This window comes from Campylobacter concisus (assembly GCF_003048875.2).
GTDB classification, from domain to species: domain Bacteria; phylum Campylobacterota; class Campylobacteria; order Campylobacterales; family Campylobacteraceae; genus Campylobacter_A; species Campylobacter_A concisus_AU.
The window spans coordinates 457893-515563 of sequence record NZ_CP049264.1 but is presented as its reverse complement, the minus strand read 5'-3'; the positions used below and the strand labels follow the sequence as shown (position 1 = coordinate 515563).

Below are 57671 nucleotides of genomic sequence, written 5' to 3'. Positions count from 1 at the left end.
CATAAACGTAAAGTGGGGTTTTGTATTTGCCTGCAAGCTCTTTAAAATCCATAAAATAGCCTTTTTTAAAATGGCTTGATTTTACAAAAAAGTTGCCAAAATTTGGCTTAACGATGCGATTTTATGAGATAAATGGCGTATGCAAAAAGCAAAATAACAGGAAGCACCATGCCGATCTCTGGCAAGATGACTGAGGTTTGAGCAAATTTGGTTAAGATAAAGAGAAGTCCCCAAACTACGAGTGTTATCACAACAAAGATAAATGTTGAGAGTGCGAGGTTAAAAAACCTGCCAGTCACTGGCAAATGATAGTAGAAAATAAGCAATAAAAATGGCGCAAAAAATGGCGTGATGGCAAGGTTATAAAATGCAGTCCTTGCGCTGTCAAGCCCTATGCCTTCGTTTTTAAATGTCTTTATAAAATTTATCGCATCAGGTATGTTAAATTTCGAGTTTTCAACGCTTGCAGCACTTTCAATGCTCTTTGGCTTAAAGCCTCTTAATGCATCTAAATTTTCGCTTTTTACCTTGCTAAAGCCACTTTCGCCAAGCTCTAAGCTTTGAGGCAAAAAGGTCTGATTTACATCTTCTAAAACCCACTCATTGTCTTTAAATTTAGCGTGGTCGGCAAAGGTTGTCGAGAGCAAGTCAGTGCCATTAATGTCAAAAATTCTCACATCATTTGCTCTTTGCTTGGCTGAGTTTAGCTCTTTTATATAGATAAATTTGCCTTCAAATTTCAAAAATGAGTCGTTTGTGCTTTTTGAAAAAGCGGTGTTTTTTGCGATACTCTTTTGATAGTCATGTGCATAAGCAAATGGCGTAAAATTTAGCCCAACGTAAGAAATCGTCACAAAAAATGCGATGAGAAATGGTGGTAAAATGAGCTTGTTTTTACTGATGCCAAGAGCATAAAAGCTGATTAGCTCGTTTGATCTGACCATATTTACATGCAAAATTATTAGCGCAAAAATGAGTGAAAGTGGCAAAACATAGCTAATGGCACTTAGTGCAGTAAGGCCAACATAGAGTAGCTGAAGGTTAGCAGATGGCGGCAGATCTTTTAAATTTGTAAGCAGATCAATGCCAACATAAAATAGCTCAAGCGCTAAAAATACGATAAGAAAAGATTTTATATAGACCCAGCCAACGTATCTGGCGTATAGTTTCATTTGATAAGACCTTTTTTTACCGTAAATTTTTGTGAAATTTCGTTGATGTCGCTCTTTAGTAGCTCGCAAACCGCATTTTTTGTATAGGCTAAAATTTCATCTAAAGCCTTTTTCTCCTCGTCGCTAAACTCGCCAAGGACGAAATTTTTAGCATCGCCATCATGTCCGATACCAACGCGCACTCTTTCGTAGTCGTTGCCTATTAGATTATCAATCGATTTTATGCCGTTATGTCCGCCACTACTGCCGCCTTTTTTAAATTTAACAGCGCCAAAACTAAGGTCAAGATCGTCGTGGATGACGATTATCCTATCTGGTTTATAAAAGTCTTTTACTGCCTTTACACTTTGACCTGAGAGGTTCATAAAGGTCGTTGGTTTTAGCAAGATAATATCGTTAAATTTAAAAACTTCGCCTTGAAATTTGGCTGAGCTAACATCTTTGAAATTTGAGTCTTTTAGGAGATCTATAAGCATAAAGCCTATGTTGTGTCTAGTGTTTTCGTATTTGGAGCCAGGATTTCCCAGCCCCGCTATTAGTGTCACAAAAGCCCTTTTTATTTAGCTTTAATAACTCCAAGTACCGCAACACGGTCAGCGTCAATGATAGTAACGCCTTTAGGAGCTGTGATATCACGAACCAAAATCGTATCATCAATGTCAAGTTTGCTTACATCAATGTCAAATGAATTTGGTAAATTTTCAGCCGTGCATTTTACGCAAAGACGTCTTTTTGACTGGATCAAAACACCCTTGTTTTTAAGACCAATAGGTGTTCCAACTGGCTTAACTGGGATCATATATTTTGATAAAACGCCTGGAAGTGCTACTTTTAGATCTACGTGTTTAAGATCGCTTGTAACAACATCTCTTTGGTAATCAACAATAACGACATTATAAACTTTTCCGCCTACTTTTACATCAAAAGCAAGGCTCTCTTTTTTGCGTGCCTCTTTTATAAAGTCATTGACTTTAAAAGCAGCTGCAACATTCTCTAATCCCTTGCCATAAATGTTGGCGATTAGATAACCATCTCTTCTCAAAGCCTTCGCAGACTTCTTACCGATACTCTCTCTAACGATTCCTTCTAACATCGTTTTCCTTTCATAAAAAATAGGTGCTGATTTTATCTAATGCTTTATAAATTTCACATAAAGCTTACTAAATTTCTTTAAGTGCGATCACTTCAGGTTGATCTTGTTTGCTTTGAGGTTTGCCAAAATTTACACCATTTTCAAAGCTAAAGCCTGCTACATTTGAGCTTTTTATCTTAAGCTGCAAATCGCCCCTATTGCTAGCATTATCAAGCGCCACTTCGGCACTAATTATCTTATTTTCATAAAGTTCAAGCAGGTGCTGATCAAAAGTTTGCATGCCATAAGTATTTTTTGACTCAGCTATGGCAAGATCGATCTCATCAAATTTCTCTTCAGATATGAGCTCTTTTATGCGGGTATTTTTTCTCATGATCTCGACTGCTGGGCGTCTTGTGCCAAAAAGCGTCTTAACTAGCCTTTGTGAGATGACACAAGCAAGCACTGAAGAGAACATAAGGCTGACTTTATCTCGCTCGCCTTGCGGGAAGCTATTTACTATTCTATTTACGCTCTCTTTTGCATCAAGCGTGTGAAGTGTCGAAAGCACCAAGTGTCCAGTCTCTGCGGCTCTAATGGCAGTCTCAATCGTCTCAAGATCTCTCATCTCACCCACCAAAATGATGTCAGGATCTTCTCTAAGTGAAGCTCGTAGCGCATCTGAGAAATTTAGCGCATCTGCCCCGATAGAGCGCTGATTGATTATGCTTTTATCGTCGTTAAATACGTATTCAATCGGATCTTCAATGGTTACGATGTGCGATCTTTTTGTCTGGTTTATGAAATTTATCATGCTTGCAAGCGTTGTCGTCTTGCCACTTCCAGTTGGGCCAGTCACTAAAATGATGCCACGAGTGGTCTCTGTACAAATTTTTTCTATCACGCTTGGTAAATTTAGATCTTTTATGGTTGGGATTTTCGTTGGAGTGACACGAAAGACAGCAGAAATTCCATTTATCTGCAAAAACATATTTACACGAAAGCAGTACTCATCATTTAGTTTATAAGAAAAATCTATGTCTTTTTTATCCATAAACTCATCAAATTTAGCTCCCAAAAGCTCTTTTGCGATAGCCACTGCGTCACTTGGGTCTAAATTTTCTTCGCTAAGTGGCATGATCTCACCATTAAATCTGCCATAAACAAGGCTTGCAGACTTTAGATGAAGATCGCTGCCGCCTTTATCAACTAAAGAGCACAGATATGAGTCTAGGTCTTGTTTGGTCATTAAAGTGATTTCATAATCTCATCAAATGCTGCAACAAACTGCTTTAAGCCGTCATTTAAAAGCTCTTTATAAGTAGCATTTATATCGATTTCATTATTTTTTATGATGTGAAAAAAGCTTGAGATATTCTCTTTGCTAGGGGCATTTTTTGCCTCGGCTTTTTCTTTTATAAATTCTTTTATAGTATCTATCGGAGCTGTGTTTATAGAGTTTTTATACATTAGCTCTCTAACGTAATAATCCCCTCTTAAACCACCACCTTTTACGCCAGTGCTTGCAAAAAGTGTCCTTACGTTTTCTAAGCCAAAATCCTCAATGATATGATAGATATTCGCAGCGTTCATTATGCCGATCTGCCCTGTTGGTAGGCTCTTTGCAGACATTGTCTCATCAAGCTTTCTATCAAATCTACTAACAAAAACGCTGATCACACCTTTTGGCATCGTCGTATCCACAAAGCGGCTTGCGTAAGCTTTGCTACCCTCTTTAAAAGCCTCTAGGCAGTTTTTGGCCTGATCTGGCGAGAAAATGAGCGTCGCATTTACGCTGATGCCTCTTGCCATGAGCGCGCTCATCGCTTCATAACCCTCTTTTGTGGCTGGAATTTTTATCATAACATTTGGCATTGAGATAAGGTTGTGAAGCCTGATGCCCTCTTCTATCGTCGCAGCTGTTTCGCCACTTAAATTTGGATCGACCTCGATGCTAACAAAGCCATCATCGCCATTTGCGTAGTTTTTTAACATTTTACATGCGGCGATCTTGATATCTTGGGTCGCTAAAATTTCATAAAGATCTTTTGGATGACGCTTGTTGCTATTTTGTATGATCTGTTTGTAAGCAGGTGATGCAAAAGCTGTTTTAAAGATAGCTGGGTTGCTTGTAGCTCCGTTTATAACGCCTTTTTCTAATAAAGAGTTGAATTCGTTTTGTAAAAAATCTCTCTCTATAAAGTCACACCAAAGAGAAAATTTAGCTTCATTGTCATACATTTTTTCACCTTATAAAATTTAAAATTTCACGCAGATCTTTGACATCCACGCAATGCGTCGCCTCTTTTTTTAAAATTTCTTTCGCACAAAAGGCAATTTTTAGATCACATTTTCTAAACATAGATACGTCATTGGCTCCGTCGCCAACGCACATGATCTCACTTTTATCTAAATTTAATAGCCCCTTTAAGCGATCTATCATCTCGCCTTTTGAGCTACCAAACATCATCTCTCCGCCAACTTCACCTGTTAAAATTCCATCTTTGTGGTGCAAGATATTTGCAAAATTTGCGTCAAATTTAAGTTTTTCTTGCATCTTATCAGTTGCGATGTGAAAACCACCACTAAAGACCACGACTTTTATATCCTTTTGCTTTAGAGCAGCTATAAGCTCGCTAGCTCCTGGCATGATGGGTAAATTTTTACAAATTTCATCTGCTTTTGAAAGTGGCATTCCTTTTAAAAATTTTACTCTTGCTGTAAGACTTTCAAAAAAATCAAGTTCGCCGTTCATCGAACGCTTCGTTATGCTAGCCACCTCATCGCTGGCGTTATTAGCGGCGGCGAGGATATCAATCGTCTCGCCGTCCATTATCGTAGAGTCAAAGTCAAAAACACAAAGTTTTATCAAGCTATGCCCTAAAAATCACGCTTTAAAAGGCTCTCAACCTTTAAAATCGTAAGGATATTTTGATCACGTTTGCCGATACCATAGATCATGCCTTTGTCTTTTACCAAAGTCTCTGGCGGCGGATCAATCCTGTTACGGTCTATTCTGATAGCCTCCGTCAAGCGGTCTATCACGAAGCCTGCGATGTTATCCTCATCTTTCATGACGATATATCTTGTATTTGAGCTTTGCTTTGTAACATTTAGTGAAAAACGTTTTCGCAAATCAATAAGCGGGATAACGTTTCCACGTAGGTTAAAGACACCAAGAACATAGTCAGGCACGCTAGGAACACGGGTGTATTCGATAGGCTTGATTATCTCTTGGATATTTAAAATAGGTATCGCATACTCTTCTTCGCCAACAACGAAGCCTACTAATTGGACTATATCTTCGTTGTTTTTTATCTCAGGCTCGTCAATTTGCTGTTTTTGTTTGCTTAAAACTTGGTTTAGTTTATCATTCATCGCCTAACCCCTAACCTAATTTAATATTTTTTCTAACAACGTTTTCAAGGTACTCTGACGAATATGGTTTTGTGATATATTCTGTCATACCAACCTCTACTCCGCGCAATCTATCAGTTTTAGACGTTCTTGATGTTACTGCTATTAGCGGTAAAGTGCGATACTTAGAGTATTTGCGAATTTCACCAGCTAGAGTATATCCGTCCATCCTTGGCATCTCAATATCAATGAGCACCGCATCAAATGCATGCTCGCCTGATTTAATTATATTGAGTGCTTCTACTCCGTTAGTTGCTTCTATTATTGTGACGCCGATTGGCTCAAGCGACTTTTGCATGATGGTTCTATCCATCTTAGAGTCATCAACGATTAGGACCTTATAATCGCTTGGTTTCTCTTTTGCTTTAGTGCTATCTTCCATTTCGGCTCTAATATTTACCTTAATATCCTTTGCCATCTCCATCATAGCACCAACGTCTATGATAAGAGTTACGCGGCCATCGCCTCTAATAGTAGCTCCAGCGATGCCTGGGATATTTTGTAAATAATCACCCATTGACTTAATAACGATCTCTTCTTGACCAACTAAAGTATCTACTATGATACCCAGTTTTGCCTCAGCAACACCGATGATAACGACGTAAGTTTGATCTCCGCCGTCAAAGACTTTATTGACACCAAAGACATCTGAAAGTCTAACAAGAGATAAGACCTCATCTCTTAGTCTTAAAACGTTTTTACCATCGATCGTGTAAATATCATCGATCGGCACGCGAACAGTCTCAAGAACGCTCGCAAGTGGTATCGCATAAAATTCCTCTTGTGTTCCGACAAGAAGTGACTGAATGATCGCAAGTGTGAGTGGAATTTTAAGCTTCATAACTGTGCCTTTTCCAACTTCACTCTCGATATCAATGATACCATTTAGTTTTTCAATGTTTGTCTTAACAACGTCCATACCAACACCACGACCAGATACGTTTGTAACCTTGGCTGCAGTTGAAAATCCTGGCTTAAATATAAGACCAAACGCCTCTTTCTCGCTCATCGCATCGGCTTCACGCTCAGTGATGATGCCTTTTTCTATCGACTTAGCTTTAAGCATATCAGCATCTAAGCCCTTACCATCATCAACTATCTCAACAACGATATGGTTGCCCTCGTTGTAAGCTTTTAGCTGAACAAGGCCTTTTTCAGGTTTGCCCATTGCCTTTCTTGTCTCAGGATCTTCGATACCGTGGTCGCATGAGTTTCTAATGATGTGAACTAGAGGATCGCCGATCTCTTCAACGATTGATTTATCAAGCTCAGTCTCTTCACCTGAAATTTCAAGGTCGATCTGCTTGCCAAGCTCACGGCTTAAATCACGTATCATACGTGGGAATTTATTAAAGACTTTTGCTATCGGAAGCATCCTTGTCTTCATAACAGCAAGCTGAATATCAGTCGTAACTAAGCTTAAGCTTGAAACTACTTGATTTAGCTCTTCAAGAAATTTCTCGCCCTCATATCTCTCTTCTACGTCATCATAAATTTTTAGTAGGCGGTTTTTACCAAGGACAAGCTCGCCGATTAAATTCATCAAGTGATCAAGTCTTTTTACTTCAACACGTATCGTTTGCTCTTGTGCTACTGCACTGCTGCTACTAGCTGCTGGCACTTTTTTATCAGCATCTCTTTCTCTACTAGGAGCTGGCTTAGGTGCTGGTGCTGGTGCAGCGCTAGCAGCTGGTGCTATCTCTTCAGGAGATTTTGGAGCTATGCCTTTTGAAGCACGTCTTGCTTGATCTTCTGCTTTTCTAACTTTTAAAAGTCTCTCTATCTCAGCTTCAACCTCAGAGTCACTTAGCTTTGAAAGCTCAGCATCGCTTACTTCAGGAGCTGCTTCTTCAGCTGGCGCGACAGGTTCTGGCTCTTTTACTGGCTCAGGAGCTGGTGCTGCTGCTGGAACTTCTGGGGCTGCGCTTGGGGCTTCACCTTCAGAAATTTGTGTCAGACTAGCGCAGATATTTTTAATATCAATGCCAGCGGCTGCGTCACTACCGTTATCTCTAATGCTCTCAAGTAGTCCTTTCATCATATCAACTGACTCAAGAACAACGTCCATGATGTCTGGAGTGATCTTTAGCTCGCCTTTTCTAGCTTTGTTTAAAACATCCTCCATATGGTGAGTAAGCTCTGTTAAAACGTCAAAATTTAAAAAGCTTGAGCTACCTTTTACTGTGTGAGCAACACGGAAAATTCTATTTAAAAGCTCCAAATCTTCAGGGTTTGCCTCTAGTTCAACAAGGTCATGGTCTATCTGCTCAATAAGTTCGAAAGCCTCTATTAAAAAGTCTTCCATTATTTCTTTCATATCATCCATACTTCACCTCACTTCGCAGATTTAGAATGTGCTTCAATTACTTTTAGCACCTCTTGATAAAATACACCAGCATCAAATTTTGTAAGATACGCAGCACCACCGGCTTCTTTACTCTTAACCTCACTAAATTCGTTGCTTAATGAAGAGTTAAACACAACTGGAACATCTTTAAATCTCTCATCATTTTTAATAGTTGAAGCAAAGCGGTATCCATCCATTTGTGGCATTTCGATATCACTTAAGATAACTCTAAGCTCTTTTGTTAAGTTATCTCCATATCTTTGATAAAGCTCCTCCATCCTCTCTAAGCCCTCAACGCCGTTTTTAGCTTCAACTACGCTAAGGCCCATCTTCTCAAGTGCGTCTTTTACTAGCTTTCTAGCAGTTGAGCTATCATCTAGAACCAAAGCAGCACCTTTGATCTTTTGATCGTCTGTTACGTCAAATTCGATCTTTGGTGAGTAAATTCCTAGCTCTTCAACGATGCTTTCAAGATCAAGGATAAGAAGTACTTCGTCATTTTCTATTCTTGTTACACCTGTGATCTTGCCTTTATCTAGAGTGCCGGCTCCAGCAGCAAAATTTGCAGGCTCTATGTCTTTCCAGTTTATACGTCTGATCCTCTTGGCCTCATGGACGATAAAACCGATCAATATACCGCTAAATTCAGCGATAATAACACGTGGCTTTATGACTACACCCTCAGTTGGCTCGACGATATTCATCCATCTTGCCAAATTTATAACAGGGATAACCACACCTCTTAAATCAAAAATTCCCTCGATATACTCAGGAACGCCAGGAAGCTCGGTAAGATTTGGCATCTTAATGATCTCCCGCACCTTTGCGACATTGACTCCGTATATTCCTTCATATACTTTGTTTTCGGCCTTTTTAAAGATACGAAAATCAACAAGTTCCATCTCGTTTGAGCCCGTTTTTAATACGTTGTCTCCAAACATCAATGTCCTTTCAAACTCATTTTGAGCAAATTCAACTTTTGCTGGGCGTATTCTACAACAAAATAACTTTGCTCGCATGCAAAACAAGGTAAATTTATATAAAATCTATCGTAAATATCAAATAGCTCACCTTGATGATAGTGTCCCTCTATCACTATACTTGCGTCAAAGCCCTGCAAATGCTTGCTCATTAGCTCCTTGAAGTTTGAAATTTTATAGTGCAGATTTTTATTAGTAAGTTTGGCTAGTATCGCTTTTGAAATTTTAAAATCCAAAATTTTATCAAGCGCGTTCATAAATTTCAAAAACCATCTAAGCCTTAAAAACCTAAGCGCATACTTATCTATAAAAGGCAAAAATATATCTCCATGCGCGATCTGGACGTGCTCGCCGCTTATCGTTCTAAATTTCACTGGCTGAGTGCTAATGTCATAGACCTTTACCCCCTCAAAGCTTAGCCTCTCGCCTTTGTCCCAAAAATCTCTAGTTTTATTAAATAAATTTGAAAGTCTAAAATCGTGGTTGCCCTCGAAGTAAAAAATTTCCACCTTTTGTGAAATTTTGTTTATAAGCCTTAAGTGCTCAGCGTAAAATCCTCTTGTATATTCGCCATCGCCCGTTAAAAAATCAAATATATCGCCAAGCAAGAAAATCTGCGGTGGCTCCTTGATCTCTCCGCTATCAACGGCGCGCAAGAATTTCAAAAAGCCATCTCTATTTACATTTTCATGCGCATCAGCTAAAAAGATCGCGCCTTCTTTTATAACGGGGGCATATAGGTATTCGCTCAAATTTTGCCTTAATTAAAAATTAGCAGAGCCAAAAAGCAGTTTTTAGCTCTTCGCCTCATCTTTTTAGTCAAATTTTATAGGTTTGTAGCAGATCTTAACGATCTCAACGTCGCTTCTGCCTTTTGGTAAATTTAGCGCCACCTCATCGCCCTCAGCCTTGCCTAAAAGCTGCTTTGCAAGAGGTGAGTTTATCGAGATATAGCCCTTGTCTAGGTCACTTTCACTCACGCCAACTATCGTGTAAGTATGCTCCACCTCAGTCTCTTCGTCCATTATCGTCACACTTGAGCCAAATCTTACCCTATCATGCTCGTAGCTACTTGGATCGATCACTTCTGCGTTTGCTAAAAGTGCGCTAAGCTCAGCGATCCTAGCGTCTATAAAGGCTTGCTTCTCTTTTGCGGCGTGATACTCAGCATTTTCTTTTAGATCGCCATGGCTTCTTGCGATGTCGATCTCTGTTACGATTTGTGGACGCTGCACTAGCCTTAGATCCTTTAGCTCAGCTTCTATCTTCTCGTATCCGTGCATTGTCATTGGTTCACTCATTTTTTACTCCATATTTTTTAAAATTTTTACTACATTTTTACTGCTGCCATGCCCTAGGTAGGCCCTTAGCTCATCACAGCCTTTTAAAAATTTTTGCCTATCACAGCTCTTGTAAGCTCTTAGCAAATTTTCAGCAGTTGCAAACTCTTGGATAAACTCCTCATGAAGCGGCTCTTTGCCCATGAAGTCAAACATTATATTTGCAAGTCCCGCGTGCTTGATCTTTACAAATTTTCTAGCGATGAAAACATCTATCGCTTTTGCCTTATATGCTAGCACAAATGGCGTGCCAATGAGCGCTGCTTCAAGCGTAGCAGTGCCAGAGCAAACAAAGGCAAAGTCGCTCTCATACAAGGCTTCAGGCGTGTTTGAGACGACCTCAAAATCGCTCACATCGCCATAAATTTCGCCCACTTTATCAAGCAAAAATGGCGGCACGACAAGCAGCCTTTTTGCTTCTATCTTTTTAGCAAGCTCTCTATAAACTGGCATAAGCCTAGAAATCTCTGACCTTCTTGATCCTGGCAAAAACGCCACTTTACCACTGCTACTTAGGCTGGTTTTTTTAAGTTTTATCTCATCCATCAAAGGATGGCCCACGTAGGTCGAGCGGCTATAAAATTTCGCATCAAATGGCAAAATCGAAGCAAGGTTGTCACAGTATCTCTCCACAACGCTCACTCTTTTTGGCTTCCACGCCCAAACTTGAGGCAATATATAGTATGTCACGGCCGCTTTTACGCCAGCTTCTTTTATCGCCTTTGCAAGCGGCAGATTAAAGGCTGGACTATCTATTAGCAGCACTGCATCAGCCTCTTTTGCCATCTGGCTCATCACTTTCATCGCCTTTTTTGCCTTAAAAATGAGTGGCAAAACCTCGACAAAGCCCATCGCTGAAAACTCGCTGCTTTTCATATATGGCGTGCCAAGCTCTTCGCTAAAAATTCCCATTAGCTCAAATTCGCCCTCGAAATTTTTCAAAATTTCTTTTAAATGCAAATTTGCCGATGGCTCAAGAGCGGAGACTAAAATTTTCATTTACACACTTTCATCAGGTCTTTTTTTGGGGGCATTATACGCAAAAATTCTTTAAAATTTTAAGAAAGCTGTGATAAAATCCAACCCTTTAAAGGATAAAATTTGAAAGAAATTTTGATAACAAATGACGATGGATTTGAGGCGGCTGGTCTGTTTGCCTTAAAAGAAGCTTTAAACGAGCTAGATGGCGTAAATGTCACGATCGTGGCTCCAAGCTCTGAAAAATCAGCCTGCGCTCACTCTTTGACGCTCACAAGGCCGCTTAGGTTTATAAAACTCGATGATGGCTTTTTTAAACTTGACGACGCAACGCCCAGCGACTGCGTCTATCTCGCACTTCACGCACTTTATAATAAAAAACCAGATCTAGTGATAAGCGGCATAAATCACGGGGCAAATTTAGGCGAGGACATCACCTACTCTGGCACGTGTGGAGCGGCGATGGAGGGCGTTTTACAGGGCATTAGAAGCATCGCTTTTTCGCAGTTTTATGAAAACAACTCACTAAACGAACTTGGCTTTGAGCTGGCAAAAGAGATCGTTAAATTTATCGTACCAAAGGTGCTAAATGATGAAATTTCGCTAAATCAAAGAGAATTTCTAAATGTAAATATCCCAGCCACAACTATCAAAAATTTCAAAGGCTACTCCGTCGTGCCAGCTGGCAGACGCACCTACGCCACGCATGCTACGCTTAATCGCAACCCAAGAGGCATCGAGTACTACTGGCTTGGAAACGCCGCACTTGAATATGAAAAAGGCGAGCCAAGCGACATCAGCAAGGTAAATGAGGGCTTTGCCACGATAACGCCCATAAAACTAAATATGACTTCATACGAGAGCTTAGAGAGCTTAAAAGGGAAATTTGATGCAAAATGATAGATTTACAAGGATAAGATGGCTCTTTGGAGAGGATGGTTTTAGCAAGCTTCAAAGCGCAAAAGTGCTAGTTTGCGGAGCTGGAGGTGTTGGTGGGATGTGCGTGGACGCGCTTGCTAGAAGCGGGGTTGGTCATATCACGCTGATCGATAAAGACATCTTTGACGTGACAAATCAAAACCGCCAAATTTACAGTGAAAACGTAGGCGGCGTAAAGGTGGAGGAGTTTGCCAAAATTTATCCTTGCATCAAACCTATGCAGACGCTGATCACGCCTGAGTTTGTTGCTGGATTTGACTTTAGTAAATTTGACGTGGTGATCGATGCGATCGATGATATCACCGCCAAGATCGCCCTTGCAAATGCGGTAGATCCTAGCAAATTTATAGCCTCGATGGGTGGGGCAAAAAGGGTTGATCCAACCAAGATAAAGGTGGCTAGCGTTTGGAAAACTTCGGTCGATCCACTAGCTAGAAAATATAGATATGAGCTCAAAAAATCAGGCTTTAGCGGTAAATTTGACGTGGTCTTTTCAACAGAAGAACCACTTTGCAAGCCACTTGGAAGCTTCATGGGCGTGACTGCCTGCTTTGGGCTAAATTTAGCCTCACTAGCTGTTAAAAAGATAGTTGGGCAGCGAGTCTAAATTTATATACAAATTTTAAAATCAGAGCTGGTATTTTTTGGATATAAACTTAATAGCCAGCTCTACAATACACAAATTTAACAATCCAAGATGAGCATCTAGTAAATTTTAAAATTTATGAGCGTGTATATCACATCACCAAAAATTTAAACTTGCTAGAGTTTTAATTCGCATGCAGTGCGCTAGCACTAAAGCATGCACCTCTAACGTGCGAGAGGTTTGGGGGATTTAAAAAGGGGGATAAGGGGACGGCTTCGTAATTCAAGTCCCCTTGTCTCCCTTCTGAATAAAAAGAAATTTATAAATTCAATAAAGCTGTCTTTGCAAATTTTAAAATTTCATGAACGAGTAATTTCGACTCTAAAATTTGAGCTAAGCGATAAGCGAAGTCAAATTTTAGTAGTCAACTCTTGCGAGAGAATGGGATTTTAAAATTTGCAAAAATTAAACCCCCAACCCAGCCTAAACCAGGTCGGAGTTTATGAATATTAATGAAGTGTTTTGTCTTAAACAAATTTGAGTTTGTTTAAAACTCTAGAGAAAGAGTAGTTTAAAACCTCTTCTTCCTAACCTCTTCAACTATAGCTTTAGCCATCTCATCTACTTCTGATGTTACTTCGTTTGCTTGGTTTGCAATTACAACGTTTTCTTTTGTTAGATTATCTATTTGAGCAACTGATTGATTTATCATATTTATACCTTCGCTTTGCTCTTTGATTGATTCACTCATCTCATTTATTGATTGAGCTAATACATTTGTATTTGCTTCTATCTCACCTAGAGATTTTTGAGTTCTTTCAGCTAGTTTTCTTACTTCATCAGCAACGACGGCAAATCCTCTGCCGTGCTCTCCTGCACGTGCAGCTTCAATTGCAGCATTAAGAGCAAGTAGATTTGTTTGATCTGCTATATCTCTAATAATAGTTATGATGTTTTTAATTTCATCACTTTGTCTTATAACATCAGCTGTCTTTTGAGAGATGGCATTCATTGAGCTAGACATTTGCTCAACTGCAGCTGCTGATTCTTGTAAGCTATTTGCTTGAGTGTTTGCTGAGCTTGCTACTTTAGATACTGAGCTTGCTAGAAGTTTAGCTTTTTCTTCTAGTACTTGTGCTTGGTTTAGATTGTCATTTAGCATTTTAGATATCTCTATACCTAGAGAGTTTATACCACTTGCTATCTTACCATCATCATCAAGTCTTTTTGTAAAGTCTTGGTTTTTATAAGTGCTAAGTAAATTTAATACATCTTTACCATTACTTGATATTGCTTCTTTTAAAGCAAGCTGTAGGTCTTTAAATGTATTTTTTAGTTGATTTAGAGCTGGATTGTTAGTATCAGCTTCTAGGCTTGCTTCATAGTTGCCATCTTTTATCTCATTTACAAAGGTGTTGGCTTTTTGGATGAAGATACTTTGATCTTTCATGCCATCTTCAATGGCCTTTGTGTTTTTGTTTATTAGCTCTGCCATTTGACCAAATTCATCTTTAGATGTTATCTCTATAGGCTGGGCTTTGTTTGTCTTGTGATTTAGTAGATCAAAGAAAGATAGCAGGCCTGTTTTTAGTTTGAGGATGATTTTTAGGAGGTATGAAGATAGATAAAGCGAGAGCAATAGTCCTAAAATAAGCACCACCACAAGCACTCCAACAGATGCATAAGCAAGTGAGTTTAGATCTTCTAAAAGTTCATCTTTGTCAAGCTCGCCGATAAGATACCAGCCCATACTTTTGATATATTTTGAGCCGATCAATAAATTTCTGCCATCCTTATCTAGCGATATGTAGCTGCCGTTTTCGTTGATTAGCTTTTTAAGGTTTGCATCGCCAACTAAATCTTTTAGGTTGCCGCTTACGTCTTTGCCAATCTTGATGTCGCCTTTTTCATCGACTAGTAGAAATTTACCGCCACGACCTATCTTTTGTGACTGGACAAAATTTACTATCTCACTTAAATTTACGCCAGTCGCTGCGATGCCATAAAATTTATCATCTTTTTGAACTTTGTAGTTTATATACATCATTATCTTGCCACTGCCGTCTTCAGCCTTGTTGATGTCGATTAGGCTTAGGCTGCTGCCATCTTTTAAGGCGTAGTACCACTTGTCATTTTCTGGGTTAATGACCTTTAAAATTTTATCTTCGACGTAGTAGTTTAGGGTTCTATCTGAGCCAAACATTATCGTATCTAGCTTTAAATTTTTAGCAAGAGTCTGAAAATAGTCAAACAAGACCTTTCTGCCGTGCTCGTCCTCGCCATTTTTGACCCAGTCTATTAAGAAGCTATTTTGAGTTATTTGATAAGAAGCGTCGATTATCTTATCGATGTAAGATTCTATTTTATAACCAACTTCATTGACAGCAAGTGGAAATTCTTTACTTTCGACCCTGTCGGTATATAAATTTTTAGCCATGTTATAGGTCACAAGACCAACCACACTAACACAAACCAAAAGCATGACACTTAGCACAAGTGCCGTTCTCATCCTGAGTGACTTCATTGCATTCTCCTTAAAGTAAATTGACAATTTTATTACAATATATTTAAATAATATTAAATTTTATAAATTAGAAATTTGTGAGATTTTTTGCAAGAAGCATTTTTGCCTCTTGCAAATTTATATTAGGATTTATTTTTTAAGGCCGTATTTAGCGAGCATTTTGTCAAATTCGCCAGATTTTTGAAGCTCTTCGATCGCAACATCTATCTTTTTGATAAGATCAGTGTGTTTACCCTTATCAAATGCTATCGCAAAGCCCTCTGTGCCGTCAGGAAGTCTTAAAAACTCCTCTAAGTCTGGATTTTGTTTTAAAAACTCAACACCTATCGGGCTATCAGTAAGCACAACATCGATTTTGCCGGCATTTAGTGACATTATAGCTGCTGCTACGTTTTCAGCTGGGATTGACTGAGTTGTGATCTTTTTAGCTGCATCCTCTTGGATTGTGCCAACTTGAGCTGAAATTTTCTTATCTTTAAGGTTGTCTTTATTTACATCTGAGCCTTTTTTGCGGATAAATAAATTCTCTGAAAAATAATATGGCTTAGTAAAATCAACAGACTTTCTTCTCTCATCAGTCGCGCTCATGCCGCTTATCGCGATATCGATCTTGCCTGTTTTTAAAGCTGGTATTAGCCCATCAAAACTCATATTTGCAACGTCAAATTTGATCCCAGTTTTTTTAGTGATCTCATTTAGAAGATCAATCTCAAAACCAACGATTTGATTTTTATCATCAAGATACTCAAATGGAGGATAATCAGCGCTTGATCCTACCTTATAAACTACCTCTTTGCTAGCTTCTGGCGCATTTGCAGCGGTTTTTTTGCCACTATCATCACCACAACCTATAAAAAACAGAGCTAACCCTACCATTAAAAATTTTAATAAATTTTTCATTTTACTCCCTATTAGTGATTTAAAATTTTACCTAAAAACTCTCGCAGACGCTCGTGCTGCGGATTTGTAAAGACATTTTTTGGCGTGTCATCAACTGCTATCTTGCCTTTGTCCATAAAGAAAATTCTATTTGCCACGTTTCTTGCAAAGCCCATCTCGTGAGTCACCACAAGCATCGTTATGCCCTTGGCTGCGACATCTTTCATGATATCAAGCACCTCTCCGATCATCTCAGGATCTAGCGCGCTTGTTGGCTCGTCAAATAGTATCACTTCTGGATCCATAGCCAAGCTTCTAGCGATGGCAATACGCTGCTTTTGACCGCCTGAGAGCTTGTGCGGGTAGGCAAATTTCTTATCACTTAGCCCAACGCTCTTTAGCAGCTCATCTGCCCTCCTCTCAGCACTCTCTTTGTCTAAAATCCCAGCTTTTATCGGAGCTAGGGTCAAATTTTGCAAGACGTTTTTGTTTGCAAAAAGGTTAAAGTGCTGAAACACCATGCTCACTTTTTGGCGAATTTTATTTATGTCTGATTTTTTATCTAAGATATCTTCGCCATTTATCTTGATATGCCCGCTATCTGGCTCTTCAAGGCGGTTTATGCAGCGCAAAAATGTACTTTTTCCACCGCCGCTTGGGCCAATTATCGCTATGACTTCGCCCTTTTTGATATTTACGCTAATGTCATTTAAAACACGCAAATCGCCATAGCTTTTGTTTAAATTTTTAATCTCAATCATGGCGATTTAGTCTCCTCTCAAGTAGTTTCACCAAAAGGGTGAAAAATTTAACACTCACGTAATATACAATGCCCGTAAAAATGACTGGCTCTGGGCTGTAAAAGACCGCTTGAAGGCTCTTGCTCTGCATCGTAATATCAACGACGCTTATATAGCCAACGACTGAGGTCTCTTTAAAAAGCGATATAAACTCATTTGCAAGCGCTGGCAAGATATTTTTAGTAGCTTGTGGAAAGACTATCTCACGCATCGAAACGTAGTAGTTTAGCCCCATCGCCCTAGCTGCCTCCATCTGACCTTTATCGACGCTATTTATGCCGCTTCTTACGATCTCAGCGACGTAAGCCGAGCTATTTAGTCCAAGTGCGATCACAGCGACGTAGAAGTTATCGCTCCAAGTGGCGAAAATCACCACTGAAAATATTAGAAGTTGAAGTATTACAGGCGTTCCACGCAAGATGTCAATATACTCATCTATGACGAAATTTAAAACCTTGATATCTAAAAATTTAATAAAAGCTAAAATAAATCCAAGTGTGATGCCTATAGCGATACCGCCTATCGTAAGACCAAGTGTTACTCCGTAACTTTTGATATATGCGATCTCTTGCGCCTCGCTAAGATCTCTTGGATAGAAAAAGTATGTTCCAAGTGAGACAATTATTATAAAAAATAGAAATTTGGCTAAATTTTGAGCGTTCAACTTCGTCCTTTCTTTAAAATGTAGCCTTAAATGATACGAAAAAAAATATATCATTTTGCTTAAAATTTTTTAAGGAATAAGCCCGCTCATTGAAATTTAAATAAATTTGTAATAACATAACCGTTTTATTTTATTTGAAAGGAATTTTATGAGCTTTGGGTCTTATTTAGCCATCGCCATCTATTTTGGTTTCTTGCTCTTTATCGGACGATATTTCTACGATAAAAACGCAAGTATGAACGAGTATCTGCTAGATAACCGTCAAATGGGTCCAGTCGTCACTGCACTTAGCGCTGGCGCCTCTGATATGAGTGGTTGGATGCTACTTGGCGTGCCCGGGGCCTTATACGCAACTGGTGTGGCAAATGTCTGGATGATAGCTGGTCTTATCGTGGGAGCGTACTGCAACTACTTATTTCTAGCAAAAAGACTTAGGGTCTATACCGAGGTTGCAAGCGATAGCATCACGATACCTGATTTTTTAGAAAACCGCTTTAAAGATAGGACAAAAATTTTAAGGATCATCTCAGGTCTTATCATCTTGATATTTTTCACACTTTATGTAAGTAGTGGCATCATCGCTGGCGGCAAGACTTTTGAGAGCTTTTTTGGCTTAAAATTTGCATACGGAGCGGTCTTTACGCTAATCATCGTAGTCTTTTACACATTTTTTGGTGGATTTAAGGCTGTTAGCATAACTGACGCATTTCAGGGGCTTTTGATGTTTTGCGTCCTAGTCTCGATCCCAGTCGTAGCATATCTAAATTTAGACTTGCCAAGCGATACAAATTTGATAAAAGAGATAAGCAGGCTTGATGCAAATCACCTAAATCCATTTAGAGACCAGACTTTCTGGGGCATTTTAGGCCTTCTAGCTTGGGGCTTTGGCTACTTTGGACAGCCACATATCATCGTTAGATTTATGGCGATACGTGACTCAAAAGAGCTCGCAAAGGCAAGAAGGATAGGCATTGGCTGGATGACGATCGGCCTACTTGGTGCAATTATGAGCGGACTTATCGGCTTTGTCTATTTTAGCCAAAGAGGCGGACTAAGCGACCCTGAGACAGTATTTTTAAAGCTTGGTGAGCTACTTTTCCCGCCATTTTTTATAGGTATCATCATCTCAGCCGTGCTTTCAGCGATCATGAGCACCATCTCAAGCCAGCTCTTAGTCACCTCAAGCTCGGTCACAAAGGATTTCATCTTTGCCTTTTACAAAAAAGAGGTGAGCCAAAGCACGCAAACAGCGATCAGCCGCTATGCAGTCGTGGTCGTAGCGATAATTGCCACAGTGCTTGCCTTTATCTCTACAGATAACGTTCTAAACGTCGTTGGCAACGCTTGGGCTGGATTTGGCGCGAGCTTTGGACCAGTGCTACTTTTTAGCCTTTACTGGAAACGTATGAGCGCACTTGGAGCACTTGCTGGTATGATAGCTGGCGGTGCGACCGTGATATTTTGGATAACATCAGGGCTAAATGCCTATGTTTATGAAATTTTACCTGGCATTTTAACCTCAAGCTTAGCCATCATCATGGTCAGTATCTGGGGCGACGCGATAAATAAAATGACTAGCGAGCCACATGAGCAAGTGATAAAAGATGAATTTGAAAAGATGAAGACAAGGCTTTAAATTTAAGCAAGGTGGCTAGCTTTAGCCACCATCAAATTTACTCTAATTTTAAATTTCAAATTTCTTAAAACTAACCCTTGGGTTTATAGTTAGCTTATCATGCGAGATGAACTCTTTTTTTAAGTATTTTTCGCGACCAGCCCTTGCTATCATCAGTGCATTATCAGAGCAAAACGCAAATGAAGCTAGCAAAAGCTCACACTCATTTTTTTGGCAAAGCGTTTCAAGCCTTTTTCGTAAATTTAAATTCGCACTAGCTCCGCCAACCACACCAAATCGCTTGAAATCTCCACGATCAAAATAGTTAAATTTATAGCTTTAGTCCTTTTTTTAGCTTTCTTATCAAAAATCTAGCAGGATGAAGCTCAAAAAATAACGATCTTTCTATGCAAAGTGGGCGATCAAGCACAAGATCTGTTATCAAATTTGCTCCAAGTATCGCCGTGCCAAGGCCACGTGAGCCGTGAGCGAAATTTACAAAGACATTTTTTTCGTAGCTTGCTTTTGGGTTACTATCTTTATTTTTACTCCAAAATAGCCCTTTATAGTTTTGCTTGTAAAACTCCTCATCGTGCAAAGCACCAATTATCGGAAACCTATCTCCGCTATAACTTCTATAACCAACACGTGAGCCGATGATGGTTGCTTTTTTTGACTTCAAAAAATCGCATGCTGATCTTAAACAATACAAATTTGACTAAGAAATTTATAAAAAAGCCAGTTAAAATAAAATTTACAGAGAAAATTTTTAAGAGATTAAATTTACAAATTTAAAAGAGCAAAAGGTGGCGAACCACCTTTAGTTTTACTCCCACTCGATAGTTGCAGGTGGCTTGCTTGAGATGTCGTAAACTACGCGGTTTATACCATTTACCTCGTTTATGATGCGGCGGCTTACGTTTTCAAGCAGATCATAAGGAAGCCTTGAAAAGCTTGCAGTCATGCCATCACTTGCATCGACCACGCGCACACAAACAGCGTTTTCGTAAGTGCGGTTATCACCCATTACGCCAACAGAATTTACATTTAAAAGCACGCAAAACGCCTGCCAAGTTTTGTTATACCATCCACTGCTTTTTAGCTCATCACGTAAGATCACATCAGCTTTGCGAAGTAGCTCTAGGCTTGGTTTATTTACCTCACCCATGATGCGGATAGCAAGACCGGGCCCTGGGAAAGGATGGCGGAAAACTAGCTCGCGGCTTAGTCCAAGCTCAAGTCCAAGCTTTCTAACCTCATCTTTAAAAATCTCTCTTAAAGGCTCTATCAGCTCAAATGTCATCCAATCAGGCAAACCTCCAACGTTGTGGTGGCTCTTTATAGTCTTGCTTGAGCCAACGACTGAGCTTTCGATGATGTCAGTATAAAGAGTGCCTTGAGCTAGAAATTTCACATCGCCATGCTTCTTAGCCTCTTTTTCAAAAATTTCTATAAATGTCTCGCCTATGATCTTGCGTTTTTTCTCAGGATCAACGACGCCGGCCAAGCGGCTAAGAAAGATCTCGCTCGCATCTATGCTAACTAGTTCAACGCCAAGCTTTGTTCTAAATGTAGCTTCAACTTGTTCTTTTTCGTTTGTTCTAAGAAGTCCGTTATCGACAAAAACAAGGATCAAATTTTCAGGCACAGCGGCTGCTAAAAGTGCTGCAGTCACAGAGCTATCCACGCCACCACTAACCGCGCAAAGCACCTTGTGAGTACCAACTGTTTTTCTTATCTCTTCTATCTTATTTTTAGCGAAGCTTCCCATATTCCAAGTGCTCTCGCAGCCGCAGATATATTTAGCAAAATTCTTTAAAATTTGCGTGCCATACTCGCTGTGTTGTACCTCTGCGTGAAACTGGATCGCATAAAATTTACGTTTATCATCACCAAAAGCACAATAAGGCGAATTTTCGCTGACCGCAATCGCCTCAAAGCCCTTTGGTAGGTCTTTTACATAGTCGCTATGGCTCATCCATACGATTTGTTTTGAAGGTGTATCTTTAAAAAGATCGTGCTCTTTTACGACGCTAAGTTCAGCCTTGCCGTACTCTTTGTGATCAGCTGCTAAAACCTCAGCTCCATGCGTGTGAGCAAGTAGCTGCATGCCGTAGCAAACGCCAAGTATAGGGATATTTAGCTCAAAGACGCCATTATCGCAAAAGTAGGCATCTTTGGCATAAACGCTAGCTGGGCCACCACTTAGAATGATACCTTTTGGATCTTTCGCCTTTATATCGCTTAGTTTTGCGTTAAATGGCAAAATTTCAGTATAAACTCCTTCTTCTCTTAGCCTTCTAGCTATTAGCTGAGTATACTGCGAACCAAAGTCCAAAACTATAATCGTATTGTTCATTTATAACCTTTTAAAAGTAGATGTGAAAAATTTCAAACTGCACATACCAAACAATGAGTGATACGATGTATCCTAAAACTACCATCCATGCATATTTCATATGCGCACCAAAGGTATAAATTCCTTTTAATTTACCCATTACTCCAACGCCAGCTGCTGAGCCAAAGCTTATCATAGAACCGCCGATACCAGCTGTAAGTGTCACAAGTAGCCACTGACTCATAGCCTCGCCCGCATCAGCTCCCATAGCTGGATTTGCTTTTAGAACGGCTGACATAACAGGGACGTTATCAACGATTGCTGAGAGGAAGCCAACTCCGATATTTACAGGTGTTGAGCCAAATTTATCATAAAGTGACACAGCGTAATTTAAAAATCCAGCAAAGTGAAGAGCGCCAACTGCAGCTAAAATTCCAAAGAAGAAAAATAGCGTGTTGTTCTCGATCTTTGACATATAGTGAAAGACGTTCATAGGCTCTTCGTCTTTGTGAGCTTTTTTGAAATAATATGTATAAAGGCTAAGCAGTGAGAAACCAAACATCATGCCCCACATAGCTGGCAAGTGAAACAACTGGTGCATCATAACTGCACAAAAGATAGTAAATGCACCTATGAAGATAACCGCTTTACCGCCCTTTTTCATAACCACTTTTGGCTCATTTGCGACGTCAAAATGAGGCGCAGTATTTGGCACGATGCGTGAAAGTAAAAACGCTGTCACAAACCAGCCGATAAATGAAGCTGGGAAAAGTGCGAAAAAGTCTAAAAATGGTGACTTGCCAGCTGCCCAAACCATAAGTGTAGTGATATCGCCAAATGGACTCCACGCTCCGCCTGCGTTTGCTGCTACGACGATGTTTATCGCACCTGCGACTAGGAAATTTGTATTATTTCTATCTATCGTTAAAAGAACGGTTGATAGGATAAGCGCTGTTGTTAGGTTATCAGCCACTGGGCTAATGAAAAACGCCAAAATTCCAGTTAGCCAAAATAGCTTTCTGTAAGTGTAGCCTTTTGAAACTAGGTTGTATTTAAGTGCGTTAAATACATCTCTTTCAACAAGTGCTTCGATAAATGTCATCGCTACCATTAAGAAAAATACGATCTGAGCTATCTCTAAAATCAGGTGATTTACCTCGTGCTCTAGTGAATGCACATCCATGCCATTTATAAGCATATAAACGCCGATTAGCAAAAACATAAAAGTGCCGATAAAAATGGCAGGTTTTGCCTTGTCGATGTGAAAATTCTCTTCTGCTGCTATGAAAAAATATCCAACAACAAAAATGATAAGCGATAAAATTCCCGCCCATGTAGTAGTTAAGTCAATAGCCGCAGCTTCTCCGTCAGCACCAAAGGCTATAGCAAAAAACAAGCCTAGAAGTCCAAATAACCTCATATACTCTCCTTGTAAGATAAAAATTTGCGTATTTTACTTAAATGAGCCTAAAATTTAGGTTAGTTAAATTTATTAAGCTTGCATTACATTTTTATCTTACGCCAAATTTAAGATCAAATTTTATTGATCTTGTCAGTTTTTTTCTCTTTTACAGGTGCATCGCCATAAAATGGATCGTCCTTGTAGCCGCAACCACTAAGTGCAAAAAGAGCGAAAATTAAAATAAAAGATGATAAGATTGCCTTATGAAAGACGCCAAATTTATGATAGATGCTATCCACGAAAATCCTTTGTATAAAGAAAAATTAAGCATGGCAGACGAGTGCCAAGAGCTTCTTCGCCTCATGGGTAAAGCAAAGCGATTTTATATAGCTTTTTGCTACGTTAGAGAAGGCATTTTAACCTTCGTTCTCACTCATCCCTCAGGGCTTTTGGAGCTTAGACGTGATAGTAGTATAAATGATATAAAAGGGTTATTAAAAACCTTTTGTAAATTTAATAAAAATAGCATTTTTGCAAGCGTCATCGAGCCAAAACCTCTTAATGAGATCAACTATATAAAAAATAAAAAAGAAGAAAATATAAGATTTATCGTGAGTAAATATCTAAAATTTTTCACGCCACAACCTACGCAAAGGTCAAATTTCATCACGCCAGTAAGCAAGGGCGAGTTTAAAAATTTAGCCACAAATGAGCAAATTTATAAGAAATTTGAAGAGCTAAGAGAAATTTTGCTAAAGAAAAATGAGCAGGCAAGATGCTAATAGACGAGATAAGAACGCTTCCAAACGAGCCTGGCGTATATCAGTATTTTGACGCTCAAAACAGACTTTTATATGTCGGCAAGGCCAAAATTTTAAAAAACAGGGTCAAAAGCTACTTTAAATTTACCCCAAGCTTAGCTCCAGCTGAAAAGCTAAGCCCAAGAATTTCAAAGATGATAAGCGAGGCAGCGCATCTTGAATACATCGTCACACCAAGCGAGGCGGACGCCCTCATACTTGAAAATTCATTCATCAAGCAGCTTAAGCCAAAATACAACATCTTGCTTCGTGACGACAAGACCTACCCTTATATCTTTATAAATTTAAACGATGAATTTCCGAGATTTGAGATCACTAGAAAGGTGGTAAAAGGCTCAAATATACGCTATTTTGGGCCATATTTTAGTGGAGCTGGCGAACTACTTGAGGCGCTTTATCTAAATTTTAATCTCGTTCAGAAAAAATCCTGCGTAAAAGGCAAAAAAGCCTGCCTTTTTCACCAGCTAAAACGCTGCTACGCCCCGTGTGAAGGTAAAATTTCAAAAGAGAGCTATGCCAAAATAGTTGCTGATGCCACAGCCGCTTTGCAAAATCCAAATTTATTAATCGCTCGCCTTGAAGAGCTCATGCTAAACTATGCCAAGGCTGAAGACTACGAGCAAGCAGCCGCGACTAGAGATAAGATGCAAACGCTTAAAAATATGCAAACAAAGGTCGAGGTTGATCTTGCTAAGCTTGAAGACTTTGAGGCCTACTCGGTCGCTTGCGTGCACGATATGATCTGCGCGGTGAGATTTAGCGTGCAAAGTGGCAAGATAACGGGCGTAAAAACCGATATCACGCAGGCCAAAAACGCTCAAAAAGACGAGATAAACGAAGCTTATAAGCAGGCTATTTTAAAAAGCTTCATCGCTGGTCAGCCAATAATTAGCACTAAAATTTACGTCCATGAGGACTTTGAAGATAGCGAGCTAGTGGAGGAAATTTTAAACGAGAGATTTGGGCGTAAATTTAGCATCACTTGCCCAAAAATAGGCGATAAGCGTAAAATTTGCGAGATCGCCACCAAAAACGCTGAGGTTAGCATCGAAAAATACCTAAAAACGCATGATAACGAGCTACTAAACGAGATAAAAGAGTATTTTAATCTAGCTCACACGCCTTACGTGGTCGAGGCTTACGACAACTCGCACCTTTTTGGCGAGGCAAGTGTGGGGGCGATGGTGCGCTATGAGCATGGCGAGTGGGCAAAGCAAAACTACCGCCACATGCACCTTGGCTCTAAAAACGACTATGATCAGATGAGAGAGAGCCTAACTGCCAGAGCACTTAGGTTTGATAAGCTTAGTCCGCCTGATCTTTGGGTTATTGATGGTGGCGAGGCGCTTTTAAGCTTAGCCTGCGAAATTTTAGCAAGCAGTGGGGCAAACGTCGATGTGATCGCTATCTCAAAAGAAAAAATAGACGCCAAAGCTCACCGCGCAAAAGGCGAGGCGAAAGATAAAATTTATACAAAAAATGGCAGCTTTAGCCTAAGCACGAGCGATAAAAAGCTGCAGTTTTTTCAAAAAATGCGCGATGAGAGCCATAGATTTGTCATCAGTTTTCACAGAAAAACAAGGCAGAAAAACGATATGCAAAGATCAGTGCTAAGACAAGCTGGCGTTTCTGAGGGCAGTATCGCGAAATTAATCAGCTTTTACGGAAGTTTTGATAAAATCAGCGAAGCAAATTTAGACGAAGTGGCAAAAATAACAAACAAAAGCGTAGCAGCAAAGCTTTTAACGCTCAAAGAAGGAAATTTGAAGTGATAATATACGACAAAAACGGTCAAATTTTAGCGATGGGAGATATCTCTCTTGGCCTGCTTGAATTTAAAGATATAAGGGAGTTTTTAAGCGAGCATAAAGACATTGACGAGCTAGTTTTAGACTACAAAGAGTCTGGAGTTTTTATAGATTATCTAGCTAAAAGACCAAATTTAAGAGTAAATTTAAAGACCAAAAACGGCAAAATTTTAAATGCTACGCTTAAATTTTCAAAGATCAGCTCAGTAAAAAATGAAGAGTATTTTGAGCTTTTAATCCTCGATCAAACAGAAATTTACAGCCAAAACCAGCAAGCTGCGATGAAAGCAAAGACAAAGCTTCGCTTGCCAAATTTAAAGGTCGATGAAAAAGAGCTTTTGGATAAAGAAGAAGAGATCTTAAACGAGAGCTGGTTTAGCGAGACAGCTAGCTTTTTAAATTTAAGCAAAAGCGAGTTTGCGACCTATCTTGGTATATTTTTAAGCAAAGCCAAAGACAAGATGATCTTTATCCAAAGTGCGGTGCAAGCGCGAGATACTAAATTTTTAGAAGAGAGCATAAGGATATTAAAAGAGCCAGCGCTAAATTTAAAGATCACTCCGCTTGTGGCAAATTTCGATGCGCTACTTACCAGACCAAACAAGATTAAAAAAATCGCTCAGATAAATGAAAGACTAAGCGAAATAAGCACACTTTGCAATAAATTTTCAAAAAGGCTTGGCAATGAGGGTTAGTAAATTTTTAGTTCTTTTGCCGATATTTTTGGCAGCTTTCGCTTGCTTTTATAGTGGCGCGCTCTACTTTGATAAATTTAGGATCTCTTATGGCATAAATAGCGAGGTAAAAAGAGAAAGTTTGATAAGAAAAACCTTAGATGCGATCGTTTCAGAAAGAATTGCTTACGAAAGATATAGTCAAACTAGGTCACCTCAAGATGAAGCGGCTTTAAGAGAGGCAAATGCTGCTAAGAATTTGTTTGTAAAAAGTTTATCAAACACTCTTTCTAACACACCAGATGATAAAAGGATAAGAGATAGGCTAAATGAAGTTTTAAAAAACGCAAATGCAAGTTGGGAGAGCTCTAATCTCTCGTTTCTTAGCTTTGTTGAGTTAGCAAATTCTGCTGTTGAAAGTGGGCAAATTTTATTTAGAGATGTTGCTTTAGACATTGATATCAAGCGTCATATACTCTCTTTACTTAGAACCTATGAGCTGCTTCAAAACGTAAATACCACAAAAGAGCATATCTTGGCTGTGCTTATGGGTAAAGAAAAAATTACCGAAAGTTCGCTAAAACAATCTCTAGATAGCCTTAAATACAACGATATAAATGCAAATTTACTCCCAAATGGCGACATAAAAGACAACATAATAAGAGATATAGATAGGCTTGATAATATAGAGACCTCTCAGGGCTATGACGAGATCCGCCTTAAGCTAAAGCTAAAAAATGAGCTAACACGTGATGAAATTTTGCAGATATATACCTTTGAAAGCAATAGAGCTAAGCTTTTCAGCAAGATAGCAAATGTCTTAAGTGACGAGCTAAAGAGACTAAATGATAACTTTAGAGTAAAGGTGCTTTCTCTAACATTTTTGATGTTTTTTCTATCGCTTTGGCTCTTTTACGCTGGCTATAAAACATACATCTGGCTAAAAGCTCTAGAAAATTTAAACCAAAAAATGAAGCTTGTAAGAGATGAGATTTTAAAAAGAGGTGATAGAAATCCACAAAATTTAATAGAAAGCTTCATAACCCTATATAAAGAGCTACTTCAAAAGTATGAGCAAGAAAGAAGCTTTGCTGCGATAAAAGATAGACTGCTTGTTAGGCTAAGTAAGAAATTTTATCAAGCAAAAGAGCAGATATTTAGCTCGGTCGCTACCCTAAAAAAAGATGAAAATGTGGTAAAAAATGAGCTTCTTTTTGAAAATTTAGAAAAAAATAGCCAAATAATAGCGATAAATTACAGCAATATAAAAGGCTTGCTTGATAGCAGAAATGGTGAGGTTGGACTAAATTTAAAGCCATTTAACCCACAAATTTTATTTTCAAACATCCTTGAAGCGCAGATACCTTTCACGCAAGAGAAAAAGCTAAATTTCTTAACCTATCTTGATGCAAACATTAGCGACGAGCTAGAGGGCGATAGCGAGAAGATAAGCGCCGTCTTTGGCTCTATCATGCAAGCTGTCGTGACAAAATGTGATAAATTTGCTAACTTGATAGTAGAGATAAAAAATGTCAGCGACGCCCTTAGTCAAAGTGGTCTTTTGCTAATCGAAACAAAGATAAGGACAAATCAAATTTTCATAAATGAAGAGCAGATAAAAGCTTTAAACGCAGAAGATGAAAATGAGATAAACGACGAAGAGAGCGAGTTTTATCTAAGACTTGCTAGCTTTTATCTAAAGCTTTTTAACTCAAGCCTTGACATAAGCACGCTTGGCGGAGCTGGTAATGAGTTTAAATTTATCCTTAGTCTAAAAAAGGTGCAAAAACTACAAAATTTCAGCCTAAATCACGAGCTAAGGATCGCGTATCTGCCTGATATAAATGCAAAATATAATGAATTTTTTGCAGCTACTTTAGAAGATATGGGGCTTAGGTTTCAAAATATCATCTCAAACAACCAAGCACAAGCTAAAAACTACGATATCGTCTTTGCAAGGCAGAGTGCTAGTAAAAATATAAATATAAAAAATGTGGTCTTGCTAAAAGATCCGCTCACGCCACTTAGCGTTGCGCGGCTTGTCTATATGGAGAAAAATAGGGGCGAGAGCTTGACTGAAGAGAAAGTGCTCTTTTTACTATGCGATAAAAATCCACTTAGTCTTGAGATGTTTTCGCGCGCTTTTAGCTTCTTAGACTGCGAAGTCATAGGCGTTAGCAGCCACAAAGAGCTTAAACAAGCACTACTTTTAAATAGATTTAACGCAGTCTTTATCGATGCTTCATTTTTTGAAAATGGCGTGGCAAATTTCGTAAAAGAGATAAGATCGCTTCAAGAAGAGAAGATAAATTTAGTCGCTGTGGTCTCAAATACCTCAAATATCCCTGAAAGAGAGCTGCTGCCGGCGTTTGATGAGAAGATCAGAAAGCCTTTTAGCAAAGATGAGCTAAATCAAATTTTGCCTAAATTTATAAAAAACTATAAGCCAAGCAAAGAAAATAGATACTTTAGTAAAAACGAAAATATAGTGATTTACAAGAGCACGAAGCTTGAAAATAAGATATTTGCTGGCGCTCTTGGCGAGTTTCAAAACACGCTTGAGGTGGCAAATAGCTTTAGCGAGCTTTTGATAAAGATAAAGACGAAACCTTGCTCGCTAGCGCTTGTGGATGAAACGGCAGAGGGCTTTGATATAAAAGAGCTTTTAGTTACGATATCTGAGCTTAGAGCTGGGCTAAAGCTGGATGCTAGAGTGCTTCTTTTTAGCAACAACTTAGAGCTTAAAAACCAAAAAGAGTATATAAAAATCCTATCTCCAAGCGTGAGCAAGATAGAGCTTACAAACTTCGTAAAATCAGAGCTTGGCGAGATAAATTCGACTCAAAATGAACTAAAGAACAACTTTAAGTTTATAAAATTTAAGATTTGAGTTTTTGGCTAGCCTATAAATTTGAACTAAATTTATAGGCTTGTATCTTTAGTAAATTTATGTGAGGTAAAATTTAAATTTTTACTGGGAAATTTGCCGCTTTGATTTAAAGTGACTTGCGTTTTAGCAAAACGATTTTAATCAAATGAGTTTCCAGCTAACATTTTGCTAAAAGGATTTGCAGGATTTTGAATTGACATAAGCTGGTAGTAGATCAAATTTATTCTCAAAACGACATAGGTAAAAATAGAAATTTAACTAGCCTGTAAATTTGGCATCAGGCTAGCTTTGGATCAAATTTACTCTTTTATCCTGCCGATCGCTTCAGCAAATTTTAGCTCTTTGTTTTCAAAGAGGTTGTACTCGATCGCATCTTTTTCGCTAAGTATGACGATGGTTGAGCCAAGCTCGAAATTTCCAAGACGCTCGCCCTTTTTAATGTGTAAATTTTCATATTCATAAATTTGTGTAAAATTTGCCATCGCATTTGTCTGGATACGCTCATCAAAGCAAAATTTCATCTTACCAACGTTTAGCGCACCCACGAAAACTAGCCAAAGTTTTTTGCCATTTTTCATCTCACAAAGTAGCGCCACACGCTCGTTTTTGGTATAAAGGCTATCGACCTTGCCAAGCCATTTTACCGCCACACTGTAAAGCTTGCCTGGGATATAGACCGCTTTTTTTATCGTAATATCGCAAGGTGCATGATAGTGATGATAGTCTTTTGGGCTAAGATAGATGTTGGCAAAGTCAAACTCGCCATCAAGCTCGCCCTGCCCCAAAAGCTCCTTCACACCGTAGCTCATGCTTTTTATGCTAAAAGCTTCTAGCTCTTTCGTGGTGCCAAAACTAAGGCAGGTACCATCAACAGGACTTATAAATATCTCATCTGCTGCGTCAAATTCTCTTGGTTTTAAGAGCTCTCTAGTGAAAAGTTCGTTTAAATTTTTATACTCATTTGCTGACTTAAACTCGCTCATATCGATCTTAAAAAGCTTTACATAAAAGGAGTTGATAAGCTCTTGAAGCGGCTTGAAAAAGTTTATTTTTGCTACCTTGCCAAAAATTTGAGAGAAGAGATTGTCCTTGTTCATTTTAGTCCTTGCTTAAATTTAAAATAGCGATCTCACTTGGAGCAAATATCCTAACCGGCGGCCCCCAAAATCCTGCACCGCTACTAACATAAGCTTGCATTCTATCATTAATCTTATAAAGCCCATGTAAAAAACCCTGATCCAGCAAAACTAGGATACTAAAAGGGAAAATTTGTCCAGCGTGCGTGTGACCGCAAAGGACTAGATCAACATCTTTTTGCATAGTTTTTATAAATTTTGGCTGATGAGAGAGTAGGATGGTAGGCGAATTTGGGTCGCGTCCAGCTAGCGCTTCATCTAAATTTGGCTCTAAATTTTTAAACCTTATGCCAGCTAGATCATAGACCCCAGCTAAATTTATGCCAGCTATTTTTTCATTTTTATTGCCAAGTATCCTAATGCCAAGAGCGCGAATTTTTTCTAGTATCCCATCAACTCCGTGGTAGTATTCGTGATTGCCAGGGACATAAAAGGTGCCATAGGTGCTTTTAAGATTTTTTAATGGATCTAAAAAATCCCCTATAAGCTCAGCTCTCATATCGACCAAGTCGCCAACTATCACGACTAGATCTGGTCTAGCTAAATTTATCTCTTTCACAAGCTCAGCCACAAAATCCTTTTGCAAAAACTCACCAATGTGCACATCAGTTATCATGGCTATTTTTAGATCACTTTGTAAATTTTTTATTTTTATACTAACTTGTCTGATCTTTGGCGGAGTAAGTGCGTTAAAAATTCCTTTCAAAAAGCAAGCAACTACAAAAATGACAAATGTCACATCAAAGCAAAATTTAATAAATTTTCGTCTTGTGGGATTAAAATGAGCTTTTGAACAAATGGATCTAACAACATCATAAAACAAACTAACACCAAATAAAAATAGAGAAAAACCAATGAGCGTCCCTGCTATCAGATAGAGTTCTATATTTAAAAAAGGAAATCTTAGTTGAAGAACAAATACAAACTCAAGCACACTAATAATATAGAAAAATATACGAATTTTTTTAAGATGCGGTGTAAAAAACGATACCTTTTTGATAAAACGTTTGTATGAATATAAATTTGTAAAAACACTAAAGATAAATGCCCCAATAATGATCCGAAAAAGTCCCAAAATATCTCCTTGAAAACAAAGATTATATTTTATATTTTTAAATTTACATTATAAATTTTATTAATTATTTAGAACAATTTGTAGTGCTAAGCCGTATGATTTTATGATTTAAATTTACAAAAATAATTATTAAAAGATATTTGCTTTAGGATAATAACTAAAAGATAAAATTTTGGAATTTAAAAATAAAAAGGTGGGAAAACTCCCACCTTAAAAAGGATTACTGGACTTTGCCAGACTCAATTCTTTCTTTATAGATTTTGCGAAGTTTTCTAATGTCGTTCTTAACTTCGAATACACCATGCCAGTGTGAGTAGTCAGGACCACCCATTAGAGCGCCTTGTCTCATACGACGACCTTCATGGTGCCACATATGATAATAGACATCTTGGAATTCATCTGACCAAGCATCTTCTAGTAGTAGGTTTTTAGCTTTCAACTCTTCAAGCATCTTAGTTGCTTCAGCGCTATAAACGTTATAAAGCTCTACTTGTTTATCACCCATAATGAAGAAGTTATCTGTGTGAGTTGTAGAGTGGCAAGCTTTACAAACTAGTTTCATCTCAGCTCTTGCTGCTTCTGGTCCATTTGGATGACCTGCAAGTGGCGTTCCTATGGTTAGTTTGCCAGTTTTTTCGTAAACAACAGCAGCTTGTTCATCACCAGCTGTTCTTAGCTTACTGCTGATGCCCCATAGGTTCCATTTTAGTCTTCTTGAAACGTTGTGAGTTGTTGTTGTTTCACCAACACCACTCATGTGGCAAGCTGCACAAGTTGGAGCTCTAAAGTCTGGTACATCCCATGTATCAGGAGCAGCATCAAAGTTCCATTTGTGAGCTTCACTGTTATAGATATGTCCGTGCATTGAGTTGTTGAATATCTCAATATCTGGGTGATCAGGTCCAAGGTGGCAAGATGCACAAGCAGCTGGTTTTCTAGCTTCAGCTACGCTAAATGTGTGCGCGCTGTGACATGATTTACAGTTACCTACGCCACCATCTGGATAAACATTGCCTATACCATAGTTTGGCCAAGTCTCTTTTGTAGGTTTGTGATCAGCGTCTAGTTTGATGACGGTTCCGTGGCACTGAGAACAACCAGTGGCATCTGGAGCCATTTTAAAGTCAGGATGATCTGCTCCCTCATAGTGATACATTAGTTTCACCATTGCAGGATTAGCATACATTTGCATAGCAGCTCTTGCGTGACCGCTCTTTACTAGTTCATCAACTTCGTTTTCGTGGCACTTAGCACAAGTTTTTGGGCTAACTAGCATTGAAACATGGTTGTTAGAATCTTTTGGATGCACCTTAACTGAAGCCATAGGATTATCTGCATTTACAGAGTGGCAATCCATACAACTTACGCCAACGTGAGCGTGGCGACTATTTTTCCAATCGGCAACTATGCCGGGTGTCTCTTTAGCGTGGCACTCAACACAGCTTTTTGATAAGTCTGACATTTTGTGAGCAACTTTAATGTTTTTTACAACATTAAGGTTTAAAGCGTCAGATTTATTTGCATCCATGTTTGCGGCAAAGCCAAAAGACATTAGACAGGCTAATAACATTAGCGACTTTTTAAACATCTCTCCTCCTTACTTGGTTTTATTGTTTTCTTGTTTTTTAATTGCTTCAAATTTATCGATTTGTAGTCCTAAATTCTTGTGACCAACATGCTCATGGCAGTCAACACATGATTTTTTATTAGGATTTCCAAGAACAAAATAATCTCTATGTGGCAAGAATGATTTGCCAGCTTGAATAACATTTTTTAAATTTGAGTGACAAGTCAAACATCCACTATCATAGACAAAGTGAGATGCATGCTCGCGCTTTTTACGCCAGTCGATCTTGTCAGTATCTGTAAAAAATGTCTTATAGCCATCATTTATCGATACTTTAAGTTTTGTAAGTACATAGGTATAGGCACTTGTATGGTTTAGGTGACAGGCTGAACATTCAGCTTTTATGCCAAGCTTGTTATTGCCGCCGTGCGCGTCTTCATGATATGCAGCATTCATAGGATCCATCGTGTGACAAATGGTACAGATGTAGCCGCTACCAGTAGCATGAAGTGCATCAGCTATGCCCATAGAAGCGATAAGGCCGATTACGATGCCTATTATCACAGATGACCAAACAAAAAATTTCTTCTTAACTTCAGCCAAATTTTCCTCCTGAATTTATCAATATATCGTAAATTTTTACGAAAATTTTAGACGAATACTATCCAAAAATATATAAATTTTTTCTTTAAGTAAATGAAAATATTTATTTGATATTAACTTTCAATAAGAATAAATTTCTTGTAGGCCACCTACATTTTTTTCCAAAATTTGGTTCTTCTCATCAAGTTTGACTAAACCATTTGTTTTAAATTTATTTAAAATTCTCGAAAAAGTTTCTGGAGTCATATTGAGTATTGATGAAATTTTTGTATGTTTTAGTTCATTAAATAGATCTTCATGATTTAAAATGAACCTAGCCACCTTCTCTTCGGAGCTTAGTATTAGTTCTTGGTGGAGTAAATTTGTAGTTATTCTTATCTTTTGAGCCATTGATTTTAGAAATTTCATGCAAATTTCTGGCTTTGTTAAAAATTGTGATTCAAATTTTTCATAATTTATCTTTAAAACCTCGCCAGAAATAGTAAAAATGGCGCTTGCTGGATAAGGTATATTTTCAAAATTTACAACTTCAGCTACAAAATTCATAGGCGCAAGCTGATGGATAAAAATTTCCTTGCCATTTGCCGTAGTTTTATAAAGTTTAACCGAGCCAGTTATCAAAAACGTAAGCCACTTTGGCTCCTCGCCCTCTATAAATAAAAACTCGCCTTTTTTGTATTTTTTAACAACGCTTATTGCTTCAAGTTTGGCTAGATCCTCGGCGCTAAGACCTTGAAAAAATGGGATTTGTTCTATCATGTTACACTCGCTTTTAAGATGAAAAAGCATTTTAGCATAAAAAATAGGACAAAATTTAACGGATTTCAAAGGGAGCTTTCTCCCTTTGATTTAAGAATTTATTTTTTAAGAAGATCTCTGATCTCAGTTAGAAGTGCTATATCAGCTGGAGTTTCAGGCTCTGCGGGAGCTGTCTCTTCTTCTTTTGGTAGTTTATTTTTAAGTGTATTTAAAGCTTTGATGACGCAAAAGATACAAAATGCGATGATTAAGAAATCAACCATTGTTTGTATAAATGAGCCATAGTTTATCGTAACAGCTGGCGCACCCTCTGCTGCTTCTTTTAGTGTTAGCTTAAGATCAGTGAAATTTACACCGCCTGTTATAGCGCCAACAACTGGCATGATAATATCGCCAACCAGTGATGAGACAATCTTTCCAAATGCTCCACCGATAACAACACCAACCGCCATATCTATGACATTTCCGCGCATCGCAAATTCTTTAAATTCGCTGATAAAACTCATTCTTTCTCCTATAAATAGTTAAATTTTCGTGCGGATTTTATAAAAAATATGCTTTGCTTAGCCTAAAAATTTAAAATTACATAACTTTAAATTTATCAAGCGAGTGTTATAATCCAACTTCAAATTTAACGTAAGGAATGAGCTTATGTATCGTTTTGCACCCTCTCCAACAGGAGATATGCACATAGGAAATTTACGTGCTGCTATTTTCAACTATATTTGTTCTTTGCAAGATAAAAGTGGCTTTATTTTACGCATAGAAGATACCGACAAAGAGCGAAATATCGAGGGAAAAGAGAAAGATATCTTAGAAATTTTGAGCAAATTTGGCATAAAACCAGAGCAAATTTACATCCAAAGTGAAAATTTAAAATTCCACAGACAGCTTGCTTCAAAGCTTCTCATAGATAAAAAAGCCTTTGCTTGCTTTTGCACCGAAGAAGAGCTTGAGGCAAAAAAGCAAAAAGCAAAAGAGCAAGGCGTGGCATATAGATATGACGGCACCTGCGAGAGACTAAGCGACGCTGAAGTTTTAAACTGCGAAAAGCCATTTGTCATCCGCATGAAAAAACCAACACGCACGATGAGCTTTACAGACGCGATCAAGGGTGAGCTAAGCTTTGAGCCAGACGCTGTTGATAGCTTTGTCATCATGAGAGCGGACAAAACTCCGACTTATAACTTCGCCTGTGCGGTTGATGATATGCTTGAGGGCGTGACCTTTGTCATACGCGGCGAGGATCACGTGAGCAACACACCAAAGCAAGACCTCATACGTGAGGGGCTTGGCTACACCGGCAAGATGAACTACGCGCATTTACCTATCCTTTTAAATATAGAGGGTAAAAAAATGAGCAAACGCGAGAACGAATCAAGCGTCAAATGGCTCTTTGAACAGGGATTTTTACCTGAGGCGATCGCAAACTATCTGATACTTCTTGGCAATAAAACTCCAACTGAAATTTTTACCATTGAAGAGGCAGTAAAGTGGTTTGACATAACCAAAATTTCACGCTCACCTGCTAGATTTGACGTGAAAAAACTTGAGCAGATAAATAGAGAACACATCAAGCTTGCTTCAAAAGAGCGCATAAAAGAGATCTTTGGCGGCAAGGTTGAGCTAGTTAAATTTTATACTCAAGAGAGCTCACTAGTGCCTGAGATAAAGGCAAAAGTAGAGGCTATATATTCACCAAAAATAGCTCCAGATGAGTACAAAAATGAATTTGAGATCATCAAAAAAGCAGCTCGTAATTTAAAACCGTGCGAAACATTTGATGAGTTTAAAAAAGAGCTTATGAGTGCTACAAATTTAAAAGGTAAAAACTTTTTCATGCCGCTACGTGCGCTGCTTACAAACGACCTTCACGGCCCTGAGCTTAGCGAGCTCTATCCACTCATCAAAGATGATCTAGGCAAAATTTTAATCTAGGAGCAAAAATGATACTTTCCACCCTATTTTCAGCGATCGCAAACATTTTGCACCTTATCATCACGGTCTATACGTGGATCGTCATAGCAGCGGCTCTCATTAGCTGGGTCAAGCCTGATCCTAGCTCGCCAGTCGTGCAGCTACTTTATAGGCTGACTGATCCTGTTTATAGCTTCATTAGACGCTACATCAAAACAGAATTTAACGGCATCGACTTTGCCCCACTCATCGTGCTTTTAGCACTTCAACTCATAGATCAATTTTTAATAAGGCTTTTATTTGTTTTTGCTGCGTCACTTTAGTATCCTCTCTTTAGCCTGCGTTGCTCTTTTAGCTAAAATTTACACCTACGAGGAGCTAAAAAACGAGCCAAAAAGCCTTGCAAAAGACTACTACATAAACCGCCTTATAAACGAAGGCAGCTACACAAAGGAGCAGATAGCTGAGCTTTCACGCGACGTTTTTAGAAAAAGTGGCTTAGTTCAAAAATCAATCAATAAAATTTTACCTCCCAAAGCAGCCCCTAGCAAGTGTCCTGGCATAAACGCAAGCAATATCACAAGTGCTAGCTTGACTTGCCAAAATTTACTAACAACGATGAGCTTTTCTCTAAAACTTGATAGCAAAACTCGTGAAATTTTAGCGGCAAATCTTGCAAGCACAAATCCAGAAAAAGCTAGAATTTTACGCACTTTAAACGAGCCAAACCCAGCTCTTAGCTTTGCAAATGCAAACGATGCAAAGAGCTTTTTAGAGCTTTTTAACGCCTCAAGTCCGCAAAGCAAAAACGCGCTTTTTAGCGTAAATTTTGAAGCAAATTTTATGAACAAGCTCTACATGCAAAAGGGCTTTACAAATTTATTAAACGACGTCGTGTTTAATAAAAAATATGAAAGCTTTAGAAGAAATTTACTTAGCATAGATCCAGCTGTCACTGAAAAAAGCGACGCATTTACACTTGGGCTAAACGCCATCTTGCTTGGTCAAAATGACGTTGCATTTAGTTTTTTCACAAGAGCTAAAAACACCTTTGATAGGGCTTGGCAAAGAGACAATGCGACATTTTGGCAGTATGAGCTAAGCGGCGATGAGAGCTTTTTAAAAGAGCTAAGCGCTAGCAAAGATGCAAATATCTACTCACTTTACGCAAGAGATTTGGTCGGTGGCGAGCCACTTGAGGTGATCGTGCCAAGACCTAGCAAGCAAAATATCGAAAATTTTGATGTGAGCGATCCATTTTTATGGAACAAAACCGCTGCCCTTGCAAAGGATATGAACGCCACGCAGGCAAGCGAATTTGCTATGAAATTTTACACAAACGAAAGTATCGGCGCATACGCATACTTCATGCAAAAGGCACATGGCTGGGAGAAGCAGTACTTTTTGATGCCAAACTCACCAGAGCTTGAAGGCATCAGCACTGAGCGAAAGTCGATGATATACGCACTAGCAAGACAAGAGAGCCTCTTTATCCCAAGCGTCGTTTCTACCTCTTACGCCCTTGGTATGATGCAGTTTATGCCATTTCTTGCAAATGCGATCGGCAAAAAAGAGCTAAAAATTCCAAATTTTGACCAAGACGATCTTTTTAAAACTGATGTTGCCTTTAAATTTGCAAATCACCACCTAAACTACCTTGATAAATTTCTCTATCATCCACTCTTTACCGCATACGCGTATAACGGCGGTATCGGCTTTACCAAAAAACTCATCACAAGAGATGATATGTTTAAAGAGGGGAAATTTGAGCCATTTTTATCTATCGAGCTAGTCCCAGTGGCTGAGACTAGAAACTACGGCAAGAAGGTGCTTGCAAACTACGTGATCTATATGGCGCTTAATGGTTCCAGTATAAAGATTTCGCAACTTTTCGAAAATTTAACAAAACCGGCTTTGACTGATAAATTTCGAAACTAAGCGCGAGATCGTCACTTTGCTTACTTGGTGCGGTCACTTCGTAATAGACCGCCCAAGGCATAGAAAATCCAGCAAATTTAAGCATCTCGTCGTTTTCATCAAGCAGCCTTGCGCTTGTGGCATTTGAGTCGCCATTTACCTTTATGTTGCTCAAATTTTGCGCATGCTCTTTTGGGTTTATGGCTACTAAAAAGTGCTCTTTGCTCTCGTCTAAATTTGAGTTATATATAGGATTTAGATAGGTTGCAATTATGAGCGTTCTATCAGTGCCATCGATGATCTCGCTCTTACTTGTGTAGGCCAAAAGCTCATTTTTTAGTGGCTCATGCACGATCACTTTTTGATCAGCGCAACCAAATATCATCAAAATAAATATAAAAAATAGTGTAAATTTTCTCATAAAAAACTCTTAAAATATTAAATTTTCTCGCATTTTAGCATTTTATTTTTTAAATTTCACTCATAAATTTTAAAGCCAATATGAGCTATAATCGCAAGAAATTTTAACGAAAAAGGCTCTTATGAAAAGACTTGCCATTGCTTTTTCTGGCCCTTCAAATAGCGGAAAAACGACGCTTATCTTAAAAGTCGCAAAAAAATTTATAGATGATGGGCTAAAGGTCGTTGTGGTCAAGCACGACCCAGGCGACAAGGCCAAATTTGACGTTGAAGGCAAGGATAGCTTTAAATTTTCTCAGGCAGGAGCTGACGTAGTCGTGATGAGTCCGACTAGAACGACTTACTTTTCGCAAAGCTCGCAAGGCATAGACGAGGTCATAAGGATGATCGGCGAGTTTGATATTCTCTTAGTCGAGGGGCTAAAGACGCTGCCACTGCCAAGACTAAGCGTCTTTCGAGGCGAGATCGATGAAGCTTATCTTAGCTTTTCAGACGCGATCGCCACTTATAAAAAGCAAATCCCTTACGAGATCACAAATCTAAATTTAGACGATATAGACGCCATTTGTGCGTGGATAATCAAAAATGCAAAGGCTGTATAATGCAAGAACTAAACCAAATTTTTAACACCATTAAAGATATCGCAAAAGAGATAAGCGAAGTGATAAAATACGCCGATCTTGGCTACACAACTCACGAAAATGCAACTGGCGACACCCAGCTAAAGCTTGATGTTAAAAGCGACGAGATCATCACAGCTAAATTTAAGCAGCTTTCATGCGTAAAAGCGCTAATTAGCGAAGAGAAAGAGGACGAGCTTGAGATAAATAAAAACGCTAAATTTATCATCGCTTACGATCCACTCGATGGCTCAAGCCTAGTTGATGTAAATTTCGCCGTTGGCTCGATCTTTGGTATCTACGAAGACGAGGTAAAACCAGAAAATTTAATAGCCGCAGCTTACAGCATCTATGGTCCAAGACTTGAGCTAGTAATTGCCGAGAAAAAGGGCGCTTTGCCTAAATTTTATAGGCTTGGCAAAGATGGCGAGTTTAAATTTGTAAAAGAGCTTGAGCTAAAAGAAAAAGGCAAGCTAAACGCCACAGGAGCTACGCAAAAAGGTTGGAGCCAAACGCATAGAAACTTCATAAACGAGCTATTTAACGAGGGCTACAGGCTAAGATACTCAGGCGCGATGGTGAGTGACTTGCATCAAATTTTACTAAAAGGCGGCGGTCTTTTTAGCTACCCAGCAACGAGCGATCATCCAAATGGCAAGCTAAGGGTTGTCTTTGAAGTGTTGCCATTTGCCTTTATATATGAAAACGCAAAGGGCGCAACGACAGATGGCAAAAACCAAACACTTTTTGATATAAAAATAGAAAAAATTCACCAAACTACGCCATGCTTTTTTGGCTCGCGTGATGAAATTTCACTTTTGCATAAATTTTACGAGCAAAAATAATGCAAGAAGCACAAGCAAACGAGCCACTTGACGCATTTGAGCTAGCCCTAAAGCAAAAGGCAAAAGTTATGCAAGAGTGCCAAGAGCAAAAAGGTCGCAAAAGCTGTTTTAACTGCGAGGCATTTTTTGACTGCGAGACGAGAATAGAGTATGTAAATAGCTGCTACAACTCGATGTCAAAAGGCAACACCGGCAGTGACGGCGGATTTGATTTTTAAATTTAAAGGAAAAATATGAAAGAAAAAGCTTATATAACCACTCCGATTTATTACGTAAATGACGTACCACACATCGGTCACGCCTACACGACTATCATCGCTGATACGCTAGCTAGATTTAACCGCTTGCAAGGCAAAGAGACCTACTTCATGACTGGCACAGACGAGCATGGTCAAAAGATCGAGCAAGCAGCTCGCGCTAGAGGCAAAACGCCAAAAGAGTACGCTGATGAGATCAGTGCGAAATTTAGATCGCTTTGGGATGAATTTGAGATAAGCTACGACCATTTTATAAGGACGACCGACGAAGAGCACAAGCAAACCGTGCAAAATGTCTTTGAAAAGATGCAAGCAAACGGCGATATCTACAAGGGCGAGTACGAGGGCTTTTATTGCGTTAGCTGCGAGACATTTTTTAATCAAAGAGACCTACTTGAGGACAACCGCTGTCCAGACTGCGGCCGCGTGACATCTTTAGTTAAAGAAGAGAGCTACTTTTTCAAGCTTTCAAAATACGAAGACGCGCTTTTAAAATGGTACGAAAACGACGAGCTTTGCGTCATCCCAAAGGGTAAGAAAAACGAAGTCGTAAGCTTTGTAAAGGGCGGACTAAAAGACCTCTCTGTGACAAGAACGAGCTTTGACTGGGGTATAAAGCTACCAAAGAGTGCAAACGACGACAAGCACGTTATGTATGTCTGGCTTGACGCGCTCATAAACTACTTAACAACACTAGGATACTCAAGAGAAAACGCTAGAATGGACTTTTGGCCACACACGACACACATTGTTGGCAAAGACATTTTGCGTTTTCACGCGGTTTATTGGCCGGCATTTTTAATGAGCCTTGGCTTGCCACTACCAAAACACGTCGCAGCGCACGGCTGGTGGACGATAGATGGTGAAAAGATGAGCAAAAGCAAGGGCAACGTCATAAACCCAAGAGAGGTCGCAAACGCTTATGGGCTTGAAAATTTCAGATACTTTTTGCTTAGAGAGGTGCCGTTTGGACAAGATGGCGACTACAGCCAAAAGGCCTTGATCGAGCGCATAAACTCAGAGCTTGGCAACGGACTTGGCAACTTGCTAAGCCGAATTGTGGGCATGAGCGCAAAGTATAGCGACTACAAGATCGACTCAAAAGATGTGATCAAATTTCACAAAGCCGAGCTTGATGAGGCGAAGGGCTATCTTGATGAGGCTATTAAAAATTTAGAAAATTTAGCGACAAACCGCTATTTAGAGGATCTTTGGAAGGTCGTAACGCTTGCAAACGCAGCCGTTGCGAAGTATGAGCCATGGTCGCTTGTAAAAGCTGGCAAAAGTGATGAGGCAAACGCACTTGTGGCACTTTGTGCAAATTTACTTGCAAAAGTGGCGATACTGCTTAGCCCAGCTATGCCAAAAACTTGCGCTAAGATAGCTGATACGCTTGGCTTTAGCATAGATACGGCTTCTTATGAAACTCTTGTATTAAAAAATGAAATTTCAAATTTTACTGCAAAAGCTACTGAGCCACTCTTCCCAAGGATAGAAAAAGAGCTAATGGGCGAGGCAAGAGACCTAAAAGAAGGGCCAAAAGTAGAGGCAAAAGCTGAGCTAAAAGATGAGAAAAAAGAAGAGGATATCATTAGCATCGATGACTTTGCCAAAATTGTGATAAAAGTAGGCGAAGTGCTCGAGTGTGAGAGAGTTGAGGGCAGTGAGAAGCTGCTTAAATTTAAGATAGATCTTGGCGAGGAGCAGCCACGTCAAATTTTATCAGGCATCGCCAAATACTACGAGCCTAGCTCGCTTGTGGGCAAGCAAGTTTGCGTTTTAGCAAATTTAAAAGAGCGAACGATGATGAAAAAATATGTCTCACAAGGCATGATCCTAAGCGCATCAGACGGCTCACTAACGCTTCTTGGCACGCAGGCCAAGGTCAAAAACGGCGCGATCGTTGGCTAAATGACGATAGAAAATTTAACCCACATAATAAATGGGCAAATTTTAAACAACCCAAGCATCTCAAGCGTGACTAGCTTCGCGTTTGAGGCTAAAAACATAAAACGAGGCTACGCTCTCATCGCCACGCAAAGCGATCAGATCGCACCTGCGATAAAGCAAGGCGCCTATGCTATCATTAGCGAAGAGGATATCGCGCCAAGCGACGATGAGATAGCCTTTATCAAGGTAGCAAGCCTGCAAACGGCTATCATCAAGCTCATGCGCTTTGAGGCGATCCACAAAAATATCAAATTTTGCGCGGTCAATCCCTTCATAAAAGCGCTTTTAGAGAAGTCGCACCTTGAAAAAAACGCCCACGTCATACCTGAAAATTTAACCGAGCTTTTTTACAAAATTTTTCATGCAAATTTGTTTGACACATTTTTTAGCGACGATACGAGGATACTTCAAAGGCTCTCGCTACTTTACGAGACAGCCTGGACTGACACAAACATAAACGTGCTAAATCCAAGCTCGATCTTCTTTACAACGCTCATTTACGACGACAAATACTATCAAAATTTATCCATCCCTAGAGTTTTTGCTGGGATGTTTTGCGGACTTCTTGGCTATCTTAAGAAAAACAATATCGGCTTTAAAGTGACAGAGAGCAGGATTTCATCGCACTTTGACCCAGTCTTTATCGACAAAGACTTTAAGCCAGTTGGTTTTGGTAGCAGTTTTAGAGCGGTGATAGCTGAAGAAGACGAGGAGCTTTTTTTGACTGAAAGCATATTTCTAAGGCGAAATTTCAGCGAGAGCGAGCTTAAATTTTGCCTGCCAAAAGATAACACACTAAAGGTTGAAAACGCCATTTTTTATGAAAATTTAGACGAGATAAAGAAGCTACAAAATTTCGTCTACGCCCTTGTACTTTGCAAAAAAGAAGATCTGCTTGATAGCTTAAGTCAAAGCAAAGAGCAAGGCGGACTCTTTTAAATTTAGAGCCAGAGCCTAAGCCCTGGCAGTTTTTACTCACCTAAGAAGTATTTTAGATCAGCTTGCGCGTCGCCGCTAATTGGTCTAACGTTAAATTTATCCACTAAGAAATTTATGATCTCTTCATTGAAAAATTTAGGCAAGCTAGGTCCTACGTTGATGTTTTTGATACCAAGGCTAAATAGCGCTAGCAAGATGATGACCGCTTTTTGCTCCATCCACATTAGCACGATAGAAACTGGCAAGTCATTTACTGCGATGCCTGTTGCCTCGCTTAGTGCAAGGGCTATTTTAACTGCGCCGTTGCTGTCGTTGCACTGGCCAAGGTCGATGTAGCGTGGTAGCTCGGTGCCTGGGACGTTGCCAAAGTCAATGTCGTTAAATCTAAATTTACCGCAGCTTGAAGTAAGTATCACGCAGTCTTTTGGAAGGCTAGCAGCTAGCTCTCTATAGTACTCGCGTCCCTTGCCAGGTGCGTCACAGCCAGCGATCACGAAAAATCTGCGGATCTTGCCAGTGTTTATCGCGTCTAAAATTTGCGGGGCTAAAGTTAAGATAGTCTTGTAGTGGCCACCAGTTACTAGGCTCTCATCGCTATCAAAGCCGTTAACGTCGCCACAGGCTAGTGCGCACTCGATAAGTGGTGTGAAGTCGTCGTTTTCGATGTGTTTTACGCCGTTTGTGCCTGCGATCGAGTAGCCAAATAGCCTGTCAGCGTATGTGCAGTTTGAGCGTAGTGGCACGATGCAGTTTGTTGTCATTAGTATCGCACCTTTAAATTCGTTAAATAGCTTGGTTTGGTCAAACCACGCCTTGCCGACGTTGCCTTTTAGGTGGCTATACTTGCGTAGTTCTGGGTATCCGTGAGCTGGAAGCATCTCTGAGTGAGTGTAGATGTTGATGCCTTTATCTTTTGTCGCCTCAAGTAGCGCTTTTAGAGCGTGCAAGTTGTGTCCGCTTACTAAGATCGCCTTGCCCTCGACCTTGTTTTGGCTCACTCTAACTGGTGTTGGGATGCCAAATTTAGCCGTATGAGCCTCGCTTAGCAGGTTCATCACCTCAACGCCAGCACCGCCTACTTCAAGAAGCTGTTTGATGTGCTCATCGAAGTTGAAATTTGAGTTTGTAAGCGTGAAATAAAGCGTATCAGCCATAATACGATCAACGTTGCTAGTATCAGCGCCAAGCTCGTGTGCGTGGTGGCGATATGCGCTAAGGCCTTTTAAGCCAAAAACCATCGTATCTTGCAAAAGCGCTAGCGTGTCGCTCTTGCCACAGGTGCCCATAGGCTGGCCCTTTGCACCGCATCCATCCTCAGCACTCATCTCGCACTGATGGCAAAACATCTTCATATCTTTCATCTTTTCTCCTTGTGAATTTAAAAATTTAAGCGGATTTTATCCTAGATGGCTAGCCATTTTGGTTGATAGCAGTCAAGGAAATTTAAATTTAAATTTTAGTTATTAAATTTAAGATTTTATGATTTTGGATATCAAAATATAAATTTAAAATTTGTTACAAAGAGTTAAAAAAATTTACAAAAAAACGATTTACATTTGAAATTTATTTAAAAGGATGAAAATGAAAAATTTATTACTAGTGGTATTTGCCGCTTTTATGCTTTGTGGCTGCGCTCCAAAGGGGATATTTGTGAGTTTGCCAGATGAGCAAGCGCCTTCAAGCATTAGCAAAAAGACAAAAATTTACATCGAAAGCGTCAAAGATGTGAGAGCCTTTGAAAACGACCCAAAACAAGCAAGCACCCCATCTTTATACAAGCACAATGTAAATGAAGTTAGCGCAAAAGAGAAGCAAAAATACATCGGCAGAACTAGAAACAGCTATGGCAAGGGGCTATGGAACGTCATTTTAGAAAATAAGCAAAGGACAACTAGCGTAGTAAGGGCGCGTATCGAGGACGCCTTTAGAAGCAACGGCTACCAGGTCATAAAAAATGAAAACGAAGTAGATAAGGATACGATAAGCGTCAATGCAAAGATAGAAAAACTTTGGACTTACTTAACGCTTGGCGCGGTAAAAGTTGGTCTAAACGCTGATGTGAGCACTACCTTAAGCGTAAATAACAAGGAGCTAAGCACGGTTGTAAAACGCAAAGAGGAGTATCTTTTAGTAAATCAAAATGACTATGCAAATATCATCAAAAGCTCTTTGGCTGAGTACAAAGAGAAGCTAGCAAAACAGATAAGCGAGCTAAATTTAGAGTAAATTTTAGGCTAGCTACTAAATTTATAGTGGCTAGCTTTTAAATTTCAAGGCAAATTTCACTTTTTATAAGGGATTTTATCAACGGCGTTTGCTTTTTTAAAGCCATTTAGCCTTAGCCTACAACTATCACAAAGCCCGCACGCCTCATCCTCGCTCTCGTAGCAGCTCCATGTGAGCTCTATTGGTGAGCCAAGCTCAAGCGACTTTGAGACGATATCAGCCTTGCTTAAATTTACAAGCGGCGTGATGATCTCACAAGAAAAATCAGCCGATGTGCCTAAATTTATCGCCTCATTTATGCTTTTTATAAAGCTCTCTTTGCAGTCAGGATATCCAGAGCTATCCTCTTCAACCACGCCTATGTAGATTGCCTGCGCCCCCTCTTTTTCGGCAAGTGCGGCGGCGATTGAGATAAATACGCCATTTCTAAACGGCACGTAGGTGTTTGGCACGTCCTTACTAACGCCATCTTTTCTTATCTGCAGGCTCTTATCCGTTAGCGAATTTCCGCCTATTTGAGCTATGAAGCTAACGTCTAAATTTATTTTTTTAACCACGCCCAGTCGCTCACATATCTCGTCAAACGCGCGCTTCTCTCGCCTCATCGTCCTTTGTCCGTAATCAAAATGAAGTGCAACTACATCATATCCAGCCCTCTTTGCCATCACAGCGCAAAGCGTGCTATCCATACCGCCGCTCATTATACAAACTGCTTTTTTCATATTTTGCCCTTTAAATTTGCTAAAATTATACAAAAATTTACTAAGGACAAGCCAAAAATGATACTTTGCGAAGAGAGTTATCCAGAAATTTTAGATCAAATTTGCTCATATCTAACACCTGGTGAAGTTGAGTTAGTTTTTATCAATAAAGATGAGATGAGAGAGCTAAACAGATCTGAGCGAGGCATAGACAAAACTACCGATGTCTTAAGCTTCCCACTTGAGCTTGTCATCCACGCCCCACTTGGTTCGGTAGTCATAAATAAAGATATGGTAAAAGAAAAAGCAGCCGAGCTAAATCACAGCGAAGAGGCTGAAACTGCGCTACTTTTCACACATGGCTTGCTGCATATCTTGGGTTACGATCACGAAAAAGATGATGGGCAGATGAGAGAGAAAGAGTGCGAAGTGATAGCTAAATTTAACTTGCCAAAGAGCCTAATCGTAAGAAGCGAGGACGTTAGGCTCATTGATCTTATAAACAAAAAGGGCTGATAAAGCCCCTGATTTAAAGAGCCTCTTTTTTTGTCTCTAAATTTTCAACTTTTGGCGCAAAAGCCTTATTTATCTTTCTTATCCAGATAACAAGCGAGATAAATAAAATGAAGTAAAGCACGTAGCTAGCGATAGGCCAGCTAGTGTTTGTGCCGCTATCTTTTATCGAGATCGCGTTTCTAAACTCGTTTAGCATAGAAATTCTATATCCGTAGTATTTGATAGTGACGTTTTTATCGCTATTTGTAAAGCCTTGCGCCTTGGCTTGGATGTCGGCTGAGTTAAATTTAAAATAAAACGGAAAACCCCACGCCGTATCTTCGTTTCTATAAGCCATAACTTTTTCAGCGTTTTTCGCATCTTTTGTGTAGATGAAGTAGACGTCGCGCACTGGGCCGTCGGCTGGGTTTTTAGCGTCTATTATGCCATCTTTGTCCATGCGTTTTACGTCGCCGCCAGTTATCTGCACGCTTGCGTAGTGCGGAAATGAAAAATCAACCAAAAACGCCAAAAATAGGTGCAAAAGCACAACAAATGTAACGCAAATTCTCTTTAAAAATGTCATCATTTCTATCCTTTAAATTTGCACTATTTTATGAAAAGATAGCTTAAATAAAGGGGCAAAGCGCCCCCATAAATTTAAGCCTTTTTATTAAGCATAAATTTTAAAAGCTGTGCAAAGAAGCAGATGCCGCCGATTATTAAAATCGTATCGCCAAGCATCCTTAACCATCTTAAATTTTGCAAGTGCGACTGCTGTAAAAGCTCAGCACTTCTTGCATACCACATGCCCTGCTCCAAGCTTGCAAATGCTTGATAGATGCCTATTGGAAGCAGTGAAAGCACGATCATTAGCATAAGTCCTGCATTTAAGCCCCAAAAGCCAACTTTCATCAAATTTTCATCAAATTCTTGCCCTTTAAATAGATAAGTAGCCACGAGCCAGACAAAACCAAGCGCCAAAAATCCATAAACGCCAAATAGCGCTGCGTGTCCGTGAACTGGCGTTGTATTTAGCCCCTGGATGTAAAATAGCGAGATCGGAGGATTTATCAAAAATCCAAAGACGCCAGCGCCTAGCATATTCCAAAAGGCAACTGCGATGAAGCAGTAAAGCGGCCATTTAAGCGTTTTAGCCCAGCTTTGAGCAAACTGAAGTTTGTAGTGCTCATACGCCTCAGCGCCAAGTAAAACTAAAGGCACGACCTCAAGCGCTGAAAAGCTTGCACCAACTGCCATTATAGGCGTTGTGGTGCCTGCAAAGTAGAGGTGATGGAAGGTGCCTGGGATGCCGCCTATCATAAAGAGTGACGCACTTGCAAGCGTTGAAAATGTCGCAAATCTTTTTGAGACAAGACCCAGTGAGACAAAGACAAAGGCGAGCGAAGCTGTCGCAAATACTTCAAAAAAGCCCTCAACCCAAAGATGTACAACCCACCAGCGCCAGTACTCCATCACTGGAAGTGGACTTCTTTGACCATAAAATAGCCCTGCTCCGTAAAATAAGCCAACCGCAACCGCTGACATAGCAAAGATAGCAAGTAAATTTTTATCGCCTTTGTTTTTAAAGCCGCCTGCAAATCCACGAAGTAAAAGCAACATCCAGATGACAAGACCGACAAACAAAATAATCTGCCAAACACGTCCAAGATCGATGTATTCATATCCTTGATGTCCAAGCCAGAAGCTTAAATTTATAGGCATGATGTTTGCGATAGCTAGATACTCACCCACAAAACTGCCAACTACAAGGATAAGTAGCGCATAAAAGAGCAGATCAACACCAAGCTTTTGAAATTTTGGATCCTTGCCGCCATTTACGATAGGGGCTAAAAATAATCCAGCTGCTAAAAATCCAGTCGCTATCCAGAAGATACTAGCTTGTATATGCCACGTTCTAGCAAGCGAATAAGGGATGTAGGCTGATAAATTTATGCCATAAAATTCTTGTCCTTCGACTGTGTAGTGAGCCGTAAAGCCGCCTATTAAAATTTGAAACGCAAATAGCGCCAGCGTGACAAAGAGATACTTTTTTAGCGCCTTTTGTGACGGAGTTAAATTTAGCTTTTTAAGCGGATCTTCACTGATAGGCTCAAGCTTTTCATCATCTTTTTTGCCATAAAATGAGCTAAACCAAACAAGAAGTCCAACGCCTGCTAGAAGTATCACGACACTTGCGATCGACCAAAAGATATTCTCACTTGTTGGCACATTATCGATTAGTGGTTCGTGCGGCCAGTTGTTTGTATAGGTTGCCTCGCTACCAGGTCTGTTTGTGGCTGTCGCCCAGGCTGACCAGAAGAAGAAGTTGTTTAGATCAGCTCTGTCGCTTGCACCTGGGAGTGTGTTTTCTTTCATCGCATAAGCTTCTCTTAAAGGCTTAAATTTAGGGTCATTACCAAAAAGCGCAGCATACTCGCTAGCTACTTGACTTACAGCTTTTAGCCTATCAGCGCTTAGCACAAATTTATCGTCCTTTACGCTATTTTCTCTATACTCTTTTTTAAGCAAAACCTTTAAATTTGCCTTTTGCTCGTCGTTTAGATCGGTGTATTTTAGATGATAAATTTCATCAGCTTTGATCTCTAAAAAGGCAACTAACTCTTTGTGAAGCCAGTCCGCACTCCAGTCAGGCGCTTGATATGCCCCGTGCCCCCAAACAGAGCCAACTTGCATACCGCCTATGCTTTGCCAAGCCTCTTGACCTTTATAGATACTCTCTTTATCGATCACGACCTTGCCATTTTCGTCAGTGAAATTTACAACTGGAGGCGAATTTCTATAAACCTCAACGCCATAGTAGCCTAAAATACTAAAGCAAACTACCAGCACAGCAACGAGTGCGAGCCAGTATCTTTTGTATTCACGCATTGATTCTCCTTTTTTTAAAATTTAGGAGAAAGTTTATCTTATTTCAAAATAGTGACTAATGACATATATCAATAAAAGGAGATTATTTATCCTTTTAGTTTTATAGAAATTTACAATAATATGCAAATTTTTCACAATATATATGCAAATTTTACATAACATTAATGTAAATAGCAGTAACATATCCCTTTCATTATTTCACACTTAAAGGAAAAAATATGCAAATGAATTTCATGCACAAAGTGGCTAAAATAGGCCTTGTTGCTTCACTTTTTACAGCTCTTAGCCTAAGCGCTGCTGAGTCTGCTAGAAGCATAACCGATATGCAAGGCGTAAAGGTAAGCGTGCCTGAGAAGGTTGAGAAGATCGCAGCACTGTGGAATGCAAACAACGAGATCATCCTAGCACTTGGCGGTATGGATAAGGTTGTAGCCACAACTGATCTGATCAAAAACAACAAGTGGTTTGAGCACATCTATCCAAAACTTAAAAATTTACCAGCTGCACTAAACGGCAAAGACCTTCAGATCGAAGAGCTTGTTAAACTTGCACCTGACGTTATCATAGTGTATAACAAAAATTTTCAAGATGAACTTATCAAAAATGGCTTTAGCGCGGTAAATTTGATCTTTAGAGACTATCCAGATATGGAGAAAAGCATCTATGCAACAGCTGAAGTCATAGGCACTGATGATGCTAGAAAAAAAGCTGAAAAACTTGCTAATAAAATCCACGATAACTCTGAGTTTGTAACAGCAAGAACAAAAAGCATCCCTGATGCTAAGCGTCCAAAAGTACTTCACCTTCTTGGTGGCGCAAATTTGCTAAAAATTGATGGTACAAACACCATCCAAAACACTTGGATCAAGCTAGGTGGCGGTGTAAATGCTATCAATACTGAGGGTTCAATGATCGAAGTTAGCGCTGAAGAGATCATCAATGCAAATCCTGATATCATCATCGTTGGCGGCAATGACACAGACGCACAGATCAAAAAGATAAAAGAGCACCCTGCATTCTCTGGCTCAAACGCTGTTAAAAACGGCAAAATTTACGGCAACCCAAAAGGTGTATTTAGCTGGGATAGATATGGTGCTGAAAACGTACTTCAAATTTTATGGGCAGCAAAAACTATCCAACCAGATCTATTTAAAGATGTCGATATGAAAGTAAAAACAAAAGAGTTTTATAAAGAGTTTTTAAATCACGATCTTAGTGACAAAGAGTATGGCTATATCTTAAAAGGCCTAAATCCAGATGGTAGCAGTAAGTAAGATATGAAAAACGCAAATTTTTCAATAGTTGTTATCTTTTTAGCTCTACTAACGCTTGTTTGCGCCTTTGTCGCACTTGGCGTTGGTAGATTTTACATACCATTTAACGACGTCTTTAGCGTGCTAGCTCACGGCTTTGGCTACGGCGAGGGTGCAGCTAGCAACATCACAAACGTGATAGAAAATTTACGCATCCCACGTATCATCGCAGCCATCCTTGTTGGAGCTGCTCTTAGCGTGAGTGGTGCAGCCTATCAAGGCGTCTTTAAAAACCAGCTAGTAAGCCCTGATCTTCTTGGCGTCTCGGCTGGTGCTTGCGTGGGAGCTGCAACTGCCATTATCTTTGATCTATCGCTATTTTGGATACAAATTTTTGCATTTGGCTTTGGCCTAGCAGCCGTTGCTATCACTCTAGCCATACCTAAGATGATGGGGCGCGCGAGCACGCTTATGCTGGTTCTTTCTGGTATCATCGTAAGCGGTCTTATGGGCTCAATAATCGGCTTTTTAAAATATGTCGCAGACCCTGAGACAAAGCTACCTGACATTGTTTATTGGCAGCTTGGTAGCCTTGCTAAGCTTGATAGCGATAACTTAATATACGTAGCTCCAGTGATGATCATCTGCGCCATTTTGCTAATAGCCATGAGCTGGCGTATAAATTTGCTCTCTCTTGGCGACGAGAGTGCAGCAAGACTAGGCGTAAATGTGGCTTTTGAGCGCGCCGTCATCATCATCTGCGCTACGCTTCTTACAGCGTGCAGCGTCTGCATAAGCGGTATAGTCGCTTGGGTGGGACTTCTCATGCCTCACCTAGCTCGCATGCTAGTTGGCGCAAATAACATAAAAAGCATGCCTGCAAGCATATTTATGGGTGCGATATTTTTGCTTTTTGTTGATACCTTGGCGCGCAGCATAAGCGTGAGCGAAGTGCCTCTTGGCGTACTTACTGGCTTTATCGGCACGGTATTTTTCGTCTGGGTCTTGTGGCGAAATAAAAAGGTTGCGTGATGCTTGAAGTTAGAAATTTAAACTTTAGCTACCCAAATGGGGCTGGCAAACTAGAAAATGTAAATTTAAAGATAGGCGCAGGTGAGATTTTAACCATTCTTGGTCGAAATGGAGCTGGCAAATCAACAACTTTAGGCTTAATAAGCGGCTCGCTAAAGCCAGTTTCAGGAGAGATCTTTCTTGATGGCAAAAACGTAGATAGCCTAAGCAACAAAGAGCGCGCTAAGATCATGGCGTATGTCGCTCAAAGCGAGGTTACCGAGTATGACTACACTGGACTTGAGTTTATCACGATGGGTCGCGCGGCACACCTTGGTATCTTTGCAAGACCTAGCAAAGAGGATGAGGAGATCGCTAGAATTTACACCAAAAAGCTTGAGATCGAGTACCTTGAAGATCGCTTTATCACGCAGATGAGTGGCGGTCAAAAGCAGATGTGTATGATCGCTCGTGCGATGGCTGCGCAGCCAAAGATGATCATATTTGACGAGCCAACGAGCGCGCTTGACTTTGGCAACCAGTATAAATTCCTACGCACCGTCAAATGGCTAAAAGAGCTTGGCTACTCGGTCGTGCTAACCACTCACAACCCTGACTTTGCCGTGCTTCTTGGCGGATATGTGGCACTCGTAAAGGGTGATGGCGAGGTTGGATTTGGCACGGTTGATGAGATCATTAGAAGCGAAAATTTAAGCAAGCTTTACGGACTAAATTTAAACGTGAGCTACATCGACGAAGTAAAAAGAAACTGCTGCCTCACTTATCCACTATAAATTTAAGCTCTCAAAAGATAAATTCTTTTGAGAGCACTTTTGGATTAGTTATTTTCTGAATTATTTTGTTTATTTATCGAGTATTGCCTCAAGAAAGCTACTTGAATTACTGCTGGTATAGTAACCCTATAAGCAGGACCTGCCACATCAGCTAACGTCCAAAGACCTGTTATAACCCAACCTATTGGACCAGCAAAAGCTCCTATTGTTCTTACAAGGGACGCATTTACTGCAAGACTAAGACCTCTGCCTAATAACATTTTAGCAATAGTATTTGCAATAATGAGAGCAATTTTATACATAGCAAAACCGCTAACCAAAATGCTTGCCTGCATAGCAGCCGTTATCGCTTGTGGTTTAAAATCGGTGGTATTTAACCCAAATTCGTTTGCCACTTGTTTCAGCTCCTCTTCATTCATTTTCTCCAAGCTATCAGATAGAATTTTCATAAACATATTTTGCTCTATCATTTGTGTGTTTTGAGCCTTAGAGTAATTAACTTTAAGTTTGTCACAAACATCGCATAAAATTTCTTTATATTGAACCCCGCCACCTCTAAATACATTCACAAAGCTATTACCACCAAAACATTGAAGTTCGCCCATAATAAGCTCTATATATTCTTTGTGGTCTGGATAAAATCTTTTAAACAAATCATTGCTTGTAAGATCTTGCGTAATCCTTTCATCACCTTCTTTGCCTTTTATAATATCAACGAGATCATTTAGTTCGTTGCTATTAAGCTGTTTTAAAAACTCCAAATCTGAATCAAATTTGTAAGCCATTTTTTACTCCTTTAAAAATAATTTCAAAATGTTATATCAACAAAGCTTAATAATTTTTAAATTTAAGTAATTATTTCTTAAATAATAATATATATAAGAAATTATTCCTTAGTTGATAAGTAAGTGCGTTTTGCAAACAATTCCCATAAAAAGGCAAAAAATGGGAAATAATCTATCAAAAAGAGATATTGCAGGAATTTTAAAAATTGATACAAAAACTCTTTATAATTGGAGAAAAAATAAGCCAGAGCTTTATCGTCTGATCATGCTTGGTTTTAAATTTGATGAACTTTTAAAGCAAAGTGAGAAAAATTTAAATGAGCTAAAAGAGTTAGCAGAAGAAAATCAAAATTTTAGACTAAAATAGTCACTAAACGTTATTTTTAATTTCCGCCACTCTGGCCTTTGCAGCCTGCGTGATATCATCCTCGTAGTCATAAAAGTTAAAGGTCGCTCCGTGCTGGAAAAAGCCATTTAGTATATCGCCGCTTTGGCGGTTTTTCAGATCGAGCTCGGCCACCTTAAAGCCGTCATTTGTCGCACAAAATTCTTTTAGCCTAGCTGGCGCCTCTTTTAGCTTGGTAAATAAAAAGCAGTATCCATCGCCGCCATTTCGCCCCACTCTGCCTCGCAGCTGATGAAGCGTGGCAAGCCCCAGCCGCTCAGCGCCCACGATCACTATCGTATTTAGCCTTGGTAGCGAGATACCCACCTCAACAACGGTGGTTGAGAGCAAAATTTCACCCTCTTCTCTAAATCGCCTTAAAATTTCCTCTTTCTCTTTGTCTTTTCCGTGCGTGACGAAGACATTTTTAAAATTCTTTAGCCAAAAGCCCTGCGCCTCGCTTAGACTTTGGTAGTTTGAGCTCTCACTGCTCTCAACTAGCGGATAGATGATAGCCACTTGAAAGCCTCCTGCAAGCTGCTTTTTGATGTGAGCTAGCAAAAAGCCAAACTCGCTAGCGCCTAAAATTTGGCTCGTTATATTTTTCTTAAATGGCATCTGCTTTAAAAAGCTAAAATTTACGATCTCAGACTGGATTAAACTTAGCGTCCTTGGTATTGGCGTAGCTGAAAACTGCACGAAATTTGCTCGCTCGTCCTCGCTTGAAGCCAGCTCCTCTATCTTTTTGCGCTGGTTTGAGCCAAAGCGGTGCTGCTCATCGACCATAACAAGCGGCGAGTTTGGCAGCTCGTGAAAGAGTAGCGCATGCGTGCCAACGATCAAATTTGCCCCGCCAAAGTCTATCTTTTTCTCCCCACTTCGCACCAACATCACATTCATAAAAGCAGGCAAAAGCCTCTTTGCTTCATTATAAATTTGCTCGCTTAAGATGCTTGTTGGCGCCATCAAAATGGCACTTTGCGGATAGACGCTTAGCGCTGCTGCTAGGATCACAAGCGTCTTACCACTTCCCACATCGCCCATTATGACGCGCCTTTTTGCCTGCACGGCGCTAAGGTCGTCTCTGATGTCATTTATGGCGTTTATCTGATCATTTGTCGGCGTAAATGGCAGGCCCTTAAGCCAAGAGCTTATATCAAAAAGCTTGATCTTGGGGCTTTTAAAGTAGGTTTTTTTAGCACTTAGCTTTTTTATGTAGTTAAAAATTTCTACAAATTTTAAAATTTCTAAACCCTCACCATCATTTTTTAAGCGGTATAAAATTTGCACGCTTTGCTCATCTAGCCTTTGCAGATCAGCTAGAAATTTAGCCTCTTTTTCATTTAAGCCCTCGGCCAGTAAATTTTGTAAATTTAGATATTTTAAGATGAGTTTTTTTAGCTCCTCATCTTTTAGCTCGGTCTTAAATTTAGGCACGATCTGGCCTATTTTTGTGGTGATTTTTGGATTTACGATCTGCCACGAGCCAAAGGCGTAGGAGCAAAGCCCATATATAGCCATCTCTTTGCCTGTCTTAAAAGCGCCGTAGTGCCAAGATTTTGCGTTAAAAATGACGATCTTTACGCTACTTTGCCACTGCTCGCAAAAGGCAAGTGCTGTCAGCATGCCAGGGCGCGAGGCGAGCGATGTGATCTTTACATTTATGCAGACTTGCCCTTCTCTTGGGCTCTTAGCGATCGTCGTATCCTCAAAGCCCTTTGGTAGCACGAGAGCAAGGTCAAGCAGGCTAAGCACGCCTATTTTTAGAAGTTTTGCTCTGTCGCTTGCTTCAAATTTCATTTTTTAAGACGCAAAAACTTAGCTGATTGATCTCTGCGTGGGCTTTTATGAAGCTATTTAGCTCACTTAGCGAAAGGGCTGAAATTTTATCAAGGTCCTTTAAAAATGCCCCAAGCTCGCCATGCTCGTAAAACTCGCCCTGCGCGATGTCAAGGCGCTTAAATAGCGTCTCAAGCCTAAGCGGCAACGAGCCAAGTAAAAATTTCTTCGCCTGCTCAAGCTCGGCCTTGCTAACGCCTTTTTTACTAAATTTTAAAATTTCCTCTTTTATAACGGCGATAGCCTCATCTTTTTTTTCATTTTTTGTCTGCATATAGCCGTATAGCTGGCTGTAAGAGAGATTTAGCAAATTTCTAGCGTAGGCGCTGTATGCAAGCCCTCTTTTCACGCGTATCTCCTCCATGAGCCTCGAGCCAAAGCCACCCTCGCCTAAAATAAATGTCGCCACTGCGGCCTTGTATTTTTCTTCAGGTCTCACATTAAATGGCGCGCCAAAGTAGATGTATGCCTGCTCGCTTTGCCTGATGATCTCGCTGCTTTCGCATTTATCGCTTGGACTAAAGCGCTCTAGCTTTCGCACCTTGCCAGGTTTTAGTATCTCTAAAACGCCAGCTAGCTCTTTTGTCTGCTTCTCGTCGATGTCGCCACCTAGCACGCAAAGTAAATTTGAAAGGTCTAAATGCTCGTTTAAAAATTTTCTTACGTCTTCAAGCGTTATAGCTTTAATGCTCTTTTTAGTGCCGATACTTGGCTGGGCAAGCACACTTTTTGGATATAAAAGCTCAAAGAGCCCCTGCCTTGCCACGTAGTCAAAGTCGTTTTCATTTGCTGCGATCTCGCCAAGTGTGACGGTTTTGCACCTATTTAGAATTTCTTCTGTTAAATTTGGAGCTAGCAGAAGCTCTTTTAGCTTGCCACACACAAAGGTAAAGTGCTCTTTTAGGCAGTTTAGATCGATGCAAAATGTCTCAAAGCCGCAGCTTGCATTTAGGCTAATCGCCCGCACTTCAAGCTCTTTAGCGAATTTAGCCGAGCCTAGCTTCATATCGCCCTCGTTTAGTAAATTTGCACTTAGCCTTGCAAGACCAGCTAGCTTGCCATTTTGCGAGCTACCAGCTGCTTTGAAAACTAGCTTTAGGCTCACTACTGGCATCGCTTTTGAGCTTTCAAAAACGACTGGGATTTTTACATTTTTTACATTGATATCTAAAATTTTCATCTAAAATTTCTCCAAAATATCGTAGTTTGTGTTGCGTTTGGCTGGAATTTCTCCAACATCTTTTATAAGCTCGATCATCTGGTCTTGATTCATCCTAAAGCTTGCGCCTGCCGCCTTTACGACGTTTTCCTCCATCATTGTGCTACCAAGGTCGTTTGCACCAAAAAGAAGCGCTAGCTGGCCTACGTAGCTGCCCTGCGTGACCCAGCTACTTTGGATATTTTTAAAGTTATCCAAAAAGAGCCTTGAAACCGCAAGAAGCCTTAGATAGACGTTTGAGCTTTGCTTTTTGATCTCTGGGAATTCTTGCATGAGCTTTGTATTTAGCCCTTGAAAGCTCCAAAGTATAAATGCCCTAAATCCAGCCGTTTCATCTTGTAAATTTCTGATGTGCTCCCAGTGCTCCACGATCTCACGAGTGCTCTCAACCGTGCCAAACATCATCGTAGCAGTCGTTTTCATGTCAAGCTCGTGCGCCTCTTTGTGTATGCGAAGCCAGTCTGCGGTGTCGCACTTTTTAGGGGCGATGATGTCACGCACTCTATCACTTAAAATCTCCGCTCCAGCACCTGGCATCGAGTATAGGCCCTTTTCGTTTAGGCGCCTTAAGACCTCTTTTGTAGAAATTTTTGAAACTCTTGCGATGTAGTCGATCTCAACGGCCGAAAAACCATGTATCGTGATGCTTGGATAGTGCTTGCTGATGTAGCTTACTAGCTCCTCGTACCACTCGATCTTTAGCTTTGGATGAACGCCACCTTGAAATAAAATTTGCGTGCCGCCGATGGCTATTAGCTCCTCGATCTTCTTGCCGATCTCCTCAAAACTTAGCACATAAGCGTCTTCTTCTTTTGCGTGG

56 protein-coding genes and 3 pseudogenes (2 of these 59 cut by a window edge) are annotated in these 57671 nt (G+C 39.8%); 21 read left to right on the top strand and 38 right to left on the bottom strand.

Annotated features, from left to right (window positions below):
• The 13 genes from lysA to lpxB all read right to left on the bottom strand — a co-directional run.
• A protein-coding gene (lysA, locus tag CVT07_RS02610; protein WP_107937496.1) for a diaminopimelate decarboxylase crosses the window boundary here: on the bottom strand, positions 1-52 show its start. 1172 nt of this gene lie to the left of the window's left edge; only the first 52 of its 1224 coding nucleotides appear in the window; its start codon is at positions 50-52; its stop codon lies beyond the left edge, outside the window.
• A 55-nt stretch (positions 53-107) separates the two neighbouring features.
• Positions 108-1172 carry an LptF/LptG family permease gene (locus CVT07_RS02605; RefSeq protein WP_107937494.1) on the bottom strand — a complete coding sequence of 355 codons (1065 nt, stop codon included), beginning with the start codon at positions 1170-1172 and terminating at the stop codon, positions 108-110.
• Positions 1169-1717: an aminoacyl-tRNA hydrolase gene (gene pth, locus CVT07_RS02600; RefSeq protein ID WP_107937492.1), complete on the bottom strand. Its 549-nt coding sequence runs from the start codon at positions 1715-1717 to the stop codon at positions 1169-1171. Before pth ends, CVT07_RS02605 begins: the two co-directional genes overlap by 4 nt.
• Before the next feature lie 11 nt (positions 1718-1728).
• Positions 1729-2265 carry a 50S ribosomal protein L25/general stress protein Ctc gene (locus CVT07_RS02595; protein ID WP_107937490.1) on the bottom strand — a complete coding sequence of 179 codons (537 nt, stop codon included), beginning with the start codon at positions 2263-2265 and terminating at the stop codon, positions 1729-1731.
• A gap of 67 nt (positions 2266-2332) precedes the next feature.
• Positions 2333-3493, bottom strand: a complete 1161-nt coding sequence (locus tag CVT07_RS02590) for a type IV pilus twitching motility protein PilT (protein WP_107937488.1) — start codon at positions 3491-3493, stop codon at positions 2333-2335.
• Positions 3493-4485, bottom strand: coding sequence for a transaldolase (locus CVT07_RS02585; protein ID WP_021083637.1), 993 nt, complete (start codon positions 4483-4485; stop codon positions 3493-3495). The genes CVT07_RS02590 and CVT07_RS02585 overlap by 1 nt, the downstream gene beginning before the upstream one ends.
• Before the next feature lie 4 nt (positions 4486-4489).
• Positions 4490-5116 (bottom strand): phosphoserine phosphatase SerB, encoded by a 627-nt coding sequence (gene serB, locus CVT07_RS02580; RefSeq protein ID WP_012001427.1) that lies wholly within the window; start codon positions 5114-5116, stop codon positions 4490-4492.
• 8 nt (positions 5117-5124) lie between these two features.
• Positions 5125-5622, bottom strand: a complete 498-nt coding sequence (locus tag CVT07_RS02575) for a chemotaxis protein CheW (RefSeq protein ID WP_021087872.1) — start codon at positions 5620-5622, stop codon at positions 5125-5127.
• 10 nt (positions 5623-5632) lie between these two features.
• On the bottom strand, positions 5633-7987 hold the full coding sequence (locus CVT07_RS02570) for a hybrid sensor histidine kinase/response regulator (RefSeq protein ID WP_107937486.1): 2355 nt from the start codon (positions 7985-7987) through the stop codon (positions 5633-5635).
• Between the two features lie 8 nt (positions 7988-7995).
• Positions 7996-8949, bottom strand: coding sequence for a chemotaxis protein (locus tag CVT07_RS02565; RefSeq protein ID WP_103598342.1), 954 nt, complete (start codon positions 8947-8949; stop codon positions 7996-7998).
• Positions 8949-9740: a UDP-2,3-diacylglucosamine diphosphatase gene (locus CVT07_RS02560; RefSeq protein ID WP_107937484.1), complete on the bottom strand. Its 792-nt coding sequence runs from the start codon at positions 9738-9740 to the stop codon at positions 8949-8951. Before CVT07_RS02560 ends, CVT07_RS02565 begins: the two co-directional genes overlap by 1 nt.
• 63 nt (positions 9741-9803) lie before the next feature.
• The gene (gene greA, locus CVT07_RS02555; RefSeq protein ID WP_012001423.1) at positions 9804-10289 is read right to left on the bottom strand and encodes a transcription elongation factor GreA; all 486 of its coding nucleotides are present in this window, start codon (positions 10287-10289) and stop codon (positions 9804-9806) included.
• Between the two features lie 3 nt (positions 10290-10292).
• Complete coding sequence (gene lpxB, locus CVT07_RS02550; RefSeq protein ID WP_107937482.1) at positions 10293-11327, bottom strand: lipid-A-disaccharide synthase; 1035 nt, start codon at positions 11325-11327, stop codon at positions 10293-10295.
• Between the two features lie 102 nt (positions 11328-11429).
• Here lpxB and surE point away from each other — a divergent pair, with 102 nt between their 5' ends.
• Together surE and CVT07_RS02540 are read left to right on the top strand one after the other, a co-directional pair.
• The gene (gene surE / locus CVT07_RS02545; protein WP_107937480.1) at positions 11430-12206 is read left to right on the top strand and encodes a 5'/3'-nucleotidase SurE; all 777 of its coding nucleotides are present in this window, start codon (positions 11430-11432) and stop codon (positions 12204-12206) included.
• Positions 12196-12852: a tRNA threonylcarbamoyladenosine dehydratase gene (locus CVT07_RS02540; RefSeq protein WP_107937478.1), complete on the top strand. Its 657-nt coding sequence runs from the start codon at positions 12196-12198 to the stop codon at positions 12850-12852. Before surE ends, CVT07_RS02540 begins: the two co-directional genes overlap by 11 nt.
• A 550-nt stretch (positions 12853-13402) precedes the next feature.
• Here the strand turns inward: CVT07_RS02540 and CVT07_RS10320 are convergent.
• The 5 genes and pseudogenes from CVT07_RS10320 to CVT07_RS02520 all read right to left on the bottom strand — a co-directional run bounded on the left by CVT07_RS10320 (position 13403) and on the right by CVT07_RS02520 (position 17698).
• Positions 13403-13993 carry a methyl-accepting chemotaxis protein gene (locus CVT07_RS10320; protein ID WP_232527126.1) on the bottom strand — a complete coding sequence of 197 codons (591 nt, stop codon included), beginning with the start codon at positions 13991-13993 and terminating at the stop codon, positions 13403-13405.
• Between the two features lie 579 nt (positions 13994-14572).
• A pseudogene (locus CVT07_RS10315) lies at positions 14573-15268 on the bottom strand (cache domain-containing protein); the annotation flags it as partial.
• A 216-nt stretch (positions 15269-15484) separates the two neighbouring features.
• Positions 15485-16255: a basic amino acid ABC transporter substrate-binding protein gene (locus tag CVT07_RS02530; RefSeq protein WP_107936962.1), complete on the bottom strand. Its 771-nt coding sequence runs from the start codon at positions 16253-16255 to the stop codon at positions 15485-15487.
• Positions 16256-16266: 11 nt separating this feature from the next.
• Positions 16267-16995, bottom strand: a complete 729-nt coding sequence (locus CVT07_RS02525; RefSeq protein WP_021092062.1) for an amino acid ABC transporter ATP-binding protein — start codon at positions 16993-16995, stop codon at positions 16267-16269.
• Complete coding sequence (locus CVT07_RS02520; RefSeq protein WP_012140157.1) at positions 16988-17698, bottom strand: amino acid ABC transporter permease; 711 nt, start codon at positions 17696-17698, stop codon at positions 16988-16990. The genes CVT07_RS02525 and CVT07_RS02520 overlap by 8 nt, the downstream gene beginning before the upstream one ends.
• 148 nt (positions 17699-17846) lie before the next feature.
• On the opposite strand from CVT07_RS02520, the gene putP reads away from it, so the two are divergent.
• A complete protein-coding gene (putP, locus tag CVT07_RS02515) occupies positions 17847-19334 on the top strand; it encodes a sodium/proline symporter PutP (protein WP_021092063.1) in 1488 nt (495 codons plus the stop codon).
• Between the two features lie 48 nt (positions 19335-19382).
• On the opposite strand, the pseudogene CVT07_RS02510 reads toward putP, so the two are convergent.
• From CVT07_RS02510 to CVT07_RS02490, 5 genes and pseudogenes are all read right to left on the bottom strand, one after another.
• Positions 19383-19634: pseudogene (locus CVT07_RS02510) on the bottom strand (tRNA (adenosine(37)-N6)-threonylcarbamoyltransferase complex transferase subunit TsaD); the annotation flags it as partial.
• Between the two features lie 10 nt (positions 19635-19644).
• Positions 19645-19983, bottom strand: a pseudogene (locus CVT07_RS02505) (bifunctional tRNA (5-methylaminomethyl-2-thiouridine)(34)-methyltransferase MnmD/FAD-dependent 5-carboxymethylaminomethyl-2-thiouridine(34) oxidoreductase MnmC); the annotation flags it as partial.
• 156 nt (positions 19984-20139) lie between these two features.
• Positions 20140-21672 carry a glutamine-hydrolyzing GMP synthase gene (gene guaA / locus CVT07_RS02500; protein WP_103611359.1) on the bottom strand — a complete coding sequence of 511 codons (1533 nt, stop codon included), beginning with the start codon at positions 21670-21672 and terminating at the stop codon, positions 20140-20142.
• Positions 21673-21682: 10 nt separating this feature from the next.
• Positions 21683-23071, bottom strand: a complete 1389-nt coding sequence (gene nhaD / locus CVT07_RS02495; protein ID WP_107936958.1) for a sodium:proton antiporter NhaD — start codon at positions 23069-23071, stop codon at positions 21683-21685.
• 113 nt (positions 23072-23184) lie between these two features.
• A complete protein-coding gene (locus CVT07_RS02490) occupies positions 23185-23352 on the bottom strand; it encodes an LptM family lipoprotein (protein ID WP_012001408.1) in 168 nt (55 codons plus the stop codon).
• Positions 23353-23361: 9 nt separating this feature from the next.
• Between CVT07_RS02490 and CVT07_RS02485 the strand changes: the two genes are divergently transcribed.
• Genes CVT07_RS02485 through CVT07_RS02470 form a run of 4 tightly spaced genes read left to right on the top strand, consistent with a single transcriptional unit; the run spans position 23362 to position 29246 of the window.
• Positions 23362-23835 carry a hypothetical protein gene (locus CVT07_RS02485; RefSeq protein ID WP_230855731.1) on the top strand — a complete coding sequence of 158 codons (474 nt, stop codon included), beginning with the start codon at positions 23362-23364 and terminating at the stop codon, positions 23833-23835.
• Positions 23829-25646 carry an excinuclease ABC subunit UvrC gene (gene uvrC / locus CVT07_RS02480; protein WP_107936954.1) on the top strand — a complete coding sequence of 606 codons (1818 nt, stop codon included), beginning with the start codon at positions 23829-23831 and terminating at the stop codon, positions 25644-25646. Before CVT07_RS02485 ends, uvrC begins: the two co-directional genes overlap by 7 nt.
• On the top strand, positions 25643-26377 hold the full coding sequence (locus CVT07_RS02475; RefSeq protein WP_103611362.1) for a hypothetical protein: 735 nt from the start codon (positions 25643-25645) through the stop codon (positions 26375-26377). Before uvrC ends, CVT07_RS02475 begins: the two co-directional genes overlap by 4 nt.
• Positions 26367-29246, top strand: a complete 2880-nt coding sequence (locus CVT07_RS02470; RefSeq protein WP_107936952.1) for a histidine kinase — start codon at positions 26367-26369, stop codon at positions 29244-29246. Before CVT07_RS02475 ends, CVT07_RS02470 begins: the two co-directional genes overlap by 11 nt.
• 299 nt (positions 29247-29545) lie before the next feature.
• On the opposite strand, the gene CVT07_RS02465 is transcribed toward CVT07_RS02470, so the two are convergent.
• From CVT07_RS02465 to mscL, 6 genes are all read right to left on the bottom strand, one after another.
• Positions 29546-30343: a phosphatidylserine decarboxylase gene (locus CVT07_RS02465; RefSeq protein ID WP_107936950.1), complete on the bottom strand. Its 798-nt coding sequence runs from the start codon at positions 30341-30343 to the stop codon at positions 29546-29548.
• 1 nt (position 30344) lies between these two features.
• Positions 30345-31088, bottom strand: a complete 744-nt coding sequence (locus CVT07_RS02460) for a metallophosphoesterase (protein WP_230855730.1) — start codon at positions 31086-31088, stop codon at positions 30345-30347.
• A gap of 589 nt (positions 31089-31677) precedes the next feature.
• Positions 31678-33045, bottom strand: coding sequence for a multiheme c-type cytochrome (locus tag CVT07_RS02455; RefSeq protein ID WP_021087681.1), 1368 nt, complete (start codon positions 33043-33045; stop codon positions 31678-31680).
• Positions 33046-33054: 9 nt separating this feature from the next.
• Positions 33055-33627: a cytochrome c3 family protein gene (locus CVT07_RS02450; protein WP_084040850.1), complete on the bottom strand. Its 573-nt coding sequence runs from the start codon at positions 33625-33627 to the stop codon at positions 33055-33057.
• Positions 33628-33747: 120 nt separating this feature from the next.
• On the bottom strand, positions 33748-34386 hold the full coding sequence (locus CVT07_RS02445; protein WP_107936972.1) for a Crp/Fnr family transcriptional regulator: 639 nt from the start codon (positions 34384-34386) through the stop codon (positions 33748-33750).
• A 98-nt stretch (positions 34387-34484) separates the two neighbouring features.
• A complete protein-coding gene (gene mscL / locus CVT07_RS02440) occupies positions 34485-34892 on the bottom strand; it encodes a large-conductance mechanosensitive channel protein MscL (protein ID WP_107936946.1) in 408 nt (135 codons plus the stop codon).
• A gap of 145 nt (positions 34893-35037) precedes the next feature.
• On the opposite strand from mscL, the gene gltX reads away from it, so the two are divergent.
• From gltX to CVT07_RS02425, 3 genes are read left to right on the top strand one after another with little or no spacing between them, the layout of a single operon-like run.
• Positions 35038-36324 (top strand): glutamate--tRNA ligase, encoded by a 1287-nt coding sequence (gene gltX, locus CVT07_RS02435; RefSeq protein ID WP_107936944.1) that lies wholly within the window; start codon positions 35038-35040, stop codon positions 36322-36324.
• 8 nt (positions 36325-36332) lie between these two features.
• Positions 36333-36626: a YggT family protein gene (locus CVT07_RS02430; RefSeq protein WP_021089641.1), complete on the top strand. Its 294-nt coding sequence runs from the start codon at positions 36333-36335 to the stop codon at positions 36624-36626.
• Positions 36604-38241, top strand: a complete 1638-nt coding sequence (locus CVT07_RS02425; protein ID WP_107936942.1) for a lytic transglycosylase domain-containing protein — start codon at positions 36604-36606, stop codon at positions 38239-38241. The genes CVT07_RS02430 and CVT07_RS02425 overlap by 23 nt, the downstream gene beginning before the upstream one ends.
• On the opposite strand, the gene CVT07_RS02420 is transcribed toward CVT07_RS02425, so the two are convergent.
• Complete coding sequence (locus CVT07_RS02420) at positions 38162-38641, bottom strand: hypothetical protein (protein WP_035142983.1); 480 nt, start codon at positions 38639-38641, stop codon at positions 38162-38164. The two genes, CVT07_RS02425 and CVT07_RS02420, sit on opposite strands and share 80 nt — an antisense overlap.
• Positions 38642-38762: 121 nt before the next feature.
• Here CVT07_RS02420 and mobB point away from each other — a divergent pair, with 121 nt between their 5' ends.
• Genes mobB through CVT07_RS02395 form a run of 5 tightly spaced genes read left to right on the top strand, consistent with a single transcriptional unit; the run spans position 38763 to position 43251 of the window.
• A complete protein-coding gene (gene mobB / locus CVT07_RS02415; RefSeq protein ID WP_103646102.1) occupies positions 38763-39242 on the top strand; it encodes a molybdopterin-guanine dinucleotide biosynthesis protein B in 480 nt (159 codons plus the stop codon).
• A complete protein-coding gene (locus CVT07_RS02410) occupies positions 39242-40105 on the top strand; it encodes a class 1 fructose-bisphosphatase (protein ID WP_012001395.1) in 864 nt (287 codons plus the stop codon). Before mobB ends, CVT07_RS02410 begins: the two co-directional genes overlap by 1 nt.
• Positions 40105-40323, top strand: coding sequence for a hypothetical protein (locus tag CVT07_RS02405; RefSeq protein WP_021089706.1), 219 nt, complete (start codon positions 40105-40107; stop codon positions 40321-40323). The genes CVT07_RS02410 and CVT07_RS02405 overlap by 1 nt, the downstream gene beginning before the upstream one ends.
• Before the next feature lie 15 nt (positions 40324-40338).
• Positions 40339-42273: a methionine--tRNA ligase gene (gene metG, locus CVT07_RS02400; protein ID WP_107936940.1), complete on the top strand. Its 1935-nt coding sequence runs from the start codon at positions 40339-40341 to the stop codon at positions 42271-42273.
• Entirely contained in the window at positions 42274-43251 is a 978-nt protein-coding gene (locus tag CVT07_RS02395) for a ferrochelatase (RefSeq protein WP_107936938.1), read from the top strand.
• A gap of 32 nt (positions 43252-43283) precedes the next feature.
• On the opposite strand, the gene hcp is transcribed toward CVT07_RS02395, so the two are convergent.
• Positions 43284-44612 (bottom strand): hydroxylamine reductase, encoded by a 1329-nt coding sequence (hcp, locus tag CVT07_RS02390; RefSeq protein WP_107936936.1) that lies wholly within the window; start codon positions 44610-44612, stop codon positions 43284-43286.
• A gap of 220 nt (positions 44613-44832) precedes the next feature.
• Here hcp and CVT07_RS02385 point away from each other — a divergent pair, with 220 nt between their 5' ends.
• Positions 44833-45477 carry a flagellar biosynthesis protein gene (locus CVT07_RS02385; RefSeq protein WP_107936934.1) on the top strand — a complete coding sequence of 215 codons (645 nt, stop codon included), beginning with the start codon at positions 44833-44835 and terminating at the stop codon, positions 45475-45477.
• A 56-nt stretch (positions 45478-45533) separates the two neighbouring features.
• On the opposite strand, the gene queC is transcribed toward CVT07_RS02385, so the two are convergent.
• On the bottom strand, positions 45534-46232 hold the full coding sequence (gene queC / locus CVT07_RS02380; RefSeq protein WP_107936932.1) for a 7-cyano-7-deazaguanine synthase QueC: 699 nt from the start codon (positions 46230-46232) through the stop codon (positions 45534-45536).
• A 24-nt stretch (positions 46233-46256) separates the two neighbouring features.
• Here queC and ybeY point away from each other — a divergent pair, with 24 nt between their 5' ends.
• Positions 46257-46694 (top strand): rRNA maturation RNase YbeY, encoded by a 438-nt coding sequence (ybeY, locus tag CVT07_RS02375; RefSeq protein WP_107936930.1) that lies wholly within the window; start codon positions 46257-46259, stop codon positions 46692-46694.
• Positions 46695-46707: 13 nt separating this feature from the next.
• Here the strand turns inward: ybeY and CVT07_RS02370 are convergent, their stop codons facing one another.
• Entirely contained in the window at positions 46708-47262 is a 555-nt protein-coding gene (locus tag CVT07_RS02370) for a DUF1523 family protein (protein ID WP_103567656.1), read from the bottom strand.
• Between the two features lie 71 nt (positions 47263-47333).
• The gene (locus CVT07_RS02365; protein WP_107936928.1) at positions 47334-49565 is read right to left on the bottom strand and encodes a nitric-oxide reductase large subunit; all 2232 of its coding nucleotides are present in this window, start codon (positions 49563-49565) and stop codon (positions 47334-47336) included.
• A 218-nt stretch (positions 49566-49783) separates the two neighbouring features.
• Here CVT07_RS02365 and CVT07_RS02360 point away from each other — a divergent pair, with 218 nt between their 5' ends.
• Genes CVT07_RS02360 through CVT07_RS02350 form a run of 3 tightly spaced genes read left to right on the top strand, consistent with a single transcriptional unit; the run spans position 49784 to position 52623 of the window.
• Positions 49784-50839, top strand: a complete 1056-nt coding sequence (locus CVT07_RS02360; RefSeq protein WP_107936927.1) for an ABC transporter substrate-binding protein — start codon at positions 49784-49786, stop codon at positions 50837-50839.
• A 3-nt stretch (positions 50840-50842) separates the two neighbouring features.
• The gene (locus tag CVT07_RS02355; RefSeq protein ID WP_002940127.1) at positions 50843-51850 is read left to right on the top strand and encodes a FecCD family ABC transporter permease; all 1008 of its coding nucleotides are present in this window, start codon (positions 50843-50845) and stop codon (positions 51848-51850) included.
• On the top strand, positions 51850-52623 hold the full coding sequence (locus CVT07_RS02350) for an ABC transporter ATP-binding protein (protein WP_012001386.1): 774 nt from the start codon (positions 51850-51852) through the stop codon (positions 52621-52623). Before CVT07_RS02355 ends, CVT07_RS02350 begins: the two co-directional genes overlap by 1 nt.
• Before the next feature lie 44 nt (positions 52624-52667).
• Here the strand turns inward: CVT07_RS02350 and CVT07_RS02345 are convergent, their stop codons facing one another.
• On the bottom strand, positions 52668-53408 hold the full coding sequence (locus CVT07_RS02345) for a DUF3944 domain-containing protein (protein WP_107929612.1): 741 nt from the start codon (positions 53406-53408) through the stop codon (positions 52668-52670).
• A 160-nt stretch (positions 53409-53568) separates the two neighbouring features.
• On the opposite strand from CVT07_RS02345, the gene CVT07_RS02340 reads away from it, so the two are divergent.
• Complete coding sequence (locus CVT07_RS02340) at positions 53569-53775, top strand: transcriptional regulator (protein WP_103558592.1); 207 nt, start codon at positions 53569-53571, stop codon at positions 53773-53775.
• A 3-nt stretch (positions 53776-53778) separates the two neighbouring features.
• Here CVT07_RS02340 and recG read toward each other — a convergent pair whose 3' ends face one another.
• The 3 genes in view from recG to CVT07_RS02325 are tightly spaced (each overlapping or abutting the next) and all read right to left on the bottom strand, a layout consistent with a single transcriptional unit that may run on beyond the window.
• Entirely contained in the window at positions 53779-55593 is a 1815-nt protein-coding gene (recG, locus tag CVT07_RS02335; RefSeq protein ID WP_107936925.1) for an ATP-dependent DNA helicase RecG, read from the bottom strand.
• On the bottom strand, positions 55583-56812 hold the full coding sequence (locus tag CVT07_RS02330; RefSeq protein ID WP_107936923.1) for a M16 family metallopeptidase: 1230 nt from the start codon (positions 56810-56812) through the stop codon (positions 55583-55585). Before CVT07_RS02330 ends, recG begins: the two co-directional genes overlap by 11 nt.
• On the bottom strand, positions 56813-57671 hold the 3' portion of the coding sequence (locus tag CVT07_RS02325) for a dehypoxanthine futalosine cyclase (RefSeq protein WP_107936921.1). It continues 188 nt past the right edge of the window; 859 of the gene's 1047 nt are visible here — the last part of the coding sequence; the start codon falls outside the window, past its right edge; the stop codon is at positions 56813-56815.

Coding starts and splice junctions, on each gene's coding strand:
- CVT07_RS02605 (WP_107937494.1), bottom strand. CDS start 1,172: ATGAAACTATACGCCAGATACGTTGGCTGGGTCTATATAAAATCTTTT.
- CVT07_RS02595 (WP_107937490.1), bottom strand. CDS start 2,265: ATGTTAGAAGGAATCGTTAGAGAGAGTATCGGTAAGAAGTCTGCGAAG.
- CVT07_RS02590 (WP_107937488.1), bottom strand. CDS start 3,493: ATGACCAAACAAGACCTAGACTCATATCTGTGCTCTTTAGTTGATAAA.
- CVT07_RS02585 (WP_021083637.1), bottom strand. CDS start 4,485: ATGTATGACAATGAAGCTAAATTTTCTCTTTGGTGTGACTTTATAGAG.
- CVT07_RS02575 (WP_021087872.1), bottom strand. CDS start 5,622: ATGAATGATAAACTAAACCAAGTTTTAAGCAAACAAAAACAGCAAATT.
- CVT07_RS02570 (WP_107937486.1), bottom strand. CDS start 7,987: ATGGATGATATGAAAGAAATAATGGAAGACTTTTTAATAGAGGCTTTC.
- CVT07_RS02565 (WP_103598342.1), bottom strand. CDS start 8,949: ATGTTTGGAGACAACGTATTAAAAACGGGCTCAAACGAGATGGAACTT.
- greA (WP_012001423.1), bottom strand. CDS start 10,289: ATGAGTGAACCAATGACAATGCACGGATACGAGAAGATAGAAGCTGAG.
- lpxB (WP_107937482.1), bottom strand. CDS start 11,327: ATGAAAATTTTAGTCTCCGCTCTTGAGCCATCGGCAAATTTGCATTTA.
- CVT07_RS02540 (WP_107937478.1), top strand. CDS start 12,196: ATGCAAAATGATAGATTTACAAGGATAAGATGGCTCTTTGGAGAGGAT.
- CVT07_RS10320 (WP_232527126.1), bottom strand. CDS start 13,993: ATGCTAAATGACAATCTAAACCAAGCACAAGTACTAGAAGAAAAAGCT.
- CVT07_RS02530 (WP_107936962.1), bottom strand. CDS start 16,255: ATGAAAAATTTATTAAAATTTTTAATGGTAGGGTTAGCTCTGTTTTTT.
- CVT07_RS02525 (WP_021092062.1), bottom strand. CDS start 16,995: ATGATTGAGATTAAAAATTTAAACAAAAGCTATGGCGATTTGCGTGTT.
- putP (WP_021092063.1), top strand. CDS start 17,847: ATGAGCTTTGGGTCTTATTTAGCCATCGCCATCTATTTTGGTTTCTTG.
- guaA (WP_103611359.1), bottom strand. CDS start 21,672: ATGAACAATACGATTATAGTTTTGGACTTTGGTTCGCAGTATACTCAG.
- nhaD (WP_107936958.1), bottom strand. CDS start 23,071: ATGAGGTTATTTGGACTTCTAGGCTTGTTTTTTGCTATAGCCTTTGGT.
- uvrC (WP_107936954.1), top strand. CDS start 23,829: ATGCTAATAGACGAGATAAGAACGCTTCCAAACGAGCCTGGCGTATAT.
- CVT07_RS02470 (WP_107936952.1), top strand. CDS start 26,367: ATGAGGGTTAGTAAATTTTTAGTTCTTTTGCCGATATTTTTGGCAGCT.
- CVT07_RS02465 (WP_107936950.1), bottom strand. CDS start 30,343: ATGAACAAGGACAATCTCTTCTCTCAAATTTTTGGCAAGGTAGCAAAA.
- CVT07_RS02455 (WP_021087681.1), bottom strand. CDS start 33,045: ATGTTTAAAAAGTCGCTAATGTTATTAGCCTGTCTAATGTCTTTTGGC.
- CVT07_RS02445 (WP_107936972.1), bottom strand. CDS start 34,386: ATGATAGAACAAATCCCATTTTTTCAAGGTCTTAGCGCCGAGGATCTA.
- mscL (WP_107936946.1), bottom strand. CDS start 34,892: ATGAGTTTTATCAGCGAATTTAAAGAATTTGCGATGCGCGGAAATGTC.
- gltX (WP_107936944.1), top strand. CDS start 35,038: ATGTATCGTTTTGCACCCTCTCCAACAGGAGATATGCACATAGGAAAT.
- CVT07_RS02430 (WP_021089641.1), top strand. CDS start 36,333: ATGATACTTTCCACCCTATTTTCAGCGATCGCAAACATTTTGCACCTT.
- CVT07_RS02420 (WP_035142983.1), bottom strand. CDS start 38,641: ATGAGAAAATTTACACTATTTTTTATATTTATTTTGATGATATTTGGT.
- mobB (WP_103646102.1), top strand. CDS start 38,763: ATGAAAAGACTTGCCATTGCTTTTTCTGGCCCTTCAAATAGCGGAAAA.
- CVT07_RS02410 (WP_012001395.1), top strand. CDS start 39,242: ATGCAAGAACTAAACCAAATTTTTAACACCATTAAAGATATCGCAAAA.
- CVT07_RS02405 (WP_021089706.1), top strand. CDS start 40,105: ATGCAAGAAGCACAAGCAAACGAGCCACTTGACGCATTTGAGCTAGCC.
- metG (WP_107936940.1), top strand. CDS start 40,339: ATGAAAGAAAAAGCTTATATAACCACTCCGATTTATTACGTAAATGAC.
- CVT07_RS02395 (WP_107936938.1), top strand. CDS start 42,274: ATGACGATAGAAAATTTAACCCACATAATAAATGGGCAAATTTTAAAC.
- hcp (WP_107936936.1), bottom strand. CDS start 44,612: ATGAAAGATATGAAGATGTTTTGCCATCAGTGCGAGATGAGTGCTGAG.
- CVT07_RS02385 (WP_107936934.1), top strand. CDS start 44,833: ATGAAAAATTTATTACTAGTGGTATTTGCCGCTTTTATGCTTTGTGGC.
- ybeY (WP_107936930.1), top strand. CDS start 46,257: ATGATACTTTGCGAAGAGAGTTATCCAGAAATTTTAGATCAAATTTGC.
- CVT07_RS02370 (WP_103567656.1), bottom strand. CDS start 47,262: ATGATGACATTTTTAAAGAGAATTTGCGTTACATTTGTTGTGCTTTTG.
- CVT07_RS02365 (WP_107936928.1), bottom strand. CDS start 49,565: ATGCGTGAATACAAAAGATACTGGCTCGCACTCGTTGCTGTGCTGGTA.
- CVT07_RS02360 (WP_107936927.1), top strand. CDS start 49,784: ATGCAAATGAATTTCATGCACAAAGTGGCTAAAATAGGCCTTGTTGCT.
- CVT07_RS02355 (WP_002940127.1), top strand. CDS start 50,843: ATGAAAAACGCAAATTTTTCAATAGTTGTTATCTTTTTAGCTCTACTA.
- CVT07_RS02350 (WP_012001386.1), top strand. CDS start 51,850: ATGCTTGAAGTTAGAAATTTAAACTTTAGCTACCCAAATGGGGCTGGC.
- CVT07_RS02345 (WP_107929612.1), bottom strand. CDS start 53,408: ATGGCTTACAAATTTGATTCAGATTTGGAGTTTTTAAAACAGCTTAAT.
- CVT07_RS02340 (WP_103558592.1), top strand. CDS start 53,569: ATGGGAAATAATCTATCAAAAAGAGATATTGCAGGAATTTTAAAAATT.
- recG (WP_107936925.1), bottom strand. CDS start 55,593: ATGAAATTTGAAGCAAGCGACAGAGCAAAACTTCTAAAAATAGGCGTG.
- CVT07_RS02330 (WP_107936923.1), bottom strand. CDS start 56,812: ATGAAAATTTTAGATATCAATGTAAAAAATGTAAAAATCCCAGTCGTT.